A 57671-nucleotide genomic window follows, 5' to 3' on the forward strand; every position below is an offset into this window, starting at 1 on the left:
AGGCCCGGGGGTCCGCTGGGAAGCACGGGGACGCGCAAGGGGGACAGGAGTGACCAGAACGATGCCGAGCCCGTGTGGGGAGACTACCAACCAGTAAGCGTGCCGGCCACCTCGGACGGCCGGTTGTCTGGGGGTGAGCCAACTCTAGCGAAGACCGCGCGGTCGCGCGGGGCGAGCGGCTCCTCGCCACGTTCCACCACGATGTCGGCGAAGAAGCGGTTCAGCGCCTGCGTTTCCTGGGCGTGTGGGTCGGTGGCGGCCGTGCCGGAAAAGATGCCGCGCAGCATCCAGCGCGGGCCGTCCACGCCGACAATGCGGGTGGTCACCGCCTTGCCACCCTTGACGGAGACAGGCAGGCTGATTTCCGTGCCGAACACGCCGTCGGCGGCTTTGGCCTTGGTGTTGGATTCCAGGAAGTCCTCGCGCAGATCCCCCCACAGCCCAAGCGTTTTGGGTGCCGCATATGCTTCGACCTCAAGGCTGGAGTTCTTATAAGTGATGGTGGCGCCAAGCACGGCCCCCGTGGAACGGTTCGCTTTGATTCTCAGCTCGATCTGCTTCATGAACGGCAGATAGTAGGCACCAAGATCGAGATATTCGTCGTAATCGGGCACGTCCTCGTCGTCCACGTCCCAAGGGCCTCGGGTTTCGCCGCGCCCTTCGTAGCTGCTGGAGGCTTGTGGCAGCGCCTCGGCTGCGGTTTGCTCGGCGATTTCGCTGTCTTCCTTGGCGGCGGCGTTCGCGGCTTCGGCGGCTTTCACATCCTCATCCTGCACCTGTGCGTCGCGTTGCTTCTTCTTACCGAATCCGAATAGTCCCATTGGTTCCTCATTTGTCGATTTGTCGTACGTGCATAACCGTGACCAGCCTAGCACCTAGATATGCGAACGCCGGGCGCGACTGTCTGCAAATTCTCTTAAAATCAGCCCGCTTATATGTCGTAGGTGATGCTCACAGGGGCATGATCCGACCACCGGGTGTCATAGGACGAAGCTTTGTCGATGCTGAAACCCTGCGCCGTTGCGGCCAAGCCGGGCGTGGCGAACTGGTAGTCGAGACGCCAGCCGACGTTGTTGTCAAAAGCACGCCCGCGCTGGCTCCACCAGGTGTACGGCCCCTGCACCTCGCCTGCGAGTTGGCGCATCACATCCACGAAGCGATATTCCCCCAGCCACTTGTCGATATAGACACGCTCTTCAGGCAGGAATCCGGCGTGCGTTTCGTTCGCCTTGGCGTTCTTGATGTCGAGCGGCGTGTGGGCGATATTGAAATCACCGCACAGCACGGCTTGCCTGCCGCCGTCTGCCGCTTCGTCGCGCAATTGCCCCAATCGCACGAGCATGGTGTCGAGAAAGCGGTATTTTTGCCCCATTTTCACCGGGTCGTCGGCGTTGCCGGCATGCACGTACACGCACGCCACTGTCAGCTCAGCGCCGGACGGGGTGGTAATGTCCGTCTCGATCCATCGACCAGAATCCACGTCCTCATCGAGGCCGGGCAAACCGTAACGCTTGCCCGTCACCTTGAGGTTGGTGAGCAATCCCACGCCGGCGCGCCCCTTGACGCGGCACACCTCGTTGACGCGGGTGAGTTCGCCTTGGTCGGCAATGGCACCGGCGGTGGCATATTCGAAGGCGAACTCGTCAAAGATCGGGTCGATCTCCTCTTGTGGGGCGCGCACCTCCTGCATGCACCAGACGTTCGGCGTATGCTCCCCCGCCCATGTCTCGATGCCCTTACGTTTGGCCGCGCGAATGCCGTTGACATTCGATGTGGTGATGGTGATGGTCATGTGGTTTATCCTACACAACCTCGCCCGTCAGTCGAGGCCGAGCTGGAGCTTGCCTCCGGGAATGGCGTCGAGCAAATCGCGGGTATATTGCATCTTCGGATGGTCGAACACCTCATCGGTGGTGGCGTGCTCCACAAGCTTGCCGTGCTGCATCACCACGACTTCATCCGCGATTTGGCGCACCACGGCCAGATCGTGCGTGATGAACAGATAGCTCAGGTTCTTCTCGGCTTGCAAATCGTTGAGCAGGCGCAACACCTGATCCTGCACCAGCACATCCAGCGCGGACACCGCCTCGTCGCATACGATCACGTCCGGATCCAACGCCATAGCGCGCGCAATGGCGATGCGCTGACGCTGTCCACCGGACAGCTCGTTCGGATAGCGCTGCATGACGGATTTGGGCAGTTCCACCATATCGAGCAGTTCGCTCACACGGGCGACGCGGCTCTTTTTGTCGCCGATACCGTGGATGCGCAACGGCTCCTCGATGGAACGGAAAATCGAATACATTGGGTCGAGCGAACCGTAGGGGTTCTGGAACACCGGCTGCACGTGACGGCGGAAGTCCAGCAACCGCTTGCCCTTGAACTCGCTGATGTTCTGCCCCTCGTAGGTGACGGTACCATCGGTGGGATCGAGCAGTTTCAACACCATGTTCGCCACGGTGGACTTGCCGGAGCCGGACTCGCCCACGATGGCCAATGTGGAGCCGCGTTTGACGCTGAACGAGACGTCGTCAACGGCTTTGAACATTTCCTTCTTGCGCGGCAGTTTGAATTCGCGGGTCAGGTGGCTCACTTCGATAATCGCATCACTGTGTTCGAGCTTGTCCTCACCCACGACACGGTGTTCGAGCAACGCGTTCGCGTCCTGACCGCGTTCTTTGGCGGAGATGATGCGATGCGAGGCAAGCGAGGGAGCCGCAGCCACCAACCGCTTGGTGTAGGGGTGCTGCGGGTGCTGGAGCACTTCGAGAGACGGGCCGGATTCGACGACCTGCCCCTTGTACATCACCACGATATGCTGGGCGCGCTCGGCGGCAAGTCCCAGATCGTGGGTGATGAAGAGCACGGCGGTGCCCAGCGAATCGGTGAGCATGTGCAGATGGTCGAGAATCTTCTTCTGCACGGTGACGTCCAGCGCGGAGGTCGGCTCGTCGGCGATCAGCAGATCGGGACGGCAGGCCAGACCGATGGCGATCAGCGCGCGCTGGCGCATGCCGCCGGAGAATTCGTGCGGGAACTGGCGTGCGCGGGTGGCCGCGTCTGGCAAGCCGGCTTCGGACAGCAATCCGGCAATGCGATCGTCCATGGTGGAGCCGGTGACGTGGCTCTTGGCGATGGCCCATGCCTTGTCGGCGTTCACTCCGGCCTTGATCAGGTCGTCGGCCACACGCCAACGGGTTTCGGAACCGGGCACCCATTCCTCGGTGAAATAAGCCATTGAGCGCTCGGCTGTCTCGCCGGTGAGCCCGGCCTCGGCAATGGCGGCTTTGGCGGCTTCAAGCAGTGCCGGCAGTTCCGTCGAACCGATGAACGTCTCGTCGTCGCTATCGTTGAGCTTCACCTCATCGCCGGCAAGCGCCGTGGCCAAGGCGGAGCGCTTCTCGTGCGCCACGTCCATGTTGTTGGCCTTGAGCGCCTCTTTGACCTGGGTGCCGATGCGCCACACGGGGTTGAGGTTGCTCATCGGGTCTTGCGGCACCAAGCCCATGGCAGAGCCGCGCAGCTTGTCGAAATCCTTCTGCTTCAAGCCCACCAGTTCCTGGCCGTTGAGCTTGATGGAGCCGCCCACCACATGGCCGGTGCCAGGCAGCAAGCCCAGCACGCTCATGGCCGAGGTGGACTTGCCAGAACCGGATTCGCCCACGATGGCGACCCACTGGCCGGGATAGACCGAGAAGGAGGCGTCTCGCACCGCGTGCACGGCACGCTTGTCGTCGGTGGTGAAATCGATGGCGAGATTCTTGACTTCAAGCAGCGGGCCACGTTCTTTCTGCATGGCGACGAGCTTGGATTCGTTGTTTTCCATAATGTTCGATTCCTCTCCGGCTCAGGCAGTGCGGCTCTTCGGGTCGAGCGCGTCCTTCATGGCGTCGCCCATCATGATGAACGACAGCACGGTGATGGCCAGCGCCGCGGACGGATAGAACAGCACCATCGGGTTGGTCATCAGGTTGGTCTGCGCCTCGGAAATGTCTCCGCCCCAGCTGACGGTGGTGGTTGGCAAACCGACGCCGAGGAAGCTCAAGGTGGCTTCGAGCACGATATAGGTGGCCAGCGAAGTGGTGCCAATCACGATGATGGGTGCCAGGGAGTTCGGCAGGATATGGCGGAACAGGTTGCGGCTCGGTGACGAACCGAGCGCCGTGGAGGCGGTGTTGAACTCAAGGTTCTTCGTCTCCAACACGGCACCGCGTGCGATGCGGGCCGTGCTGGTCCAACCGAACAGGGCCATGACGAGCACGATCTTCCAGATCGAGCCGTTGGTCTTGAACATCTGCAGCACCACAATGGCACCGAGCAGAATCGGCAAAGCCAGGAAGATATCCGTCACACGGCTGAGCAGCGAGTCAAGCCAGCCACCGAAGAAGCCGGCGAGGGCACCGATGAGGGTGCCAATCAACACCACGAGTATCGTGGCGGCAAGGCCGACGCTCAGTGAGGTGCGGGTGCCGTACACCACGCGGGTATACACGTCGCACCCTTGGAAGTCGAAGCCGAAGGGGTGCCCCGGCGACGGCTTGCCCAACGAGTTTTCCAACACGCAGTAGTTCGGGTCCTGCTTGGTGAACAGGGTCGGGAACAGCGCCACGATCACGATGAACATGATAAGCAGGCCGGACACGATGAACAGCGGGTTGCGGCGCAACGTGCGCCACGCATCCGTCCACAGGCTGCTGGCGGGAGCGGATTCGTCGACGTTGTCGACATCCTGCAACGGAGTCTCGTCAAGCGGGGCGACGTAACGCTCCTGACCGGGAAGGGTGGTCATATCAGTCATTTCGTTCTCCTTTCCCAATCAGGCGTAACGGATACGCGGATCAAGAGCCGCGTACAACAAATCGACGATAAGATTGCACACCACGAAAATCAGCATCAACAGCGTCACGATGGATACCACCAGATTGCCTTCGCCTTTCAGAATGCTCTGGTAGGTCAGCCAGCCGACACCGTGGATGTTGAAGATGGTTTCCGAAATCATCGCGCCGCCCATCAGCGCGGCGATGTCCTGGCCAAGATAAGTCACCACGGGAATCAGGGAGTTGCGCAGCACGTGGCGCAGCATGACCTGACCGTTGCTCATGCCTTTGGCGCGTGCCGTGCGCACGTAATCCTCGGCGATGTTCGAGGAGATTTCGGCGCGGGTCAGGCGGATGATGTAGGCCATCGACACCGAGCCGAGCACCATCGCAGGCATCAGCAAGTCGATGAAGCCCGGATTGCTGCCGGCCGTCACCGGCAAGATGCTCCACTTGATGCCGAACAGGTATTGGCAAAGGAAGCCGGTGACGAACGTGGGCACGGAAATCAGCAGCAACGAAACCAGCAGAATCACGGTGTCGTACCACTTGCCCTTCTTCAGGCCGGAAATCACGCCGAAAATCACGCCGAAAATCGCCTCGAACACGAACGCCATCAACGCCAGCCTGATGGTGACGGGGAATGCGCGGGCGATTTCGTCGATGACGGGCTGGCCGGCGAAGGTCTGCCCGAAATCAAGAGTCAGTGCGTTCTTGAGAAAAATGAAATACTGAACGATGAATGGTTTGTCCAGATGATATTCCGCGCGAATCTGAGCCGCAACCGCCTGATTGACCGGCTTGTCGCCGAACATCGCCTTGACCGGGTCTCCGGGCAATGCGAAGACGAGGGCATACACCAGCAGCGTCGTACCAAGAACCACGGGGATCACCTGCAGCACGCGGCGCAGAAGATACTTGCCCATAGACTTCTCCTTGTCCCATGACCACTGCCGCATAACGGGGGAATAAAGACACCCGTAGGCATGGTCAACAAATACGCCTGACAGTTTACCGCAAGACTTGACCAACAAATGTTACGTACCGCATATCGAATTACGCACCGCATATCAAGCAGCGGGGCCGTGCGATAACAAAAGGGCGAAAGCCGAAGCCTTCGCCCTTATGCGACCTAGTGCGCAGATCAACTCACTGCTTGCTCATCTCTGCATAGGTCGGCAGGTTCTGCCAGTTCATTGCAAAACCGCTCTTGATGTTCTTGGAGGCGACGCCGTGAGTGTTCGCGTAATAGAGCGGGATTGCCGGCAGCTGCTCAAGCAGGATTTCCTCAGCCTGCTGGTAGAGCTTGTTGGCGGCATCGGTGTCGGTGGTGGCATACGCTTCGTCGAGCAACTTGTCGAAGTCGGCGTTCTTGTAGTCACCATCGTTCGAGCCATTGCCGTCGGCGGCCTTGGAATCGAAGATCTGGAACAGGTAGTTCTCGGCGGACGGATAGTCGGGCTGCCAGCCGGTGCGGAAGGCGCCGCTGATCTTGCGATCGGTGACGGCCTCACGGTACTCGTTGAAGGTCGGCATCGGATTGGTGGCGGCCACTTCGGTGCCCAGAACGTTGTTGATGGAGTTCACCACGGCCTTGTAGATCGACTCGTGGCCACCGTCGGCATTGTAGGAGAAGGTGAGCTGACCATCGAACTTGGAGATGGCGTCGGCCTTCTGCCACAGTTCCTTCGCCTTGGAGGCGTCGTACTTGAGGTTGTCAACGCCCTTGAGATCCGTGGAGTAGCCCGGGGTCAGCGGGGAGGTGAAGTCGGTGGGGGCAGTGCCGACACCGGAAAGCACCTTGTCGATGATGGAGGAGCGGTCGATGGCCATGGAGATGGCCTGACGACGCAGCTGGCCTTCCTCGGTGTTGGTCTGGAAGTGCTCAAGGCTGGAGGGAATGGTGAAGGTCTGAATCACGGAACCGGCCTCGTTGTAGGCCTGCACCTTGCTGTCGGACTGGAACGTCTTGGTGTTGGCGGCCGGGACGGTCTCCATCACGTCGAGGTTGCCGGCCTGCACATCGGCATAGGCGGCAGTGTCGGAGGTGTAGATCTTGAAGGTCACACCGTCGTTCTTGGCCGAACGGTTGCCCTTGTAATCGCTGTTCTTGACCAGGGCGATTTCCGAGTTGTGGGTCCAGTGGTCGAACACATACGCGCCGCTGCAGCCGTCCTTCGGGTTCTCACCGAAGGCCGTGGGATCCTTGAAGAAGGAGTCGGGCAGCGGGGCGAAAGCGGTGTAGCCCACCTTGACGGGGAACACGGAATCAGGCTGGCTCAGGGTGACGGTGAAAGTCTGGTCGTCCACGACCTTCAGGCCGGACAACTGCTCGTCGCCGCTCAGGCCGTCCTTCTGCAGGTCTTCATAGCCGGCAATGGTGTTGAAGAAGGAGGAGCACAGCATGGCGTTCTTGGAGTTGGCCACGTAGCTCCAAGCCTTGGTGAAGTTTTCGGCCTTGACGGTGTCACCGTTGGCGAACTTCCAGTCCTTGAGCTTGATGGTGTATTCGGTGGAATCGGCGTTCGGAGTGATGGACTCCGCGATTTCATTGGAGGGGTTGCCCTTGGCGTCGAAGGACACCAGACGCGCGAACATCAGGTCTGCGGGCTTGCCGCCACCGGTCTCGTTGATGTTGCCCGGAATGAAGGTCTTTTGGGGCTCGGAAGCGTAGGCGGTGATGATATTGCTGGAAGCGCTGCTGGAGGAGCTGCTGGACGAGCCACAACCAGACAGCATCATTGCAGCGGCGCACACTGCGGCGGCCGCGGCGAATGCTTTCTTCTTCATGAATGATTCTCCTAATTTCCTATACGGACGCGGGTTCGCGCCCAATCAGGCAAAAGAAACCGACCAGGCGCATGCAATACACCCGTTAGCCTCTCCGCTGATTCGCCCCCCCATTGTGCCGCACGTCGCAGACAGGGCGTCATTCCCCCGTAACAATCCGTTAAGATTGCGCACATCGTGCCGTTACGCGCCATGCAAGTCATATCTAGGCCTCGCCTTCTGAGCGGGAAAGCGATTCCTTTTATATGTTGTCTGTCAGCCGGCAAGGGGCGGAGGGCACATCCCGCTCACGCGCGGGGGAAAGCCTGGCCGTAACGCGACTTGAGCTGCTCGATGGAGACGTGGGTGTATCGTTGCGTGGTTTTCAGCGACGAATGCCCCAGCATCTCCTGCACCTCGCGCAAGTCCGCTCCACCGTCGAGCAGATGCGTGGCGGCGGAATGGCGCAGCGCGTGCGGGCTGATGTCGGGCACGCCGGCTTCGCGCGCCGCGCGGTGCACTACCTCGCGTGCCACACGCTGGTCGAGACGGCTTCCATGGACGCCAAGGAACAAAGCGGCGCCCGCCGGTGCCGGGCGCGGCTGAGGGTGGTTGGCGAGGGACGAGCCTTGTGAGCGGGCGGCCAACAGCTGTGGTCTGCCCCGCTCGACCCACACTTCGAGCGCGTGCATGGCCGGCACGCCGAACGGCACCACGCGCTGTTTGTCGCCTTTGCCGGTGACCTTGACGGTGCGCCCCGCGAAATCGACGTCGCCCACATCCAGACCCACCAGTTCAGCCACGCGAATGCCGGTGGCATACAGCAGTTCGAGAATGGCCGCGTCGCGCAAATGAACAGGATCGGATTGCGCAGCGGCAGCCTCGCCTTCGGCGTTCATCAGCTGACTGGCCTGTGCCTCGGTCAATACGGCGGGCAATGTGTTCGGACTCTTCGGCGTCATCAATGTGGCGGCCGGGTTCGCGCCCATCACGCCATGCTCATGCGCCCAAGCGAAGAAGCCGCGCACGGCCACCGTTTTGCGTGCCATGCTGCTGCGCGCATGCGTACGCGATTCGATGCCCATCCATCCGCGCAAATCATCGAGCGTCACCTCGTCGAGACTCCGTATTCCCTGTTCCCACAGGCACTCCAAGCAGGCACTCACATCACTGCGATACGCCTTCAGCGTATGTTCGCTCAAGCCACGGTTCGCCTTGAGATAATCAAGGAATGCATCAAGCTGCGCAGCGAACGCGATATCGGCCATATTCCCAAAGCCTACTCGACCTGACCCCCTGATAGACCAGACAAATTATTTTAGGCGAATCGCCGATAACGCATCGAGAGAATTCTGATAAACTAGCTATTTTAAGTAAATCGCCGATAATGCATCGAGGGAATATGGCACGACACAGCGCACGTAACCTGCGGCGGAACACCACGCATGACGAAGCCGTGGTGGCTCGCGCAATCGATCTGACGAAGACCTACGGCGAGCGCGACGCGCAGGTGATGGCGCTCAACCATGTCAGCGTCGAGTTCGTGCGCGGCGAGATGACGGCCATCATGGGGCCTTCCGGCTCGGGCAAGTCCACGCTGATGCATTGCATGGCCGGGCTGGACTCCCCCACATCCGGGCGCGTGATCGTCGAGGATCTTGAGGTGTCGTCGATGAACCAGCGCCAGCTCACGCGCCTGCGCCGCGAACAAATCGGCTTCATCTTCCAGTCGTTCAATCTGGTGCCTACGCTGTCGGCGGAAGAGAACATCCTGCTGCCGTTGCAGATCGCCAAGAAGCCGATTGACCGCGCATGGTTCGACAAGATCGTGGATGTGGTGGGTTTGCGCGAGCGTTTGAACCACCGTCCCAGCCAGCTGTCGGGCGGTCAGCAGCAGCGCGTCGCCTGTGCACGTGCGCTGATGGCCCGGCCCAGCGTGATTTTCGCCGACGAGCCGACAGGCAATCTCGATTCACGTTCCAGCCGCGAGGTGCTGGGCTTTCTGAAGAGTTCCGTGCGCGATTACGATCAGACCATCGTGATGGTGACGCACGACCCGCGTGCGGCCTCCTACGCCGACCGCGTGCTGGTGCTGGCGGATGGCAGGATTACGCAGGATTTACATCATCCCAGCTATGAGCAGATCCTTGAGGTGTTTGCCGGTGATGAAGATCAGGTCGACGGGGAAGAAACAGCAAAAACAGCGGGAACGGCAAAAATAGAAGAGACAGCAGAAGCACTCGCCCGCACCCAAGATGATGCGGCGGCACCGCACCCCGCTCAGGAAGGCAGGGAAGTCGAGGAAGCCAGGGAAACCCGCGAATCCCAAGACGCTGGCTTGAAAGTGCCCGACCTGCCGGACATTCCCGGCATGGTGTTCAACACGGAGCATGACGCATGATTCGCGTCGGACTGCGCGACGCGCGCGCCCATTTTTCGCGCTTCATCATGTCGATTATCGCCATCGCGCTCGGCGTGAGCTTCGTGGTCGGTTCGTTCTGTTTCCGCGAGATGCTCAACAATCAGGTCGATCAGATGATGGGATCGAACGCCGACCACGACGTGTATGTGCGTGGCTCCCAAGAGCAGAAGAGCGACGACGACTCGGATTCATCCTCCATCAGCCTGTCGACGACCACGAATACATACAACGACATCGACACCTCGTTGGTTGACACCATCAAAGGCGTCGACGGCGTGGAGTCCGCCGCGATTACGACCTCCACTTCGGGCGTGCTCACACTGGTCGCCAAGGACGGCAACGCCGTGGCCACGATGGGCAGCCCCACGATATCGGTGGGCTTGTCCGAGGGCACGTGGCGTTCGGCGCAGCTGACGGACGGGCGCTATCCGGAAAACCGCAACGAGATCGCCTTGCATTCCTTCGCCGCCGAACAGTCCGATTTGAAGGTGGGAGACACCACGACGCTCGTCTATCCTTCCGGCCCCGAGACAGTCGAGGTGGTGGGCGTCTTCACTACCGATAGTTCGCAGGCGGGAGCGATCATCATCGGGTTGGCACCGAAAGTCGAAGAGGAACTCTATCAGCAGAATTCCGGCACCAACGGTCAAGTGAAATACATCGGCGTATATGGTTCGGCCAACCACGGAGAGCCGCTGAGCGAAGAACAGCAGCAGGAGCTGGCGGATCGCATCAACAAGGTGTTGCCCGCCGACGCGAAGGCCACAGCCATCACCGGCGACGAATTGCGCGACGAAAACTCGAAATCGACCAAGGAAATGCTCGGCTTCATCCAGCCGCTGATTCTCATCTTCGCCGTCATCGCGCTGTTTGTGGGCTCGTTCATCATCGCCAACACCTTCTCGATGATTGTGCGCGAATCGATGCGCGGCTACGCTCTGTTGCGTTCGGTGGGCGCCTCCAGCGCACAGGTGTTCTCCACGGTAATCATCCAGGCGCTGTTGCTCGGCGCTGTCGGTTCCGGTGCGGGCATCGGATTGGGTTGGGGCATGGTCAAGCTCATTTCGTGGGGCATGGCCGAAATGGGTGTGCCGCTGAGCGGTTCGGTGAGCCCCCGCGTGACCGACATGATTGTGGGGCTTATTGTCGGCGTGGTGGTCACGCTGATCGGCGCAACCCTGCCCGCACGCCGCGCGGCGCTGGCTCCGCCGATTCAGGCGATGAACGAGACGGTGAACCCCGAGCCTTCCGTGGTGCCGCGAGCCATCATCGGCGTGGTGCTGATGGCAATCGGCTCGCTTTCGTGGCTGCTCTGCTGGCGTATCGCCGTTGCGGACGGCGACCCGACCCCTTGGGAGGCGGTGAACTCGCTGGGCGAGAGGCTCGGTACCGGCTGGACGCTGGCCCTTGGCGCCGCGTTTGTGGTCATCGGCATGATTGTGACGGCACCGGCCTTGGTCAAACCGACAAGCGCGGTGCTTGGATGGCTCCCCTCGCTGGTTTTCCCGGTGTCCGGGCGGCTGGCCGCGCGCAATCTCGTGCGACAGAAGCGACGCACGGCGAACACCGCGGCGGCGCTGTTCGTCGGCGTGGCGATTGTCAGCTGCCTTGGTGTGGTGGCCTCTTCGGTGAAAGCCTCGGTGTCCGGCATTGTGGACAACGGGTTGAAATCCGATCTCATTGTCATGTCGAACAGCGGGCAGATTCCCGACAATGCCATCGATAAAATCGAGCAGGTCGAAGGCGTCAAGTCGGTGTCGTGCAATCGTATGCTGCTGGGCATCACCTTCGATGGCGAAAGCGTGCTCTCGACCTTCGCCGAACAGCCCTCGCTGTTCTCGGACGTGTTCGAACCCGTCACCGAAGCCGGCGACCCGGATAATGCGTTGAGAAGCGGACAACTGGTGGTGGGCGAAGCCATCGCCGAGGAGCACGGCTGGAAGGTCGGCGACGAGATAACGGTCGCGGGCAAGAAAATCAGCATCGACGAAGAGGCCACCGCCAAAGCGCAAGCCGACTATCAGGCTCAAATACAGGCACAGATCCAAGCTTTGCAAACCGAAGCACAGCAACTGACGCTCAAAGGCGATACGGCCGGCGCCCAGAAGAAGGCCAGCGAAGCGCAACAGGTGGCCGACGACGCGCAGCATGTCGACCCATCCACACTGGTCAAGATGGAAGAAACAGAGACCCACGAGACGATGACTGTCGGGGCGATCATCTCCAATTCGTTCTACCGCAACGTCGTCTTTATGAACGACGAGCAGGCCGGCAAACTCGCCAACAAGCAGACCATGTACACTGTCACGGCGTATGTCACCGCGAAGCCAAACGCGGACACGACGGCCATGCGCAAGAACATGATCGAGGAAGTTAAGTCGTTCTATGTGCTGTCGGTGATGGATCGCGAGGAATACAAGTCAACGATAGGCTCGATAGTCGATCAGGTGCTGATGATCCTGTATGCCTTGCTCGCCCTGTCCATCGTGATTGCGGTTTTCGGCATCGTCAACACCCTGGCGCTGAGCGTGTCCGAACGCACACGCGAAATCGGGTTGTTGCGCGCCATCGGCACGTCAAAGGCGAAGATTCGAGGCATGTTGGCCATCGAAGCGTCTTTGATTTCGATATTGGGAACCTTGCTGGGCCTGGCGGTCGGCGTGGCCGCGGGTGCCGTCATCCAGAAGGCGTTTCAAGCGGATGGTTTGGAAAACCTAGCGATTCCTTGGAGCCAGTTGGGCTTGTTCCTGTTGGTCTCGATTCTGGTCGGAGTGGTTGCCTCCCTACCGCCAGCGCATCGCGCGCTCAAGGCGCCGGTATTGGATGCCATCACGACGGAATGAGCCGGTTATGCCATTGCCGAATCGGATACCTGCGGGCGCACGCATCGTGGTGCGCGTGAGCGAAGGGGTCGACCCCGCTGACGGGCGAACCAAATTCCGCGATTATGTGGGTCATGTGCGTTCCTGGGACGGCCATACGCTGGAACTGACGCGCGACGCCGCCGCCAACGGTTCGCGCCCCGCCCAGCACGTCACCATCGACGCCTCCACCATCGTGCGCCTCAAGCCCGTACCGGAGCGACGCACAGCGCGGTAGGCTGCGACTGAGGGTGGCACCACCGAACACGTGTTCGGTGGTGCCACCCTCAGTCACGCATCCGCGCGGACAGCTCACGGCCGACGGACGCCCAAGGCGTCGGCCAGCGCGTTCGCGGTGTCCTTGGTCATAACCGCGGTGCCACCGGTCACGTAAGCCTTGGATACCTTGCCCTTGAAACCTTTCGAGTAGGACACCGCAGGACTCGAGGCATCGGACACCAACAGCACCGGCGCCTTGTTACGACCGGCCAAGGGGCTGGACACCAAGGCATCCGGGTAGTTTCCGCCATACGCGTACACCACGCCATCCATGCTCAAGCCGTTCTTCTGCGTCCACTTGGCGATATTCACACTCGTCTCATACCGCGTCTGCCCAGCCAGGCGAATCATGCCGGGCAAACCGGACACATACTTGGCGGGCACAGCCTGCACACCGCCCACCACAACCACACGCTTGAACTTAGACAGCGCCGCGCGCTGCTTGGCAGTCAGGCCGGTAGCGGGATCGCACAGGAACACCGGCGCCTTGCCAGCGTATGCATACGAGCTCACACTCAACGCATCCGCATAACCCGCGCCCGACGACACAATCGCAGTCGAACCCCACGACTTACCACCCTGCTCATAAAGCAAATACGACGTATCGTAGCGCGTCTGGCCACCCAAACGGGTCACACTCGACGCATACGACTTCAACTGCGACGCCACATCATCGGACACCGCACTCACACCACCCACAATGATGATCCTCGAAGGATTCAAACGCTTAAGCTGCGCGGCAGTCTGCGAGGGCAAGCCGTTCGATTCGGTCAACACAATCGGAGCGTCCAACACGCCGGACAGACCCGAGGCGGACAAAGCATCCGGGTAGTTCGCGCCACTGGCCACAATCACCGTCTTCGCGGTACCCGAATACGCCTGGGAAACGACCCTGCCCATCGTGTCATACCGGGTATCGCCGGACAAGCGGATCATCTGGCCCTGCGACTGCGACTGTGTCCACTGCGCATACAAGGTCACCGTGCCATTGGCCGTCGCGGTCAGGTTCTTCACCGACTGCTTGTCCTTATACGCCGTACCCCTGCCATCAGCCTTCGTATTCCAACCAGCAAACGAATAACCCGTACGCTTGAACGCATTCGCCCTCAGATTCTGAGCCACGTTGTACGTGAACCGCTGATCCGCCATCGAACCAGAACCACCGTTCGCATTGAACTTCACCGTATACGAATTCGCCGTCCACTGCGCATACAAGGTCACCGTGCCGTTGGCCGTGGCCGTCAGGTTCTTCACCGACTGCTTATCCTTATACGCCGTACCCCTGCCATCAGCCTTCGTATTCCAACCCGTGAACGTGTAACCCGAGCGGGTGAACGCATTCGCCCTCAGATTCTGAGCCACGTTGTACGTGAACCGCTGATCCGCCATCGAACCGGTGCCACCATTCGCATTGAACTTCACCGTATACTTCACGTTCGTGTCCGCATTCGCCTTCCACTGCGCAAACAAGGTCACCGTGCCATTGGCCTCCGCGGTCAGGTTCTTCACCGACTCCTTGTCCTTATACGCAGTGCCCTTACCATCAGCCTTCGTATTCCAACCAGCAAACGTATAACCCGCGCGGGTGAACGCGTTTGCAGTCAGATTCTGAGCCGCATCATACGTGAACGACTGATCACCCATCGTGCCAGAGCCACCATTCGACTTGAACGACACCTTGTACGTAATCGGCGCATAATCCGCAACATACGTGGCCGCCGTACTCGCGGGAACCTCGGACGGAGCATACGCCACACCCGTGGATATGTCTTTCCACTTCGCCGTGTAACCGGTCTTCGCCGGCGCATACGGAGCCTCAAGACCGCAATCGGCACCAGACCGCTTGAAATTCGCACCCAACTTCAACTCCTGAAGCTTGGAAAGCCCTGCAAGCATGTCAGTGCTGTTCGTCTTCAGACCCGCATGGAACTTCGACACATCCAACGATGTCAACGACGAACAACCAGAGAACATGCTGGACATGTTCGTCACGTTCGACGTGTTGAACTTCGACACATCCAACGATGTCAACGACGAACAACCAGAGAACATGCCGGACATGCTCCCCACCTTCGACGTATCGAAACTCGACGACAACGACAATGATTTCAACGACGAACAACCAGAGAACATGCCGGGCATGCCCGTCACCTTCGACGTGTTGAACTTCGACACATCCAACGATGTCAACGACGAACAATCAGAGAACATGTAGCCCATGTTCGTCACGTTCGACGTATCGAAACTCGACGGCAACGACAACGATTCCAACGACGAACAACCAGAGAACATGCTGAGCATGTTCGTCACGTTCGACGTGTTGAACTTCGACACATCCAACGATGTCAACGACGAACAACCAGAGAACATGCCGGGCATGCCCGTCACCCTCGACGTATCGAAACTCGACGGCAACGACAACGATTCCAACGACGAACAGTTATAGAACATCATGGACATGCTCGTCACGTTCGACGTATCGAAACTCGACGGCAACGACAACGACGACAACTTGGAACAGTTATAGAACATGAAAACCATGCTCTTCACGTTCGACGTATCGAAACTCGACGGCAACGACAACGATTCCAACGACGAACAGTATTGGAACATGCCGTACATATCCGTCACCTTCGACGTATCGAAACTCGACGGCAACGTCAACGACGACAACTTGGAACAGTTATAGAACATGCAGAGCATGCTCGTCACCTTCGACGTAACGAAACTCGACGGCAACGACAACGATTTCAACGACGAACAACCAGAGAACATCATGGACATGTCCGTCACGTTGGACGTGTCAATCTGATCGAGGCCGACGAAACCGGTAAACCCGCTGAAATCCATGAACAGACCGGACGAATTGCCCGGGAACTTGGGATATACGCCGTCCGCGCCGTACACCACATCCCACATGCCATCGGCGGCCTTGGTCGCGCAAGCATACACGGAATCATCCGCCGTGGCGGAGTCGCCGGTGCCGGTGCTGTCGCTGTTGCCTGCGCCAGCGTCCCAACAAGTCTTTTCCCTGGAGGCAGTGGGCTTGATTTTTTCAAACGTGATGGTGCGAATCTGAGCCTTGTCGAGACTGCCATCAAGGATAACGCCAGCGGCATTGCCCCCACTGACATTGAGCAACATGCCCGACCCCGTCCCGGTTTGAACCGACTCAGCCGCCTCAACTTGAGCCGGCTCGGCAATCTTAGCTGTCTCGGTCGTCTCTTCGGCCTGGGCGGGGATGGCCCCCGTGGGGCACAGTACGGCCATCAAGGCAACCGCCAACAGACACGCCAGCAACCTCACGAACATACCACGGCGCACGACCGACACCTTGACTGATGCACGTCTCATCATCATTCAACTCCTTCAAGTCGACTTCTCCTACCAACGACATCGAGGAAACGACCGCACCGTTTCCTCCAACCGTCGGGAAACCGGGAACAGGCCCCGCGGCGGCCGCCATTGGCCGACCTTGGGCGCACGAAAACCCAATCAGCATCAAAATCTCCCCCCCCAGAGACGGGGAGACCCGCGGAAATAAGCCGAAAAGCGTGCCATTCCGGGGAACACCGATGGAAGGTCTGGCGTGTTGAAAATGACGTTTTAGAGAATTGGGAACAGTGATATGCACACTCGCAATTACATTGCCTTGGGAGTGCTGATGCGGGCTGTCCGGTCATCGAGGAAACCGGTGAGGGCTTCGCCGCGGCGGGCGGATTGCAGTAGAGCTTGCTGCCAGCCTTGCGGTGGGATGGGCAGGTTGCGCGTCTCGACCCCGTTGCCGTTCGCCTTGTAGTCGCGGAACGGCTGGCCTTCGGCGAAGAACGACTTGATGGCGTCTGCGTCGCCGTCGCGCAGATTGTCCGCCACGACGGTCAGGCGCGAGGCCATGTGGCGCAAGAGATGCTCGACGTTGGCGGCGTCCTCGTCGACCATCGCCCGCGTGCGGTTGGGGTCGGTCAGCGCCACGCGTGTCATGTCGCGCCATGAACCGGCGGCGAGCGCGGCGGCGATATTGCGGTTCTCGTCACCGACCAGCTCGTTGATCAACGCAGTCGCCACCACATGAGGCATGTGACTGATCATGGCGGCACAGCTGTCATGGGTGTCATCGTCCAGCACAATCAGACGGTTGCCCACATTGTCGGCAACCAATCGCGCCACGGCAAGAAAACGCCGATATTCGGTGCGTTCGTCCACGGTGAGCGCCCACAGGGCATTGTCATACAGCGCCGGGTTGGCGGCTTGCCAGCCGGACAGTTCGTTGCCCGCCATCGGGTGTGCACCGACATAGCACTCCCCCAGCCCGGCCTCAGCCACCTGCGCACGCACTTCGGCCTTGACGCTGCCCACGTCGGTGAGGGTGATATCGGGGTGTGCGTTGAGCAGCGGTTTAAGGGAATGCAACATATCCGGCATGGCCTTCAACGGATTGCACAGCACCAGTACGTCCGGTTCGGCATCCACCAGCCCATCCAATGCGGGCACGCAATGAATGCCCTCGGCTTCGGCCTGAGCATACGGGTGCGGGCGATGGTTCCACGCCGTCACCTCGACTCCGCGGGCAGCCAGTCGCCGCGCCAGCGAGCCGCCAATCAAGCCAAGCCCGGCAATCGCAACCTTTTCTACCACAACAGTTCCCTCCCCACGCGTTGGCCGGCTTGCCAGCCCTCTTCCAGATGCGTGGCGTCGAGCCGCACGCCGCCCGAGGGAAGCATCCACGAATCCACCGGAGGGTTCGGGTGTTCCCTGCGCGGATAGACCGCGACGGTTTTCACCCAGTCGCCATGCTCGGCCACCTGCGTGATCATGTCACGGAAACGCGGCTCCCAAGCGGCCGCATCCACGGTGGCGATGAAACTGTAAGTGCCGTCATGCCCTTTGATGGGACGTGAGATGAGGCTGGTCATATTGAGCCCCGCGTCGCGCACCACGTCCAGCAGATCAGCCACCACTCCGGGGCCGGTGGCCAGCGGGATGAACACGACAATGGTTTCAAACTCGGCTTGCTTGGCTTGCTTGGATTGCTTGGATTGCGCGGAGAGGGCCCTCACTTCGTCACGCGGCGCGACGACGAGGAACTCCGTGCGCGCGCCGGTAAAATCCTGCACTTGCCTGGCCACTGTTTCAAGCCCATAGAGCTCGCCGCAGATGCTCGGGCCCAACGCCACCTGCCCGTCGTTCAGGTCACGGCACGCCGCCGCGTTCGAAGAGGCGGGAACGGCTCGCAAATGATGTTGTTCGATAAAGCGCTTGCACTGCGCCAAACCGTGCGGGTGTGCGCAAACTTCGCACCCATCGATGTCTTGTTGCACCCCCGACTTGACGAATGCATCGAACGCAACATCGATGCCGACGCGGGCGAAACCGGCGGCATCATCGGCGTCGATCAGCGCATCGAGATTCGGCATCACATAGCCTTCAACGTTGTTTTCCCACGCAATGACGCCCCACGAGTCGCCCGATTCGACCACATGCATGATGGAGGGCACATCGGGTGCGGCTTCAAGTCGCGGCTGCGCCACGCCATATTCGCGCACCAGCTGGTCGGCTGCTTGCAGCGCGGCCTGATGGGTGAACGTGCCTTGGGGACCCAGATAGGTGAGCTTCGGTTGACTCATAGGCAACACTGTAGCGCTCGACCGCTACCGCAGCGGCGGCTCAGTCGTCGGCCGGCGTATCTGGCGATTCGTCGATTCGCGGCGGAATGACGAACCATGCACGAGGCAACACAAGCAGAACCACCTGCACCGCGATTAAGCCATACAGCCAGATGTACCCCGCGTGCCGGCTGAAAAAGGGCATGGCCGAAGTGAAACCAACCGGAACGAGCACATCGCCGGCGGCACCACCGATAGCCAGCCCCCACGCGACAATCGACGAGGCGATCAAGTGCAGCGCCAAGCCGGAAACTCCCAGCCGGGCGCGAGCGCACCACGCCGACAGCCCCAGAATCACGAACGCCAGCACCAGCCCATAGGGAATATTCGCCGAGGCACCCATGCGATGCGCCAGCGTGCCGACGAACCCGCTGCCGGCACCCGCCAGCACCGTCACGCTCACCTGCACGAACACATTCTGCCGATGCGACCACGGCATCAACTTGCGATCCCTTTCATCAGAACTCATACCCCAAACTCTACCCCGTCATCTGCGAAAAGCACCTTGGCCCCCGCAGGCGGGGGCTGTCGCGCGCAGGCGCGACTGGGGGTGGTCGCACACAGTAACATCGTTCATGTAGTGCCTTCATTACACCACGAACAAAGGAGTTCACTTTGCCGATTCCCTACAACGCGTCAAACGTTTCTCTGGCACGTAATTTACGCAAGAAAATGACACTTTGGGAGCGTAAACTCTGGTTCGGGTTCTTAAAAAATCACCCATTACGATGGCAACGCCAAAAACCTATTCTGAACTATATAGTGGATTTTTATTGTGCCGAGGCAAAACTGGCACTTGAGTTGGATGGCAGCGAACACCACTACCCGTCAAAGCAACTGGACGACGATGAGCGTACAAGAGCCATCGAATCCATTGGCATAACAGTATGTAGATTCGCAAACAACGAAATCGACAAACACTTCGTGTCGGTATGCGATGAAATTAACCGTTTGGTGGGTGAGTGTGCGGCTAACAAAGCAACCAACCACCCTCAGTCAGCCTTTGGCTGACAGCTCCCGCCAGCGGGAGCCCCCGCTGGGGTTTCACCCAGCGGGGCAACATCACGGCGATTTAGTTGTTTTGGGCGTTTTGGCGGCGCTGCTTGGCGCGCCACTTGTACCAGTCGTCGCGCTTGAGGATAATCTTGCGCACGCGGATGGCTTCGGGGGTCACTTCGACGCACTCGTCCTCATTGGCGAAATCCAACGACTCCTCAAGACTCATCCTGATTGGCGGCGTCAAGGTTTCCAGCACATCGGCGGTGGCGGAGCGCATGTTGGTCATGTGCTTGGCCAGCGTGATGTTCACATCCAGCTCGTCGGGCTTGTTGTTCACGCCCACGACCTGACCTTCGTACACGGGCGACTGCGGCTCGACGAAGAAGTTGCCGCGCGCCTGCAAGCGCTGCATGGCATAAGGGGTGGCCACGCCTTGGCGGTCGCACACCATCGAGCCATTCTGGCGGATGGTGATTGCGCCGGCCCACGGGGCGTATCCAGCCGAAAGGGACGAGGAGATGCCGGTGCCGCGCGTGGCGGACAGCAGCGCCGTTCTGAAGCCGATCAGACCGCGCGACGGCACGGTGAACTGCAAGCGCACCCAGCCGGAGCCGTGGTTGGTCATATTGTCCATGCGGCCCTTGCGATCGGCCATGAGCTGGGTGACGGTGCCCATGTATTCCTCGGGCACGTCGATGGTGGTGTTTTCCATCGGCTCGTTGATCACGCCGTCGACTTTCTTGGTGACCACTTGCGGGCGGCCCACGGTCAGCTCGTAGCCCTCGCGGCGCATCTGCTCGGCGAGCACGGCCAGCGCGAGTTCACCGCGACCCTGCACTTCCCAAGCGTCCGGACGTTCGGTGGGCAGCACCTTGATGGACACGTTGCCGATGAGCTCGCGGTCGAGACGATCCTTGATCATGCGAGCGGTGAGCTTGTGATCCTTGCCTTCGGTGCCGGCCAGCGGCGAATCGTTGATGCCGAAAGTCATGGAAATGGCCGGGTCGTCCACGTGGATGAGCGGCAGAGGCTTGGGGTCGGACGGGTCGACGATGGTCTCGCCGATCATGATGTCGCCCACGCCGGCGACGGCCACAATGTCTCCGGGGCCAGCGGACTCGACCGGAATGCGCTCCAAGCCTTGGGTGCGCAGCAGCTCGGAGACGCGGAAGTTCTCGATGGAACCATCCACGCGGCTCAGACCGTAGGTCTTGCCCTTCTGCAGATTGCCGTTGTAGATGCGCACGAGACCCAAGCGCCCGAGGAAGTCGGAGGAGTCGATGTTGGCGACGTGCGCCTGCAGCGGCGCGCCTTCCTCGTATTCGGGGGCGGGAATGTTGGCGATGATCGCCTCGAACAGGGGCTCCAGATCCTTGTTATTCGGCAAGCCGCCGTCTTCGGGCTGGTCGGTGGAGGCATATCCGGCCTTGGCGGCGCAGTAGATCACCGGCATTTCAAGCAGCTGGTCGAGATCGAGGTCGATGCCTTCATGCTGCACGTCGTCGGCCAGGCCGAGCAGCAAATCGGAGGTTTCGCCGACGACTTCCTCGATGCGCGCGTCAGGGCGATCCACCTTGTTCACGCACAGAATGACGGGCAGCTTGGCTTCCAAGGCCTTGCGCAGCACGAATCGCGTCTGCGGCAACGGGCCTTCGGAGGCGTCCACCAACAGCACCACGCCGTCGACCATCGAGATGCCGCGCTCGACCTCGCCGCCGAAATCGGCGTGGCCGGGGGTGTCGATGATGTTCAGGGTGATGCCTTCAGGGCAACCGTATTTCTCGGCCAGCGGGCCGGTGTATTGCACGGCGGTGTTCTTGGCGAGAATGGTGATGCCCTTCTCGCGCTCCAAGTCGTTGGAGTCCATCACGCGATCGGGCACTTCCTCACGCTCGTTGAACACATGGGACTGCTGAAGCATGGCATTGACCAGCGTGGTCTTGCCATGATCGACGTGAGCCACAATCGCCACATTACGGATGTCACCGCGAACCGCCATCGAAAACCTCTCTTAAGTGTCTTGCCATTGGAGCTTTGCAAACGCCGCAATCGGCGCATAAGCCGCAAACCGCACCAAGTCTAGCGACCTTGCCCGACACTAGTCGGTAAGTTCAAGGCCTTTGCGTTCAGGCAGACACAAGGCGGCGACGCAAGCCAGAACAAAAGCGAGGGCGAAGATGACGAAAGCGACGGACTTGTTACCGCCGGCAAGGGTGAGAAACCAGGGCACCAACAGCGGCGCGACGATGGCGGCCACGCGCCCGCACGCGGCGGCGGCACCGGCGGCAGCGGCGCGCAGACGGGTCGGATAAATCTCCGGCGTGACGGCATACAATACGCCCCACGCGCCGAGATTCGAGGCCGACAGCACCATGCCGAACACCAACACCAACGTCACGGAGGAGGCCTGCGAGAACGCGAAAGCGGCCGCGGCCGAGACGGCAAGGAATACGCTCAGTGTCTTGCGCCGTCCCCAGATTTCGACCAGCCATGCGGCGAGGAAATAGCCGGGAAGTTGCGCCAGAGAGATCACCAGCGTATATCCGAAAGATTTGGTCAGGCTGCCGAACTGGTCGGCCAGCAAACTTGGCATCCATGTGAATGCGCCGTAATAGGAGAAATTGACGAAGAACCATGTGCCCCAGATGGCGGCGGTGCGGGCGAGATATTCCCTACCAAACAGCTCTCTGGTGTTGATTTTCTCCAAAGGCCGGCCTTTCGGGGAGGCGACTGGAGCCACGCCGGAAGCAGCCTCGAAATAGCGCACGGCCTGCTCGGCCTCCTCTTCGCGCCCTTTGGCCTCAAGGAACCGCACGGATTCGGGGATGTGTACGCGCGTGACGATGGCATACAGCAGTGGCAACGCGCCGATGAGCAGCGCGTAACGCCAACCCCAATCGCCGGTGTTCGGAATTACGAAATAGCCGATGCAGGCGGCCACGATCCAACCGATGGCCCAGAAGGATTCCAACAGCACCGTCATGCGACCGCGTTGCTTGGTGGGCGAAAACTCAGAGACGAGCGTGGAGGCGACGGGCAGTTCCGCGCCAAGCCCCAAGCCAATCACCAGTCGTGCCGCCAGCAGCGCCGTCAGCGACCAACTGAACGCCATGCCGGCGTTGGCCAGGCCGAAGATGACCAACGTGGCCGAGAACACCGTCTTGCGCCCCACGCGGTCGGCCGCGTAGCCGCCCAGCGCGGCACCCACGGCCATGCCGATGAACCCGATGGAGAGCACCCAGCTTTTTTCGCTGGCGGTGAGATTGAAATGCGGGTCGGCGGCAATGGCAGCGACGACGAACGACACCAGGCCGACATCCATGGCGTCGAACGCCCAGCCGATGCCGGAGGCCACGAGCAGCTTCCTATGGGCCTTGTTGAACGGCAAGCGGTCAAGACGCTCGTTGCGCGTCAGTTGTCCATCGACGCCTGTGGTGGTTTCGGACATGATATTCCTCTCTCAATCATTGGCTATTGCAAGCCACGAAGAACCTTACAGCGCGGCTTCGTCGTTCTGCGATTGGCGGACGATGTCGCCCATGTCGGGCATGAACGGGGCGAGACTGGGCAACTGCTCAATGCTGTCAAGCCCCATGTTCTCCAGAAACAGCGGCGAGGTGACAAGCAAGGCGGCGCGCGACTCGGGGTCCACCCCGTCCTCGCGCACCAAACCACGCACCAAAAGCGAGCGCACCACGCCATCCGAGTTGACGCCGCGGATCGCGGCGATCTGCGCGCGGGTGACCGGCTGACGATACGCCACCACAGCCAAAGCCTCCAGCGCGGCCTGGCTCAGACGCGCCGTCTGCCCATCGGTGACGAATGTGGCCACCACCGGCTCGAACTCGGCGCGGTTCGCATATTGCCAGCCGCGAGCCGTGCAACGCAGCTCAAAGCCGCGCGACTGCCGCTCATAGCTTTCGCGCAACGCCGTCAATGCCTGCTCGACGGCGTCTTTGCCCACGGCGAGCACGCGAGCCAGATCGTCCACTTGCTGCGGTTGGTCGGCCACCATCAGAATCGCCTCAAGGCACGCGGCCAGCCCGCCGGGGAAATCCTCGACGGTGAAATCCACATATTCGGGGCGCACCTCGCCGCCCTGCCCAACGCCGCCATTCATGGGTTCGGCCATGTCGCCGCCTTTCACGCTCATGCGAAGTCGCCTTCCGTAATGGCCACGTCGCTCATCTCGTCGTCCACGCCGCTCACCCACCGCACATGCAACGGCTCATAGGGGCCGGACTGCTTGAACTGCACGACCCCCTGTTTGAAAAACGCCAGAATTGCAAGGAATCTGGCCACGATCTCGATGTTCTGTTTGGTATCGGCGGTCAACTCGGCGAAGGTGATCGACTTGCCCTCACCTAGCCCGCGCAACCGGGCGCGCACCAGCTTCGACTGCGCCTGCAAATCGACCAGCGGCACATGCAACTGGTGCACACTCACCTCGTCGGCGGGCGCATTGACGAACACCTGAGCCGCGAGAGCCGCCAACTCTTGCGGCCCGAGCGTCCAGACCAGTTCAGGCAGCATGGCCGACACCGATTCGTCCACCACACCGGGGTGAGGAAACCTGCCGGAATTGGCGGCAAGACGCGCGCGGAAATCGGCGGCGGCCTCCTTATATGCGCGGTATTGCACCAGTCTGGCGAACAGCAGGTCGCGCTCGCGCAACGCCTCCATGCTCTGCTCGTCGCGCTCGCCTGAAGCGTTGGAAGGCAGCAATGCCGCGCTTTTCGCCTCCACCAGAATCGAAGCGACATCGAGGAAGGCGCTGGCCTCGTCCATGTTCTCGTTGAAATCAAGCCCGCGCACATACACAAGAAACTCTTCGGTGATCGCGGACAGGGAAACCTCGGTCAGTTCCAGCTTCTTGTTGGCGATCATCGACAGCAACGCATCAAACGGCCCCGAATACACCTCCAGATCCACTGAAAAACGCGACGCGGAAATGCCTTCCTCCACCATGTCTGGACGCAATGGCGATCCGCCCGCCCGAACGGCTTCGGCTTCAGCTGTTTCCCCCGCTTCAACTGCCCCGGCCGCTTGCGGCGGCAATAACGTTTCAGGCATCCGCACCCACCGCTTACGCGACGACCCCATTGGCGATCAGCTCGCGCGCCACCTCGCGGTATTCCTTGCTGGTCTTGTGCCCCGGCGAATAGATGGTGATGGGAGCGGCGGCCACGGTGGAATCGGGCAGTTTGATCGAACGGGAGATCACCGTGTGGAACACCTTGTCCTGAAACGCCTCGTAGATGCGCTGCATGACTTCCTCGCAGTGCAGCGTCTTGGTGAACATGGTGACCAGCACGCCATAGACCTCAAGGCTTGGGTTGATGCGGCTCTGCACCTTCTCGATGGATTGCATGAGCAGAGCCACCCCGCGCAGGGCGAAGAACTCGGCGGCCACGGGGATGATCACGCCGTCCGCCGCCGTCAGCGCGTTCACCGTCAGCAGACCCAGCGAGGGCTGGCAGTCGATGATGATGATGTCGTATTCGGCTTTCAGCGGGCGCAGCACGTCCGCCAGCACCTGCTCGCGCCCCACCTCGGTGACGAGCTGGACTTCGGCGGCGGACAGGTCGATGTTGGCGGGGATGACGTCAAGATTCTCAAACTCGGTGTGCTGCACGATCTCGTGCACATCCGCGCGGGAATCGAACAAAGCCGTGTAGATCGTGTTCTCCACGGTGTTGGCGTTGATGCCCAAACCCACCGTGGCGGCGCCCTGCGGGTCGAAATCCACAATCAGGCAACGGCGGCCATATTGGCTCAATGCCCCCGCGATATTGATGGAGCTAGTGGTTTTGCCGACGCCGCCCTTTTGGTTGCACATGGCAATGACCCGCGCCGGACCGTGTTGCTTCAGTGGTTCGGGGGCGGGAAAAGTGGCATAATCGCGTCCAAGCAAATCCGTAGACATATCCCCCACCTTATCAACAGGCCTCGCCCCTTGAGGCAGATCAAAAGTCCCTTGCGAAAACGACGATTTACTCACGGTTCCAAGCCTACCTCACATCCGTCCGACACCCAATCCGCACCCAGAATCCGCACCCAGAGCTCATCAACGCGCACGGGGGTGAGCCGTCAGATAGGTTTCGATGAGATTCTCCGGGCTGACGTGCGTGTAGATCTGCGTAGTGGTGACGCTGGCGTGGCCGAGCAGCTCCTGCACGGTGCGCACGTCCGCGCCGCCCTGAATCAGATGCGTGGCAAAGGAATGGCGCAACGTGTGCGGGTGCAGGGGTTTGTCGATATGGGCGCGCTGGCCGGCCTGCTTGACGATCTCCCATACGGATTGGCGCGACAGGCGATGCCCACGCTTGTTGAGGAATATCGCCCGGCGCTCGGGCGTTTTGGTTTTGGCGAGGGATTCGAGTTGCGCTCGCGCTTGGGCGAGGTAGCGCCGCATCGCGCTGCAGGCGTATGAGCCGACCGGCACCAGCCGTTGTTTGGAACCTTTGCCGAGCAGCCGCGCGATTTTCTCATCCAAATCGATGTCGTCAAGATTGGCGCCCACGGCTTCGGAAACGCGGCAGCCGGTGGCATACATGAACTCAAGCAGGGCTTGGTCGCGCAATGCGACCGGGTCTGCGGCTTGGGCCTTTTCGGGAACCGCCACGGCCTCGAGCAGACGGGTGACCTCATCGACGGACAGCACGTCGGGCAGTCTGCTGGCGCCTTTGGGGGCTTTGACGGATGCGGAAACGTCATCGCGCACCAAGTGCTGGCCCAAGGCGAAACGGTGGAACTCATGCACGGAGGCGAGCCGCCGGGCTTTGGAACGCGCGCTTTCGCCCGCCGCATCGAGAAAGGCGACGTAATCCTCGATGTCTTGTTTGGCGATATCGTCGGGCTGCGTGATGCCGCGTTCGGCAAGCCAAGTGACATAGCGGTTCAGATCGGATTCATACGCTCTGACTGTGGCCTTGGCGAGCCCGCGCTCCACATCGATGTGCGCGAGGAACTGGCTCATTGGCCGCGCGAATCCGTCACTCATAGTGCCTCATTGTATTGCGTGGCGTTGCACTGTACCGAACAAAACGGCGAAACCCCGCCAATCGACGGGGTTTCACGTGATTCAAGCCGATATAAGCTCGGCTCAGGCCTCGACGGGCGCGTTGACGTCCTTCGGCAGAGCCTTCTTGGCGGCGTCCACGATGGCCTTGAAGGTGTCGGGGTCGGACACGGCCAGCTCGGCCAGGGCGCGGCGATCCAGCTCAATGCCGGCGGCCTTCAGACCCTGGATGAAGCGGTTGTAAGTGATGCCCTCGGCGCGGACGGCGGCGTTGATGCGCTGAATCCACAGCTTGCGGAAATCACCCTTGCGAGCCTTGCGGTCGCGGAAGTTGTAGTTAAAGGAGTGGAGCAGCTGCTCCTTGGCCTTGCGGTACAGGCGGGAACGCTGACCGCGATAGCCGGACGCCCTTTCGAGGACGACGCGACGCTTCTTGTGAGCATTAACTGCGCGCTTGACACGTGCCATAATCTATTCCTTCGCTTTCTTTGACGAATGTCTTAAACGGTTCTCTCACTTGCCCAGCATGCGGTTGAGCTTCTTGGCCTGCGCGGTGGGGATCACCTGATCGGCCTTCAGTGCGCGGCGCTTGCGGGCGGACTTGTGTTCGAGATTGTGGCGCATGGCGCTACCGACCTGCATCAGCTTGCCCGTGCCGGTGCGACGGACGCGCTTGGAAGCGGCGGAATTACTTTTCATCTTCGGCATTGCTGCCCTCCTTATTGGTGTGCTTCTTGCTGGAAGTCTTGGTGGTGGCTTTGCTCGTGGCACTGGCGGCCGTGCTCGCCGTCTTGTCGGAAGCGCTGGCGGCCTTGCTGTCAGTCTTGCTGGCGGAAGCCTTATCGCCGGTTTTGCTGTCGACTGTCTTGTCGACCTTGTCGGCGGCCTTGGGTGCAACCGCGGACTTCGCTTCGGCTGCGGCCTGGGCCTGCGCCTCCTGCTTGGCCGCAAGACGCGCAGCCTGACGCGCCTGGCGTTCGGCGCGGGACGTGGCGCCGCGACGACGCTGTTCGGACTGGGTGTGCACCTTCTTGCCCTTGGGCGCAAGCGTCATGATGATGTTGCGACCCTCCTGCTTGGGCTGATATTCGACGGTGCCGTATTCCTCCACATCCGCCGCAAGACGCTGCAGCAGCTCCACGCCTCCGATGGGGCGGGACTGCTCGCGGCCGCGCAGCATGATGGTGACCTTGACCTTGTCTCCGCCATTGAGGAAGCGGACCACATGCCCCTTCTTCACTTCGAAGTCATGATCGTCGATCTTCAAACGGAAACGGATTTCCTTGATCTCAGCCGTGTTCTGATTGCGGCGAGCCTCACGAGCCTTGATTTTCTCGTTGTACTTGTATTTGCCGTAATCGATGAGCTTGGCCACAGGGGGCTTGGCGTTGGGCGCCACCTCGACGAGATCGAGGTTCGCCTCTTTCGCCAGGTTCAGTGCAACCGAGGTCGCGATGACGCCCACCTGCTCGCCCTTCGGGCCGATCAGGCGCACCTGCGAGACGCGAATCTCGTCATTAATGCGTGGTTCGTCGCTGATGATGACTCCATTCCTCTGTATTGCGTAACGGGGCGGCGAGGATGCACATTGCAGCGTTTCGGTTTCACAGCAAAGCACACGCGAATCGAATACGCGCATGCGTCAACGCATTTCCCAAGAATTAATTGGGAAATATGCCATGAACCCGAAGCCCTGAAAGGCTTCCAGGTGGGGTTGCCCCGCTTTCTTGATTTCTCAAGCCTTGAAGATAATACCACGCCCCCCGACAAAGCCCGGGGTTCGGCGGGCGCATTACACTTGGGTGACCATGAGCGAGATATGCGTGGTATTCGGTGCCGGGGAGTATTACGACGAGCGGCCAGCGGTGCCGCAAGGCGCGTTCGTGGTGGCGGCCGACGGCGGGCTGGATCATGCGCGGGCGCTTGGTGTTTCGGTCGACGTGACGGTGGGCGATTTCGATTCGCTTGCCGGTTCGATGCCCGAATGCGACGAACGCACCGTCAAGCTGCCGGCCGAGAAGGACGATCCCGACATGCTGTCCGCGCTGAAAATCGGATGGGCGCAGGGCGGCCGCGTGTTCCATATTTACGGCGGCCTCGGCGCGCGCGTCGACCACACCATCGCCAACATTGAGCTCATGGCGCTGTTGGCCGAACACGGCGGCCTCGGTTTGTTGCATGGCGACGGCCAGATCGTCACCGCCGTATGCGACGGCGCGTTGCGATTCGCCCAGAGCGACGTGCCGCCCGGACGTATGGTGTCGGTGTTCGCGCACAGCGACGTCGCATGCGCAGTCAGCGAATCCGGGCTGAAATACGAAGTGACGAATGCGACGATGACGCGAACCCAGGTGGTGGGATTGAGCAACGAGTTTCGAGACGGCCTGCCCGCCACCATCGATGTGCGGCACGGCACGCTTATCGTCACGTTTCCCGCAGAAGCGCCGTTGCCGCAGTTGGTGTCGCATCGCACCTTTCAGGGGGATTTGGGCGAACTCGACACCGAAGTATCGGCGTTCCTGCATCAATAGGAGAGCAGGCGAGCGGACGGCGCACCACCGGCGTTCGCACGTGTCTGAAGTACAGGAGGGGCATTACAGTAGGAGGCGTTGGTTAAACCACGGTTCGGGGCACCTGAACGCATACCGAACCTTCCCCAAGGGAGAATTACATGACAGTTAAGATTGGTATCAACGGCTTCGGTCGCATCGGTCGTCTCGCTTTCCGTCGCATTTTCGAGCTGCAGGCTCGCGGCGGCCAGGCCGGCGACATCGAAGTTGCCGCCATCAACGACCTGACTTCCCCGGCTGCCCTGGCTTATCTGCTGAAGTACGACAGCACGCACGGCACCTTCCGTCACGACGACGGCACCCCGGTGGAGGTGAAGGCCACCGATAACTCCATCGTGGTGGACGGCAAGGAATACAAGGTTTACGCCGAGAAGGACGCCAACGACATCCCGTGGGTCAAGAACGACGGCGTCGAGTATGTGCTCGAGTGCACCGGCTTCTATACCTCCGCCGAGAAGTCCCAGGCTCACATCAACGCCGGCGCCAAGAAGGTGCTGATTTCCGCTCCGGCCAAGGACGACACCACCCCGACCGTCGTGTTCGGCGTGAACCACGACATCCTCAAGCCGACCGACGTGATCGTGTCCGCCGGTTCCTGCACCACCAACTCCATGGCCGCCATGGTCAAGCTGCTGAACGACAAGTGGGGCATCCAGGCTGGCTTCATGACCACCATCCACGCCTACACCGGCACCCAGATGATTCTGGACGGCCCGCGTGGCACCAAGTCCGGCCGCGATCTGCGCGCCGCCGCCAACAACACCATCGCCCACTCCACCGGTGCCGCCAAGGCCATCGGCAAGGTTGTGCCCGAGGTCAACGGCAAGCTGCAGGGCCATGCGCAGCGTGTGCAGGTGCCGGACGGCTCCGTCACCGAGCTGACCACCGTGCTGGGCAAGGAGACCACCGCCGACGAGATCAACGCCGCGTTCAAGGCCGCCTTCTCCGACACCGATTACTACGGCTACAACGACGAGGGCATCGTCTCCGGTGACATCATCGGCGACACCCACGGCGGCGTGTTCGACCCGACCCAGACCGATGTCAACACCGTTGACGGCGTGACCCTGGCTCGCACCGTCTCCTTCTACGACAACGAGTACGGCTTCACCTCCAACATGATCCGTACCCTGCTGTACTTCGCTGAGATCTCCGAGTGAGCCGACGCGGAAGTCTTCCGCTCGGTTCATAACGAACTCGACCAAAGGGCTTGTCGCTTGTACGCGGCAAGCCCCTTTTCATACGCCTAACGCTGCCGGCGCAGTTCGGACGGCAATACGAAGTGCATGTTTTCCTTGGTGGTATTCACCGACTGCATATCGATGTATCCCATGCCCTGCAAGGCGCGAACGACGCCTTCGACATAGACTTCCGGCACGGAGGCACCGGAGGACACGCCCACGGCGTCCACATCCTCGAACCACGAGGCATCGAGTTCGCCGGCGTCGTCCACGCGATGCGCCAAGCCGCGCCCTCCCGTTTTCGCCGGAGCGTCAGGCGAGCCGAATCGCGCATCCAGCCCCTCCTGACCCACTTCCACCAGTCGCACGGAGTTCGACGAATTGGCCGAACCGACAATCACCACGCAGTCGGAGAGCATCGCCACCTTTTTGATGGCCTCCTGACGGTTCGAGGTGGCATAGCAGATATCGGAGCTGGGCGGCGTCTCAATCCACGGGAACCGGCGTTGCAAGGCGGCAATCGTGCCGGCGGTCTCGTCCACGCTCAACGTGGTCTGGGTGAGCATCACCAGCTTGGTGTCGGGCGCGAAATCAAGCTTGCATACGTCGTCCTCATGTTCGATCAGATGCACGTGCTCGGGGCTCTCCCCCACCACGCCGACCGCTTCCTCGTGCCCCTGATGGCCGATATAGACGATTTCATATCCCTCGCGCACGAAGCGCAACACCTCGCGATGCACCTTGCTCACCAGCGGGCATGTGGCGTCGATGACGTTCAGCCCGCGTGCCTCGGCCTCGGCTTTCACCGCGGGCGAAACGCCGTGGGCGGAAAACACCACCGGCACGCCGGCCTCGGCCGCCTGAGGGGGGATCTCGCTGAGCTCCTCGATGAACACGGCCCCCTGGAACCTAAGTTCCTCGACGACGTGGCGGTTGTGCACGATTTGGCGGCGCACATACACCGGGGGCAACCCGGCTGGCCGCGTGCCGTTCGAGGCGGTTTTGAGAATGGTCTGCACCGTCAGAATCGCCCGATCCACCCCGGCGCAGAAACCGCGCGGATCAGCCAGCACAATACGTTTGCCCATAGTCACCTTCCGTGGAACTTTTTCGAAACACCAGCATAACCAATGCCATGTCGAGCGCCGTCGCGCCCGTAGGGACCAAGAGGTGCGGCGGCGCGCTAGACTGGGGTGTTGGCGACAATAACCGTTCAAACAACCATGTATGAAAGAGACACTATGGCAACGAACCGCCCCCCGCGCACCGGTCAACAATATTCCCTCACCCACGGCGACTGGCAGGCCGTCGTCACCGAACTCGGCGCCACGTTGCGCACGCTCACCTATCAGGGGCGCAACGTCGTCGTGCCGCTCGGGCAGGACGACCCCGTCACCTGCTGCCACGGACAACTGCTCGTGCCGTTCCCCAACCGCATTGAGGCCGGCACCTACACCTTCCAAGGCGAGACCTACGAACTGCCGATCGACGAGCACGAACGCAACAACGCCATTCACGGCTACGGTTATCGCTCGTTCTGGAAGTTGGAGAGCTCAAGCGAGAGCAGCGTCACCCTGTCGTGGCGCGTGCCGTTCCTGCTGGGTTATCCGTTCGACGTCACCGTCACGACCACTTATGAACTGACCGACGAGGGGCTGAACATCATCGTCAGTGCCACCAACAACGGCGATACCGACGCGCCGTGGGCGCTGGCCATCCACCCGTGGCTCGACAACGGTTTCAACGGCTATGGCGACGAAATCGACGGCCAGAACGCGCAGTGTACCCTCACTGTGCCGGGCAACACGCATGTGACGGTCAACGAGAACCTCATCCCCACCGGCACCGAACCGGTGGATGGCACTAAATACGATTTGCGCCAGCCGCGCCTGCTCACCGAACAGCCGTATGACGATGCGTGGACCGACCTTGAGCACGATGCCGACGGCACAGTCACCGCCACGTTCACGCGCCCCGACGGCCTGAGCGTGCGCATCGGCGGCGACGAGACGATCACCTCCTATCAGGTGTGCACCGGCACGAAGTTCCCGGCCTTCAAGCACCCGGCCGGCACCGCCGTCGAGCCGCAGACCGCGTATGCCAACGCGTTCAACACCGGCAATCAGCTCATCGTCATCAAGCCGGGCAAGACGAGCACCACCAAGCTGTTCATCAATGCGTCCCTTGAGTAGGAGTAGGCCGATGAGTGGTTCAATGCCTCCGTCTGGAGGTTATGGCACAATACACGAGGCTTATTCTTTAATGCAAAGGAGTTCATCATGGGTATGCGCGGACGTAAGCGCAAGGATCGTCGCAAGAAGGCCGCCAATCACGGCAAGCGCCCGAACGCCTGATTATTCGTAACGAATAGTGCAAAACCCGCTGAATCGTTTCGGTTCGGCGGGTTTTCCATTGCGGCGCTTAGTCTTGGCCTGACTTGGTTTGGCTCGGCTTAGCTTGGTCTGGTCTGGCTCGCTGCTTCCTTATTCCTGACAGCAGCAGCAACGGTCAAGGGTTTCCTTGAGACGCGCCATCAAGCACTCGGGGGCACTTTCGGGGCGCAGATATGCCCTGAGCGCGGCTATCATCGCCTGTTCGTGCGCATCGCAGCAGACGGCGGGATCGAAGCAATCGGCCACGGCTTGCGATTCACCCAAAATGACCCTTTGCGTGATCGATGTGGCGCTGAACGTCGTCTCGCCACACGCTCCGGAGACAACATGCACCTGACGCACCACGACATCGGCATCGGCATCAACGCGGGTGACGGCGATATGCCGCCGTTCGAGCGGCGAGCAATCACCGCAACAAGCATCGTCATGTTCCATATTGCTCATAAGTCACTCCTGTTGTGCATTATCGCCCCGAGCCACGGCCTCAGCACCCGTTGTCTCGCCACGCGAGCCGCCTGGCAGCTGCCGGCCATAACCACGCTCACGCGCGTAGGCCGCAAGTTCGTGTTTGAGCTGTGTGCGGGCGCGATTGAGCCGGCTCATCACCGTGCCGATTTTCACGCCCTGCTCTTCAGCCACTTGGGTGTAGGACTTGCCGTCAATCGCCGCGTCAATGAACACCTGACGCCGTTCGTCGGGCAGTTTGGCGAGCGCGTTCATGATCTCCTCGGGGGCGAATGCGTCCAAATACTCGTCCTCGGCGGATTTCAACCCGTCCGACGAATGTTCCGAAGCGGCGTAGATATCCCAATCGTCATATTCGCCGGAGGAATCGTTGGCGCGCTGCGGGCGGCGCTTGGATTTGGCATATTGGTTGAAAAAGGCGTTGCGCTCAATGGTGGTCATCCACGCGGCGAAGTTCGTCCCCGGCGTGAACGAATCGAAGGCCTTGAACCCGCGTTCGAAGGTGTCTTGCACCAAGTCCTGCGCGTCGTCCGGGTTGTTCGTCAGCCTCATCGCCTGACGATACAGCGCGTCGACCACGGGCATGGCAAGTCCCTCGAAGCGGGCACGCCGCTGCGCCATGGTCTCCCCGTCGTTGTTTGTCACATGTGTCATTGTAATCGCGCCGAGCGTGATGTCTGGCGCAACGCGCACAGTGGTATGAGAACGCCCGATGAAAGGATGCGCATGAGCCTGACGCTGAACCGCGCCGTAGCACTGTTGAAGCAGCATGATCTGTTGCGCGAAATCGTCACCCCCGGCCGCTGGACGCTTGATGCCGCGAGCTGCGCGGATGCGGATCAGACATTCGCCGCCATCACCTACGACACGCGTCAGATCGAACCGGGCACCCTGCTGGTGTGCAAGGGGCGCTTCAGCCCCAAGTTCCTCGACAGTTGCGACGAGCGCGGGCTTGCGGCCTATGTGTCCGAAACCGAGTTCAGCGAACATACGCGCACACCCGGGCTGATCGTCAGCGACGCGCGCAAGGCGCTGAGCCTGCTTGCCGCTGAAGTTTACGGCCACCCGGAGCGCCAACTCACGCTCATCGGCATCACCGGCACGAAAGGCAAAACCACCACGGCCTATTTCACCCAAGCCGTGCTCAACGCCCATAGCGGCGGCCATTGCGCCCTGTTCTCCTCGGTGGACAACTGCCTCGACGGGCGCACCTATGTCGAATCCGACCTGACCACCCCCGAATCGCTCGATGCGCTGCGCATGATGCGCCAGGCTGTCGATAACGGCATGGAATACCTCGTCATGGAAGTCAGTTCGCAAGCCTACAAGGTTCAGCGCCTGTATGGGATTACGTTCGACGTGGGCGCGTTTTTGAATATCTCGCCTGACCACATCAGCCCCATCGAGCACCCCACATTCGAGGATTATCTGTATTGCAAGCGCCAGCTCATCGCCCATGCGCGCACGCTGGTGTTGAACGCCCACGCCGCGCATGTGGATTTGCTGCGCGAGGATGCGGCTGGGGCCGATGTACCCGTCCATGAGTTCGCTTTGCTGGGCGAGCAGCCGAGCTCGCACTCCCCCGCCACCTGCGGCTGGCCGTGCGGCGGCAAAAATGCTATGGCATATCAATTCCGACTCGACGGCGAGGAACTGGGCGACTATGCGCTCGACTTGGCGGGCGATTTCAATGTCGAGAACGCGCTTGCCGCCGTCACCATCGCCCACGCCGCGGGCGTGCCGGCAAACGCGACCGACGCCCTGCATGCCATGCAGCACACGCGCGTGCCGGGACGTATGGAGCAGTTCGACGACGAGGAAAGCGACACGCACGCCATCGTCGACTACGCGCACAATTTCGCCTCCGTCAAGCGGCTGATCGACTATGTGGACGCTCGTTATGGCGAATGCAAGCCAGCGATCACGCTGGTCACCGGCTCGGCCGGCAACAAGGCGCTCGACCGCCGGCGTGAAATCGTCGAGGCGGCGCAGAATCGCATCGCAAGGTTCATCTTCACCACCGAAGACACCGACACCGAGCCGCATGAAGACATCTGCAAGAGCATGCTGGCGAACGTCACCAACCCGGAAGTCAAGACGTCAATCGTTATCAACCGCGCCGACGCCATCGCCGACGCCATCGCCGACGCCCAAGCGCACGCCGGGCGCACCGATGTGATTCTCATCATCGGCAAGGGCAACGAGCGCTGGATCAAGGATTTCAACAAGCACACGCCCTATGAAGGCGACGACCATGTGGTCGAGCGGCTGCTCGCCGCCTAACGGCCCATATACACCCCGATACACCCCGCTTATCCCAGAACTTCAGTCAACCAACCAAAGGATTATTATGATCACGCTTGAGAAAGTCGATTCCGCCACACTCCAACGCGAGGCCGCCGCAGTCGGCATTGAACTGCCTATCGAGCAAACGGGCGTGTGGTCCGCTTTCCAAGCGGACATCGAGGGCCGCACCCCGTGGGGCGACTATCTGATTCGCCGCGAAGGTACCACCATCGCCGTAATCTCGCTGATCGACTTCGAAACGCACGGCTACCATTACCTGCGTTCGATGCACGGACCAGCATGGGCCGCGAAACCTTCCGAAGCCGAGGAGCGCGAGGTGATTGATGCGCTGGTTGCGATGGTGCGCACGGCGGACAAGAAGGTGGCGTTCCTGCGCGTGGATACGTGGAGCGACGCCGGCACGAAGCCGGTGCTGTCCACTGTGCCCTACGATCTGACCGTCGTCATCGACGTGACCGGCGGCGACGAGGCGATTCTAGGGCGCATGAAGCGCCGCGGCCGCCGCGACGTGCGCAAGGCCCTGCGCGAATGCCCGGCCGAAGTCGCCGATGAGACCTCGGCGGCACTGTCCGATTTTTCCGAATACTACGATGTGATGGTGGAAACCGGCAAACGCGACGGCTTCACCCCCGCGCCCATGTCCGATTATGCCGACATGATTCGCGCACTCGGTGCCGAGCATTGCCGCGTGTTCGCCGCGCGCATCGAGGATCGCGTGGTCGCCTGGTCGATCGTCACCGTGAACGGCACGCACGCCGTGCGCTACTATGCCGGCATGCGCAACGAGGTGATGCGCATGCATGTCACCGACAAGCTGCTGTATTGCGAATGCTGCATCTTGGGCTCGCAGGGCATCACCGCGTATGACCTGATGGGCATCGGCTCCGATTTCGCGCCTTCGTTGAAAGGTCTCAATGAGTTTAAGACCAAGTTCACCGAGGAAGTCACGCCGGTTGCGCCGGCGCGCGATGTGCCTGTCAAGAAGGCCTTCTACAGTCTGCTCTGCTTCCTGAAGTCCCTGCGCAACAAGCTGCGTGGATGACAGCGCGGTGTGCTGGACGAGCGGCCCAAGGACTGTTCGTTAGCGCACCGCGCTGTTCACCGTCGTTAATGCTCAAGTTTTTGGCTCACTACGGCGGTGACGCCATCGGCGCGCATGGTGACGCCATAGAGCGCGTCGGCAATGCTCATCGTGCGCTGCTGGTGCGTGATGATGATGAGCTGGGCGCGCTCGCGCAACTGGTTGAAGGCGTTGATCAGGCGCGTCAGGTTCACATCGTCCAACGCGGCTTCCACCTCGTCCATCACATAGAACGGGCTGGGGCGCGCGGTGAAGATGGCGAACAGCAGGGCCAGCGCGGTCAACGAGCGTTCGCCGCCCGACAATAGGCTCAACTGCTTGACGCGCTTGCCGGCGGGACTCGCCTCGACCAGCACGCCCGATGTGAGCAGATTGTCCGGGCTTTCCAGGCGCAAACGCCCTTTGCCACCCGGGAACAGCGTCGCAAACATCTTCTCGAACGCCTCGGCGGTGTCGTCGAAGGCGGATTTGAACACCTCGACCATTGTGGAATCCAAGTCCTTGATGAGCTGCATCAAGTCGTCGCGCGACTTGGCCACATCGGCGCGCTGGTCGTTCAGATATTTGTTGCGCTCCTCAAGCGCATCGTATTCCTCCATGGCCAGCGGATTGACCTTGCCCAACGCGGCCAAATCGCGGCGCGCCTTGTCCAAGCGCTTCTGCTGTTCGGAGCGGTTGTAGGCGACGGTTTGGTATTGACCATCCGACTTGTCGTTACCTGACTTGTCGCCCTCCGACTCACCACCGTCCACCGGCACCGGATTGCCGCTGTCGTCGAGCACGGGCACGGGCTGATCCGGCCCATATTGCTCGACCAGCTCCTCAAGCGTTAGCCCCAGTTCGTCGCTGACTTTCTGCGTGAGTTGACCGTATTCGGTGGCCAGACGCTCACGGTTGACATCCAAGGCATGTTCACGTCCCGTCAGATCGGTGACCTTCGGCTCGATCCCGTTGCGCTGGGTGCGCAGAGCCTTCAACTCCTCGTCGTGGCTGGAAGCGGCTTCCTGCAATTCCTCGCGTTTGGAAATCACTTCGCCGATGGCGCGTTCCACCAATGAGGCGACTTCGCGGGCATCGGCGGCCACGCCCTGCATATGTTCGGCTTGGGCGCTGCGCTTTTCGTTCAACGCTTCGATGCGGGCGCGGCGCTCGGTGGCTTCCTTGGCGTTGGCGCGCAACAGCGAAGCCTGGCGGGTGAGCGATTCCGTTTTGCGGCTGGCCTCGGTCCAGGCGATTTTCGTGGCCGTTTCCTGATCGCGGGCCATGCCCAATGCGGCTTCCAAGGCTTGTTCGCGCTTGACGAGTTCCTCGGCATCGACCTGCCCGTTTTCCGCGTTCTGCGCGGCGCTCAGCGAGGCTTGCAAATCGTCGAGTTTCGTGCGGTGCGACTGCGCCTCTTCGCCGGCCTTCGCGATTTTCTCTTCCAACTGGGTGATCTGCCGTTGAAAGTTCGCCACGCGATCTTTGGCGGATCGCAATGATTTGGCGGCCTGTTCGGCCTTGAGCTTCACCTCGGTGCGTTTCGTCGTCTCGGCATCGAGCGTGCGCGAGGCCTCGTCGCGCGCCGCCGTCGCCTGTTCGACCTTGGCGGCCAAATCGTCGGCTTGCACAGACAGCTCCTTGACCTGCTTCAATGCCTTGTCACGCCGCGCGGCCAGCGACAGGTCGCTTTGCGACAGCGACGAACCGCCGACTGCGGCCACACCGGCGACGAACACCTCGCCGTCGCGGGTGACGGCGCGCTGCGCGCTCGACCCGCGCTCGACCAGCTTCTGCGCCTCCTCGGGCGTGTCAACGGCGGCCACGTCGGCAAGCAATGCGCGCACGGCGTTGACGATGGCTTCGGCTTGTGCGGCGTCGGCGGCGTCCGGGTTGGCGGTGACGAGATCCGACGCCGGCGACCACCCCCGGTCAGTCTCACGACTGACAGCCCCCGCTTGTGCGGTAATCACCACGGCCTTGCCCAGCTTGTCGTTTTTGGCGCGCTCCAACGCATGAAGCATATTGCCGGCTTCGGGCACGATAATGGCGCTGGCGAACTGGTCGAGCGCGTGCGCCACGGCCTCCTCCCAGCCTTCGGCCACATGAATGAAGTCGGTGAGCCGCCCCAGCGCCCCCACGGCTTCGTCGACTTCCAGCGAACCGGAGGCGTTGCGGCTTTCCAGAGTGTCACTCAACGCATCCGCCTTGGCCTGCAAGGAGATGATTTTCGATTGCGCTTCGCGTTGCCTGTCCAACGCCTCGTTCAACGCCTCGCGGCACTCCGCCAGTTCGGCTTGGGCCTGTTCAAGAGCCGAATCGTCCTGATTGCCCGCCTCCTCGGTTTCGGCTTCCAACTGCTCGCACTGCGATTCGGCTTCAACGCATTGCTTGCGCAATCCCTCACGTTGCGAGGTGAAATCCTTGGCTCGGGTCTCGGCCAACTGCACAGCCGATTCCTCTCGCGCAATCAGTTCGCGCAACTTGGCGATCCGCGCGTCGCGCTCCTGCGCGGTTTTCCGCAACTCAGTCAGGGTCTGACGCACCGAAGCGAGCTGTTTCTCATTGTCGGCGCGCTCCTCGGTGGCCTTGTCGAGAGCCAAACGCGCATCATTGACCGCGCCGGCCTGGACCTTAGCCTGTTCTTCCAGTTCGTCGGCACGCTTGTGCAATATCCCTGCGTCCTCGCCCATATTGGTCACGATCTGACCCGACAGCGAACGCGCGCGTTCCTCGGCAATGGAACCCAAAGAACTGAGCCGTTCCTGAATCTGCGAGAGCGAATGCCAAGTCTGATTGACCTGTTCGATGGCGGGGCTGGATTGGTGGCTCAGCGCCTCCACCTGCTCGATGCGCACCTTGACCTGCGCCAGCTCACGTTGTGCCTCATTGAGCGCGCCGCGCACCTCGGTCAGTTCGCCGCGCACCAAGGAACGGCGCTCCATCGCCTTGAGAGCATCTTCGGCATACAAGCGCGATTGGGCGTCACGCAGCGACACCTGAATCGACTGCGCACGCCGCGAAATACGCGCCTGACGCCCCAACGGCCCCAACTGGCGGTGAATCTCCCCCAGCAAATCATCCAAGCGGCTTAAGTTCGCCTCAGTGTTGGCGAGCTTGCGCAACGCGCGCTCCTTGCGCTTACGGTGCTTCAGGATGCCCGCCGCCTCTTCGATGAACGCGCGATGCCCAGACGGGTCGGCGCGCAATATGGCATCCAGCCGCCCCTGCCCGACGATCACGTGCATCTGCTGGCCCAAGCCGGTGTCGCTCAACAGCTCCTGGATGTCGAGCAGACGACATGCCGAGCCGTTGATGGCATATTCGGAGCCGCCGTTGCGGAAGATGGTGCGCGAAATAGTGACTTCCGTGTAGTCGATGTTGAGTGTGTGGTCGGAATTGTCGATGGTCAGGCTCACTTGGGCGCGACCCAGCGGCGGGCGCGACGAGGTACCCGCGAAGATGACGTCCTCCATCGAGGTACCGCGCAGGTTCTTCGCCCCCTGCTCGCCCATCACCCAAGTCAGGGCGTCCACAATGTTGGACTTACCCGAGCCGTTCGGCCCCACCACCGCGGTGATGCCCGGCTCGAAGCGCAGCGTCGTCGCCGAAGCGAACGACTTGAAGCCGCGCAAGGTGAGTTCCTTCAGATACATCGACGTTCCTTTAGCCCTATTTAGCCCTATTTAGCCCTATTGTCTAGTCCTGTGCTGTCTGTTCGGCAGATTGTTCGGCGAATTGTTCCGCGGATTCGTCGCCATCGTCCGGCTCCACGACTGCCTGATGGATGCTCATAGCCTTCTTCATCACCGGGCTGGCGTGTTCCTTGAGCATGGTGCGCGCGTCCCCGGCGGTGACGAAACTGCCACAGATCAGCACGCCATGGCCATATCCCACGCCCAGCTCGTCGTGAGCGTCCACCAAGTTGACGGCTTGCTGGATGGCGTCGGGAAGATTCGGCTCCTTGATGACACGATCGCGCCCGAACACACTTACGGCGATCTGTTCAAGCCGATCGGCCGGCATCACGCGCTCTCGCCATGAGTTCTCGGTCACCACCACCTGGCTCAATATCGGCTCGAGCACGCCCAGATATTCTTCGACCTGCTTGTCCTCCATCATGGCCACCACGCCGACGAGCTGCTCGAAATGGTAGTTTTCCTCCAGCGCGGCACGCAACGATTCGGCGGCACCCACGTTGTGCCCGCCATCGATGATGATGGTGGGCGAAGTGCGAATCTGCTCGATGCGCCCGGCAATCTTCACGCCCGACAGCGCCTCGGCCACAAGATCGCCATCAAGCGAGCCGGAAACGGGAATCACCGCTTCGCAGGCGGCGAGCGCGGCAAGCGCGTTGTGCGCCTGATGCTCGCCGAATTGGGCGACGGGCACATCGGCGTAAGTGCCGAGCGGCGTGGCGAGGGTGACGACCTGTCCGCCGACCGCCGGCATGCGGCTCATCACTTGCATTTCGCGGCCGTCGCGCACCAGCGTGGCGTGGCTGCGTTCCCCGGTCGCCTCGATAATCGGCATCACGGCTTCGGCGTGCGGCTGGGGGCCAATGATGGCGGTGCAGCCGGGCTTGATGATGCCCGCTTTCTCCTCGGCGATTTGCTCGACGGCCTCGCCCAGCCATTTCATATGGTCCATATCGACCGGCCCGATAACGGCGGCATCGGCGTTGAGCACATTAGTGGCATCCCACGCCCCGCCCATGCCGACCTCGACCACGGCCACATCCACCGGCGCGTCGGCGAACTTCCAAATCGCCATCGAGGTGAGTACCTCGAAGAAACTCATGCGAGGCTTGCCCAATTCCCCCATCTTGGCATCCACCAAGGCAACGAGGTCCTTAATCTGATCCCATGCGTCGATGAAATCGTCGTCGGAAAGCTCCTGCCCATCGATGGCGATGCGCTCGTTGACCTTTTCCAGATGCGGCGAAGTGTACAGCCCTGTGCGCAATCCGTAGGCGCGGCAGATCGCCTCGGCCATGCGCGCGGTGGAACCCTTGCCGTTGGTGCCAGTCACATGAATGACGCGAAACGATTCCTCGGGGTGGCCCAGCAGGTCGAGCATGAGGCTCATCCTGTCAAGATCGAGGTTGGTGGTGTTATGCTCCGGCGGGCGGCTCATGATGTCCAGTTCCACGTCGCGGATGGTTTCACCGTTCCTGTTCGGATGCTCGAATGACATGCTTGCCTCTCTGATTGCTTAAACCTCCCTTATTCTAGCGAGCCGCCGCGATTGAGAGGCGCAGGGCAGGTTGTGACTAGGATGTGGGGAGGCACAACTTGAAATAACTGAGATAACGATGTGCGAAGGAGTTATGAGATGAGCGAAGTGGTTACCGACAGGGACAAGGAGTACGAGGTCCGCGAGCAGGAGAGCGCGCCTGATGCGGATCAGGCGATGGACGAGCGTGTGAACAACCGTTCGTTGCGCCCGCGTTCGGAGGCGTTCAAGGAGTTCATGCGCTCCGGTTGGGCCGACGACGACCCCGATATCGCACCGCTTGAGGCCTCGAAGTTCACCCCCGCCCGCCTTGAGGCGCTGGGCAGGGCATTCGTGGGCGAACGTCTGGTCATCCCCGCCGGCCAGCCCAAGGTGCGCAGCAACGATTGCGACTACATGTTCCGCCCCGACACCACGTTCGCCTACTACACCGGCCTCGGCACGGACTATGAGGCGGGCGCCGTGCTGGTGTTGAACCCGCTCGACCCAAACGGCCCCGAAGCGAAGGCCGGCAAAACGCACATGCCGGAACTGTTCGTGGCCCCTCGCGCCGATAACTCCACCACCGATTTCTTCACGAATCCCCATTACGGCGAGTATTGGGTGGGGCCGCGCGCCGGCCTGAGGGAGATGCAGGCAATGACCGGCATCGAAACCCACGACATCGCCCAACTCGCCGACGCGCTGTCCAAGGACGTGGGCACGCAGGCCGGCGCGGTGCGTGTGCGCGTTGTGCGCGAAACCGACCCGGAAATCACCGCGCTGGTGGAAAACGTGCGCAAGGCCAACGGTTTGGGCGACCCCGACGGCAACGCCGCCGACGACGACAAACTACACGAGTTCGCCGCGGAAGCCCGTTTGACCAAAGACGCTTATGAAATCGGTGAGATGCGCAAGACCATCACCGCCACCAAGGCCGGGTTCGATCGTTTGCTCTCCGCGTTGCCCGACGCGTTGGACAAGCCGCGCAGCGAGCGCATTCTGGAAGGCGCGTTCAATTCGGTTTCGCGCGAACTGGGCAACGCCGTGGGCTACGACTCCATCATCGCCTCCGGCCCGCACGCCCCGATTCTGCATTGGATGCGCAACACCGGCTGTGTCAAGTCGGGCGACCTGCTGCTGGTGGATGCCGGCGTAGAAGTCGATTCGCTCTATACGGCGGATATCACCCGCACCTTCCCGACGAACGGCAAGTTCACCGACTTGCAGAAGCGTCTCTATCAGGCTGTGCTCGACTCCCAGCAGGCCGGTTTTGAGGCCGCGAAGGTGGGTGCCACCTATTGCGATATCCATCACGCCTGCATGCGCGTAATCGCCGAGCGCTTGCACGACTGGGGATTGCTGCCGGTGAGCGTCGAGGAAGCTCTTTCCCCCGAAGGTCAGCAGCACCGCCGTTGGCTCGCCTGTGGCGTGGCGCATCATTTGGGGCTTGATGTGCACGACTGCGCGCAGGCTCGCTTCGAGGCGTATCAGGGCGCGCCAATTCGCCCTGGCATGATCTTCACCATCGAACCCGGCTTGTATTTCCGCGAGGACGACATGCTCATTCCGCCCGAGTTCCGCGGCATCGGCATTCGCATCGAGGACGACGTGCTGATGGGCGAGAACGGCCCGGAATGGCTAAGCGCTAGTATCCCGAAGGAAATCGACGCCGTCGAGGCCTGGATGGCTGAACACGCCCAAGCCTAACTCGGAACAAACCTGAGTCAAAGAACGAATACGAGCGAAGGGTGTCGGGGTTGTTATCGTTGACGTAAAGACTTGGCCCAAGCGGCCCGGAGCGGTGTCAATGATAACAACCCCGACACTCTTCGCGGACAGTCCAAGTACTCGATGTAAACACATCAATGGAGGAACCATGCCAACGCCTGAATTTGTGTTGAAACTGCGTGAAAAGATCGGTCACGATCTGCTGTGGCTGCATGGCGTGACCGCCTTGGTGAGGAACGAGCGCGGCCAGATTCTGCTGGGCCGCCGCTCCGACAACGGCAAATGGGCACTGATCTGCGGCATCAACGAGCCGGGCGAGCAACCGGCCGACACGGTGATGCGCGAGGTCAAGGAGGAGACCGGCGTCGATGTCGTCGTCACCGACTTGGTGTCCGTCACCTCCGACGCGCGCGTCATCACCTATGCCAACGGCGACAACACGCAGTATATGGATCACTCGTTCCTGTGCGAGCTGAAGCCCGGTGGCAACACCGAACCGTTCGTCGGCGACGAGGAGAGCCTTGAGGTCGGCTGGTTCGACTGGGATGACCTGCCCGAGCCGCTGGCGGCAAGCACCGTCGAGCGGCTCGCACTGTTCCGGCGATATCTGGACAACAAGGCCAACGGTGACGCGCACGCCCTGTTCCGCTTCGACGGCGAACAGCGCTGATTCACCCGCCATTTCAGACAAACCCGTCCCGTTTATTGTCATTTCGAGCGAAGCGAACGCAAGTGAGCGAAGTCGAGAAATCTTAATGGAAACGCTCTTACCTTAATAACAAAAAGATTTCTCCACTCGCTCCGCTCGGTCGAAATGACAAGGGACGGGCCTCGGTCGAAATGACAGGGAACGGAACACCTCAGTCGAAATAGTAGGGTGATATTCGGCTTTCGAGTTATTTCAACGCGCGCCCGGCGCACCAGACATGTTCCACCGTCCAATCCGCCGGGTCGATCAGGTTGAAATCCGCGGCGAAGCCCTTGGCAATCAAGCCTATCGGCGCACCCGTCACCGCGTTGGGCTTGTCAAACCCGAACGCGCGGGCGGCAGTGAGCGTGGCCGCTTCGACGGCGGCGACGGGGCTGATGCCCAGCTCGTTGACCGCGCGGGCAACCGCAACCTCCAGCAGCAACGTGGAACCGGCAATCGCCCCGTTGGAGACGAGCCGGGCATGCCCGTCCACCACGTTGACGTCCAAAGCACCAAGCTTGTACGCCCCGTCCGGGCAGCCGGTGGCGGCCATCGCGTCGGTGACGAACGCCGTGCGGTGCGGCGCGAAGCCGAAACCGAGCCTGACCATCGGGTCTTGCACATGGAAGCCATCGTTGATCAGTTCGATGGTGACGTGCGGGTTCTCCACGGCGGCGGGAATCGGGCCGGGTTCGCGGTGGTGCAGGCCGTTCATCGCATTGAACATGTGTGTGAGAATGCCCGCTCCGGCGTCAAACCCGGCCTTGGCCATGCCATAATCGGCATCGCAGTGCCCTACGGCTGGCACCACACCCGCCGCCGCGAGGGTGCGAATCGCCTCGATGCCATGCGGCAGTTCAGGCGCGATGGTCACTTGGCGGATGCAACCGTCGGCCGCTTCGAGCATGGCCTCGACAATATGCGGCTCGGGATTGGTCAGGCACTCGGGGTCGTGCGCCCCTTTGCGGCCCACGGCGAGGAACGGCCCCTCCAGATGACAGCCAAGAATGTCAGGGCGCTCGTCCATCTTCGCACGCACGGTGCGAATGTTGGCGCACATCACGTCGAGAGGGTTGGTGATCAGTGACAGCACCTGGCGCGTGGTGCCATGCACGGCATGACCGGCACGCGCAACATCGATGCCATCGGCACCGTCATCGAAGCTCGCCCCCCACGCGCCGTGCGCATGGATGTCCACATATCCGGGAGTCAGGATACGCCCCCGCGCATCGATGGCCTCCCGCGCGTCGAGCCCGACCTGATCACAGGCCTGTGCGAACTCGCGTTGCCCCGTTCCCGTGGCGACGATCACGCCTTGGCCGCTGCTGACGACCCAGGAATCATCTCGCATTCCATCTGCGTCGATGACGCGCGCGTTCCCGATGGCAACCGGCCGCGCGGCACCTTCGAGGGCCGCCGTGACACGGGCCACGTCCTGTTCATGAACGTTCATGTACACATGCTCCTTGAATCAAGCGGCCCAATGTGACGACGGCCCTGCGAATCGAATGCATGGCTTAAGCCGCATCGATGCCGGGCCGGTCGTCACGTTCCGTTCGTCTCGTCAGATATGCTGCCACGCGGGCTTGTGGGCGTAGGCGTAACGGTAGTAATCCTTGTGGCGCAGGCGCGAAGCGGCCTCTTCGTCTATGATGATCGTGGCGTGGGGATGCAATTGCAGCGCCGAGGCCGGGCAGAACGCGCTGATGCCGCCCTCGACGGTTTCCGCGATGGCCTCGGCCTTGCCTGCGCCGAACGCCAACAGCACCAGATGACGCGCCTTCATGATGGTGCCGATGCCCTGCGTGATGCAATGCGTCGGCACTTGATTGACGTCGTTGTCGAAGAAACGGGCGTTGTCGGCGCGGGTCTGTTCGGCCAGAGTTTTGACACGAGTGCCGGACGCCAGCGAGGAACCCGGCTCGTTGAAGCCGACGTGCCCATCGGTGCCGATGCCAAGAATCTGGACGTCGATGCCGCCCGCCGCTTCTATCGCCGCGTCATAGGCAGCCCCCGCACCGGCGACCTTCGCGCCGTCTTCCAAGGACGCGCCGTCAAGCGCGTCGCCCGGCACGTGCACCTTCGCCGGGTCAAGACCCAACGGCTCGACCACCGTGCGGAAGATGGTGCTGTGGTAGGACTCGGGGTGGCTCAGCGGCAAGCCAATGTACTCGTCCAGCGCAAACCCCTGCACTTGGCTCATGTCAATGCCCTCATCGTGCACGATGCCCGCGAGCGCCTGATAGGCGGCCAGCGGACTCGACCCAGTGGCCAAGCCCAGCACCGCATTCGGCTTGGTCTTAATCAGATTGGCGACCGAATGGCCGTAAATCGCGCCCGCTTCCTGCTCATCCTTGACGATGATGATCTCTGACATAATTATGTTTCCTTTCTGATTACACAACGCTGTGTGTAAGTGTTATTCATCAAGCGCCAGCGCGGCACCGATGGCCCCGAGGGGCTGATCCGTCGAAGCCAAACGTAATCTCGAGGGGATGTCAATAGTGGACAGGAAATGACAACCCTCTTGCCTTCGTTGCAACTCCCGCGTGACGAGTTCCAAGAACGGCCGGCCTGTTTTACACATGCCACCGCCGAGAATCAGCACGCGCGGGTCATACGCTTGGGTCACCAACTGCACGGCGTCGCCGATACCGTAAGTGACCATATTGAGTATACGCGTCGCCGCTACGTCACCTTGGGAAGCTTTCGCCAAAAGATTCGGCATGGACGGCCCGTCACAAGGCCACAAGCGCGCCACGGCGCCCCCGGAGGCAATGGTTTCCAGGCAGCCGCGCTGTCCGCAGGGGCACAGAAAGCGGTTGGGATCGACGGGCACATGGCCGATTTCCCCCAACGCGCCACGGTAGCCTCTCTCCAGCTTTCCCGCGCACACAACCCCCGCTGCCAGGCCTGTACCGAAATTGAGAAACACCACGGTGTCGTGAGCACCGACATCACCGGCGTCCACCGTCTTCGCGCCGAGCGCGGCCGCGTTCACGTCGTTCTCCACATGGGTGGGCACGCCAAGGCGTGCCGTCACTTCAGGTCCCAATGCCAGCTCGGTGATGTTCAGATTGGCGATGGCTCTCACCACACCGTTGACGTTGTCGACTTGCCCGGGCGTGCCGATGCCGACCGGCACCGGCGTGGCGCAGAGCGTTTTCGCCATGCGAACGACGTCATTAATGAGATTATCCGAGCCAGCTCTGGCCGGAACCATGCTAGTGTCCAGCACCGTGCCGGCGGCGTCAATCAATACGCCGGCGATTTTCGTGCCCCCCACATCGATGCCGATGCGGTATGGGCGATTCGTGGTTGTCATGGCCTCTCCTTGCCCAATCCGAGCCCCTGCAAAAAGACTCGGTATCTTCCTTTGCGCGCAACACCGCAACGTTTCCAAGCATACACGTCCGGCGACACGCCGGGTGCCCCACCTATTGATTAACTGAGTTAATATCTTAATCAGGTTCATATTCAATGGCGAATGGCAAGGAGGTGTCGATATGACCACTGCAACCGACACCGCAGCGACGCAGGCCAGTGTCGCGGAAGCCAACCGCTCACGCATTCTGCGCCACCTCTACCACCACGGCATCAGCTCGCGCGCGCAGATCGCCAAGGCGGTTGGGCTGACCCCGGCAGCCATCACCAAAATCACCGCTCAGCTCATCGAAATCGGCCTGATCGACGAAACCGGCGATATCGAAGGTGCCAAGAACCGCCGTTCCATCGGGCTGAAGCTCGACGCATCACGCTTCCATATCATCGGCGTCAAGTTCGCGCGTTCGCTGGTGCAGATCGGCATATTCGATCTCGCCGGCCAAACGATCAAGCTGGACACCCTGCCCAACGTCTACGAACACACCATCGACGAAACCATAGCCTCCATCCACAAGCGCATCAAGACGATGCTTAGCAAAGACGGCTCCATCGTCGCCATCGGCATGGCCGTCCCCGGCCCGTATCTGCGCAACGCGGGGCACACCGCCGTCGTCTCCTCCATGCAGGGCTGGCGCAGAATCAACTTCATCGAGGAGTTCACCCACGCCTTCCGCGTGCCCGTGTTCATCGAACAGGACGCCCGCGCCGGCGCGCTCGCCAACTATCTACTCTTCCCCGGCAACCGGACCGACAACCTCGCCTATTACCTCATCGGCGAAGGCGTGGGGTTGGGTGTCATCGACAATGGACGCATCATCAACGGCGCACTCGGCGTCGCCAGTGAAATCGGGCATGTCTCCATCGACGTGAACGGCCGGGCTTGCGACTGCGGCAACGTGGGATGCCTCGAACGCTATTGTTCCGCCCCGGCCATCCATGCCATGCTCGTTGAAGAAGGCACGCTTGTCCCCGACGCGGCCGGCATGGAGCACGCCGAAGCCTGCCGCCGCCTGTTCCTGCTGGCCCAGGAAGGCAACGCGCAAGCCCGCGCCATGGTGCGCACCATCGGGCGGTACGTCGGCTACGGCTGCCTCATCATCTTCAACACCTTCAACCCCGAACGCATCGTCATCGGAGACATCGTCTCCGAAGCGGGCCAGGCCCTGCTCGACGAAATCGAACGTGTGGTCGAGCAGCGTGCCATCGGCGCAATCGCCGAAACCACCACCATCACGCTGTCCACCATGCCCACCGACGCCACCGTGCTCGGCGCGGCGGCGGTGGCGACAACCCAATTCCTCGACCACCCCTCGCAATTCTTTCCTCTGAAATAACCATACGGATACAACATCCCCCACTGAAAGGAACACATAAAATGAGCAAGCCAATCGTTCTTTCACTCGGCGAACTGCTCTGGGACATGCTGCCAAGCGGCAAACGCGCGGGCGGTGCCCCGGTGAACTTCGCCTATCACGCCATGAAGAACGGCGCCGAAGGCTATTCCATCAGCGCGGTCGGCGAGGACGAACTCGGCGACGAGCTGCTGGCGGAAACCGCCAAGGCCGGCATTCATGCCGTCATTCAGCGCAACGCCTGGCCCACCTCCACCGTCGAGGTCGAGCTGCGCGGGGGCATTCCCGAATACACCATCATCAAGGGCGTGGCGTGGGATCACATTCTCTACACCCGCGAACTCATCAACATCGTCGAGCAGGCGGACGCGATCTGCTACGGCACCCTGGCCCTGCGCTCGCCCGAATCGCACGCCACCATCACCGAGCTGCTCAAGCACGCCAAGCCGGGCGCGATGAAGTTCTTCGACATCAACCTGCGCGGCGACCACTATTCCAAGGAACTCATCCAGGAACTGCTCGAACATGCCACCGTGTTCAAGATCAACGACGAAGAGTTGCTGTTGCTACGCGACATGTTCGGCATCCGCGGCACCTCCGGCGAGGACGCCTGCCGCTGGTTCCTCGATCAATACAACCTGGATTACATCATCCTGACCGCCGGCGCCGCCTATTCGACCATCATCTCCAAGAAGGGCGAGACCTCGACCGTGGACACCGCGCGCGTCGAAGTGGTGGACACCGTGGGAGCCGGCGACTCCTTCTCCGGCACGTTCACCGCGCACATCCTGCTCGGCGATTCGCTGGTCGAAGCGCACCGCAAGGCCGTGAACACCTCCGCCTATGTGTGCACGCAGAACGGCGCGTGGCCCGAATACCCGGACGAGATCCCCGACTACCTCGCCGCCGCCGGCAGGTAGCCAAAACGCCGAGTTATATTCCGAGGGCGGCGGTGTCGAAAGTGAGAGTGACGGGGCCATCGTTGACGAGGCCGACGCGCATGTGAGCGCCGAAACGCCCCTCACGCACGACAACGCCGCCCGAACGCAACGCCTCGTTAAACTTGATCCAGACGAGATTCGCATGTTCGGGCTTGCCGGCGTTGACAAAGCTGGGGCGATTGCCTTTCTTGACGTCGGCAAACAGCGTGAACTGCGAAATCGAGAGAATCTCGCCGCCGATGTCCTGAATCGAACGGTTCATCTTGCTTTGTTCATCCTCGAACACCCTCAGGTTCAGAATCTTGTGCGCCAGCCAAGCGATCTGTTCATCGCCGTCCTCGTCCCCGACACCAACCAGCAGCATGAAGCCCGGGCCTACTTGCTGCGGCTCAAATGTGGGGTCGAGCGTACCCAGTTCGTTGATGACATCGACGCTGGCTTGGCTGACACGCTGCAATACGATTTTCATGGCTCCACTGTACCGCACCCCGCAAGCGCTTCCAGCGAGTATTCAGCATCCATTCGGGCAACATTGCAAAGTTCACCGCGAGCGTCCCAGAAAGCAACAAGAGCGCATACAGGCACGAGACGCATGATGGGTTCTGGCGCGGCAAGGCACCCGGCCAGCCGCTTAATATAATTCAAGGAAACTCCCCCATGTTCGTGTTGAAGAACGCTTGGCGGTCTGTCGTGCGCAACCTTGGCCGCAACATTCTTATCGCCATCATCGTCGCCGTTATCGCGGCGGCCGCCACCATCGGACTGGCCATCCGTAACTCGGCCGAAACCGCACGCCGCGACGGCCTGAACTCCACCACCGTCACCGCCACCATCGGCCTGGACCGAGACAAGGTGATGCAGCAGGCGCAACAAGGCACCTCGTCCGGTAGCAACGACAAGCCAGATGTCGATTCCATGCGTGAGGCGCTCAACCAAGACGCATTGACGGTCAGCGAATATGACAAGTACGCCAAAGCCTCCAGCGTGCCGGTGACGACGTATTACACCGAAACCACGTCGGTGAACGCCACCGACAACTTCCAGCCGGTCGAATCCTCCAGCTCGGCCAGCACCGATTCCTCCACCCAGTCGGGCAATTCCGATTCCTCCGGCTCGACCGGCAACGCTCCGGGCGGGCAACCTGGCGGTGAAGGCGGCGAAAACGGCTCCGGCGGCGGCCCCGGCGGCATGGATTCCGGCGATTTCTCGCTCGTCGGCTTCTCCTCCGACACGGCGGTGGCCAACGCCGCCAACGGCACGTTCACCATGTCCTCAGGCGAGGTGTTCGATTACGAATCGGACGGCAAGGCGATTATTTCCCAGGCGCTGGCGCAATTCAACGGACTGAACGTCGGCGACACGATCGAAGTGGCGGATCTGTCGGGAAGCGACACCACATACCAACTCACCATCGTCGGCATCTACAAGAACACTTCGTCGTCCGACGCGAACGCGCGCGGCCCGAAGTCAGGCACCTCCTCCGATGCGGACAATGCGATCTACACCTCGGTCAACACGTTGAAGAAGCTGGGGCTGGCAGTTGACGAAAGCTCATCAAGCGATAGCTCCAGCTCCTCCAGCTCCTCCGCCACCTCCGCTTCGCGCACGCAACTGAGCTACTCCTATGTGCTTGCCAGCAAGTCCGATTACGACACGTTCACGACGGACCTGAAGAAAGCCGGCCTGGACGATAACTACACCGTCTCATCCGCCGATGTGGAGAATTACGAAACCAGCCTCATTCCCTTGGACAATCTGGCCAAATTCGCGTTGACGCTGCTCATCATCGTGCTGGCGGTGGGCGCGGCGGTGCTCATCGTCATCAACCTGTTCAACGTGCGTGAACGCAAATACGAGATCGGCGTGCTCACGGCCATTGGCATCACCAAGGTCAAGGTGGTGGCGCAGTTCGTCACCGAGCTGCTCATCGTCACCATGATCGGCATTGCGCTGGGCGTGGCGGGCGGTGCCGTGGCATCGGTGCCAGTGTCCAATCAGCTGCTCGCCCAGCAGGTCGCCAGCCAGCAGTCGCAGCAGTCGGACCGTCAGGCGCAGTTCGGGCGCAACGCGGACATGCCCGACGCCCCGGGGGCTTCCGGCTCGAACGAAAACAGCTCTTCCGCTTCCTCCTCCGACAAGCCCTCCACCGATGGCAAGCCGGGCAACGACGACCAGCGTGGCTTTGGCAAGGCCGCGAATTATGTCAGCGAGATCAACGCCACGGTGAGCTTCAAGGTGATCGGGGAACTCATAGCAATCGGATTAGCGCTTACGCTGATCTCCGCACTGGTCGGCGTGATTGCCATCGTGCGCTACGAACCGTTGCAGATTCTGGCCGACCGCTCCTGAAAGGACATGACATGACTACCGACCAAACAAACGAAACCACCCCCATCCTCGCGCTCGATCATGTCACCTACTCCTACACGAAAGGCGGCAAGAAGGTCGTCAACGACCTGAGCCGCGACTTCCGGCCGGGCAGCCTCACCGCCATCACCGGGCCTTCCGGGGCGGGCAAGACCACTGTGCTTTCGCTGCTGTCGGGCCTGACCTGCCCGAGTGAAGGCCGGGTGCTCTATGACGGCAAGGATCTGGCGACGTTGAACCGATACCGTTTCCGCAGCCATGACATCGGCGTGATCTTCCAGAGTTTCAATCTGCTGCCCTCGCTGACGGTGGCGGAGAACATCATCCTGTCGATGGAAGCTTCGGGGCGCAAGTTCGACCGCCCTAAACGCGAGGTGGTCGCCGATCTGCTGCGCAAGGTGAGGCTGCCGATCGAATACGCGAACGAGCGCATATTGCACCTGTCGGGCGGCGAACAGCAACGCGTGGCCATAGCCCGGGCGCTGAGCTATGAGCCGCGGATCGTGCTGGCGGACGAACCGACCGGCAATCTCGACATGGCCACCCAAGACGACATCATGGCGATTTTCCGTTCGTTGGCGCACGAAGAAGGCAAATGCGTGATCATCGTCACGCACAGCCCGGCCGTCGCCCAGCAGTCAGACGATCTCTTCGAGCTCAAGCCCCTGCGCCGGAGCTGACGCAACCCAGCCGGATAGAGAATAGTGACTTGGGGGTTAGCCGATGCGAAGAGCGTAAGGCCGACGCTCTTCGCACGTCAGGCGGCAGGCAAGCAGTTGGCGCCAAACAGAATCTTGATTTCGGCGAACAGGCTGGTGTCCCGCTTGACGCGGAAGCGATCGCCGAAAGTCATCACCTGGGCGTTGCCCTTGTCGTCCATAAGGGCGAGCTTGACCTCGCAATAGCCCGGATGGTTGGTGAGCACCTGACCGAGCTGCATCATGTTGCGCCGATCGAGCGCGCCTTGCGGCAACGTGATGATCACCGGCCGTTCGTCCACCGATTCCAGCGTCGGCACTTGCATTTCGGTGGCTCTCAGGCTCACGGTTTCGTCGCGCAGGTCGACCTGCCCACGAATCTGCACCACCTGATCGACGGCAAGTTCGGCGGCCGCGGCCTCATACACCTTGCCGAAGAACATGCACTGGATGGAGCTTTCCAAATCCTCGACGGTGACGATGGCCCAGGCGTTGCCCCGCTTCGACACGCGCCTGTCCACGCCGGTGACCAGCCCGGCGATGGTGACCTGCTGGCCCTCGCCCATCGTCTTCGCACGGTCGATCAGGTGCGCGATGGACATCTCGCGCAATCCGGCCAGCACAGCCGTCATGCCGGACAGCGGATGGTCGGAGACATACAGGCCAAGCATTTCACGCTCGAAATTGAGCTTGGTTTTCTTGTCCCATTCCTCCATGTCGGGCACGCTGACCTGGGCGTCGCCCATGTCCCCGCCGTCATCCGCGTCGGCGAACAGGTCGAATTGGCCTTCCGCCTCCTTGCGCTTCAAACCCACCACCGAGTCGATGGCCGTTTCGTGAATCTGGTACAGGGCGCGGCGGTTCGGGTCGATGGAGTCGAACGCGCCGGCCTTGATCAGCGATTCCACCAAGCGCTTGTTCAACGCGGTCAGCGGCACGCGACGTATGAAATCCATGAAGTTGACGAATTTGCCATGCTCGCCCTCGCGCTCGGCGATGATATCGGCCACGGCCTTGTCGCCCACGTTGCGGATGGCGCCGAGGCCGAAGCGCACGACGTCGCCGACGGCCGAATAGGCGTAGACGGACTCGTTGACGTCCGGGGAAAGCACCTGGATGCCCATGCGGCGCGCCTCGCCCAAATACAGGGCCGTCTTGTCCTTGTTGTCTTTGGTGCCCTGCAACAGGGCGGCCATGAACTCGACTGGGTAGTGGGTCTTGAGATACGCCGTCCAATAGGAGATCAGGCCGTAGGCGGCGGAATGCGCCTTGTTGAAGGCGTAACCGGAGAACGGCACCAGCACGTCCCACACGGCTTGGGCGGCCTCTTCGGAATAACCGTGCTCCTTCATGCCCTCGAAGAACGGAATCTTCTCCTTGGCCAGCACCTCGGGCTTCTTCTTGCCCATGGCTCGGCGCAGCACGTCGGCCTTGCCCAGCGAATAGCCGGCGAGAATACGCGCGGCCGACTGCACCTGCTCCTGATAGACGATCAGGCCGTAGGTCTCGTCGAGCACCTGCTTCAACGGCTCGGCGAGCTCGGGGTGGATCGGCTCGATTTTCTGCAAGCCGTTCTTGCGCTTGGCGTAGTTGTTGTGCGAGTCCATATCCATCGGGCCCGGACGATACAGCGCGATCAGAGCGGAAATATCGTTGAAGTTATCGGGTTTGAGCGACTTGAGCAGCGAGCGCATGCCGTCGGAATCGAGCTGGAAGACGCCCAGCGTGTCGCCGCGCGCCAGCAGCTGGTAGGTTTCCTTGTCGTCCAGCGGGATCTTGGTGTAATCCACCGCTTCCTTGCCGTTGGCCACGATGTTCTTCAACGTGTCCTGGATGACCGTCAAGTTGGACAGGCCAAGGAAATCCATCTTGACCAAGCCGAGCGTTTCGCAGGTGTGGTATTCAAAGGTGGTGGTGACGGTGCCGTCCACGCGCTCCAGCAGCGGCGAAGTGTCGGTGATGGGCTCGCTACCCATGATGGTGGCGCAGGCGTGCACACCGGTCTGGCGAATCAGGCCCTCGATGGTTTTCGCCTTATCGATGATCTGGTGCGCGTCACGGTCGGCGTCATACAGTTCGCGGAATTCGCGCGCTTCGGCGAAGCGGCCGGACGTGGGGTCGAAGATCTCCTTGAGGCTGGCATCCTTGCCGTTCTTGCTGGGAGGAAGCGCCTTGGTGACCCGCTCGCCCATCGAGAACTCATATCCCATGATGCGGGCGGAATCCTTCAGGGCCTGCTTGGTTTTGATGACACCGTAGATCACACATTGGGCGACCTTGTCGCGGCCATATTTTTCGCCGCAATAGTCGATGACGTTGAGGCGGCCGTCCGGATCGAAGTCGACGTCGATATCGGGCAGGGAGACACGCTCGGGGTTCAGGAACCTCTCGAAAATCAGGCCGTGCTTCAGGGGGTCGAGTTCGGTGATGCCCATCGCATAGGCGACCATCGAGCCTGCCGCCGAACCTCGGCCCGGGCCCACCATGATGTCGTGATCCTTGGCCCATTGGATGTAGTCGGCCACCACGAGGAAGTATCCGCAGAACTGCATCTGGCAGATCACGCCGCATTCATAGTCGGCCTGTTTGGACACCTCTTCGGGCACATTGCCGTCGTAGCGGCGCTCCAGGCCCTCCTCGACCTTCTTCAGGAACAGGGAGGCCTCGTCCCAGCCCTCAGGGCAGGGGAACTGCGGCATGAACGCGCCGTCCTCGTGGTCGTCGAACATGATGTTGCACCGTTCGGCGATTTCAATCGTGTTGTCGCACGCGCCGGGGAATTCCTTGAACAGTTCGCGCATTTCGGCGGCGGGCTTCAGGTAATAGCCGGTGCCGTCGAACTTGAAACGGTCGGGGTCGTCCAAGTGCGAACCGGAGTTGATGCACAACATGGCGTCCTGCGCTTCGGCGTCCTCGGCGCGCACATAATGGGAGTCGTTCGTGGCCAGGAGGGGCGCATTCAGCTTCTTGGCGATTTCCAGCAAGCCGGGCACGTTGCGGTTTTCGATGTTCAGGCCGTGATCCATGATTTCGATGAAGAAATTGCTTTTGCCGTAGATGTCCTGCAATTCGCCGGCGGCACGCAACGCCTCGTCGAATTGCCCCAGGGCAAGTCTGGTCTGAATAATGCCGGAGGGGCAACCGGAACCGCAAATCACGCCTTTGGAATAGGTGGACAGCACCTCTTTGTCCATACGCGGATAGCGTTGCACGCGGCCTTCCAAGTTGGCCACCGAGCTGGCTTTCAGCAGGTTCATCAGGCCTTCGTCGTTTTCGGCCCACAAGGTTAGGTGGGTGATCAGGCCGCCGCCCGACACGTCGTCGCGGCGCTGCGCCTCGGTGCCCCAATGCACGCGGGATTTGTCTTGGCGGGCGGTTTCGGGCGTCACATACGCCTCGATGCCGATGATCGGCTTGACGCCGGCCTTCACGCAACTGGTGTACATCTCATAAGCGCCGTGCATGTTGCCATGGTCGGTGATGCCAACGGCCGGCATGCCCAGTTCGACGGCGTGCTTCGCAAGATCAGGAATCTTCGAGGCACCGTCCAGCAAGGAGTAGTGCGTGTGGTTGTGCAGATGGACGAAGTTTCCCGAGTCAGCCATACGTTCCAATGTACCCCATCCCGTGTTCCAAGCGCACTCCCCCACCACCGGCGCAATAACGGCATGCCCTGCCCCAACAATCGCATGTATTCAAACAAAACCGGCGAATCATGCTTTGAGAGCGAAACGCCAAAACGACGGCGCGAAAACTTCGGCTACCGAGCGGTGTGGCGGGAACGCATCGTTTCCAGCGCATGAGTCAAATCGGACGGATAGGAGCTGGTCACCGTGGTCCACACATGTGTGCGCGGGTGGCGGAACTCAAGCCGCATGGCATGCAGCCATTGGCGTTCCAACCCCAGTTCGGCGGCAAGCACCGGGTTCGCGCCGTACATGTGATCGCCCGCCAAAGGGTGCCCTATCGACGAGAAATGCACGCGAATCTGGTGGGTGCGCCCGGTTTCCAAGTTCACCTTGACCAGTGTGGCCTCACTGCCGAACCGTTCCATTACATCCCAATGGGTGATGGCCGGCTTGCCGGACGGCGTGACGCAGAATCGGAAATCGGCGACCTTGGCTCGGCCGATCGGCGCATCGATGGTGGCTTTGTCTTCACGCAAACCGCCCTGCACCAGGGCATGATAGGTTTTCACCACCTCGTGCTCGGCGAACTGGCGGCGCATCTGCACGTAGCCGAGCTCGGACTTGCATACGAGCATCAGGCCGGAAGTGCCCACGTCCAAGCGGGAGACGACGCCCTGGCGGCCGGGAGCGCCATACGAGGTGATATGCACTCCGCGTTGCTTGAGCGAGCCCACCACCGTGGGGCCGGTCCAACCGACGGAAGGGTGGGCGGCGACGCCGATCGGCTTGTCGACCACCACCACGTCGTCGTCCTCATAGACAACGGCCATGTCGTTGGCCGGAGGTTCGGGAATTTG

General features: G+C 61.2%; 44 protein-coding genes and 3 pseudogenes (1 of these 47 running past the window's edge). 16 read left to right on the forward strand and 31 right to left on the reverse strand.

Annotated features, from left to right (window positions below):
* Positions 1 to 104: 104 nt before the first annotated feature.
* The 7 genes and pseudogenes from G1C94_RS00125 to G1C94_RS00155 form a co-directional block, all read right to left on the reverse strand.
* Positions 105 to 821: pseudogene (locus G1C94_RS00125) on the reverse strand (DUF3710 domain-containing protein); the annotation flags it as partial.
* Positions 822 to 931: 110 nt separating this feature from the next.
* A complete protein-coding gene (locus G1C94_RS00130) occupies positions 932 to 1792 on the reverse strand; it encodes an exodeoxyribonuclease III (protein WP_172143579.1) in 861 nt (286 codons plus the stop codon).
* Between the two features lie 27 nt (positions 1793 to 1819).
* Positions 1820 to 3826 carry a dipeptide ABC transporter ATP-binding protein gene (locus tag G1C94_RS00135; RefSeq protein WP_216656729.1) on the reverse strand — a complete coding sequence of 669 codons (2007 nt, stop codon included), beginning with the start codon at positions 3824 to 3826 and terminating at the stop codon, positions 1820 to 1822.
* A gap of 21 nt (positions 3827 to 3847) precedes the next feature.
* Positions 3848 to 4798, reverse strand: a complete 951-nt coding sequence (locus G1C94_RS00140; RefSeq protein ID WP_172143581.1) for an ABC transporter permease — start codon at positions 4796 to 4798, stop codon at positions 3848 to 3850.
* Positions 4799 to 4816: 18 nt separating this feature from the next.
* Positions 4817 to 5743: an ABC transporter permease gene (locus G1C94_RS00145; protein ID WP_172143583.1), complete on the reverse strand. Its 927-nt coding sequence runs from the start codon at positions 5741 to 5743 to the stop codon at positions 4817 to 4819.
* 223 nt (positions 5744 to 5966) lie between these two features.
* Positions 5967 to 7607, reverse strand: a complete 1641-nt coding sequence (locus G1C94_RS00150) for a peptide ABC transporter substrate-binding protein (protein WP_172143585.1) — start codon at positions 7605 to 7607, stop codon at positions 5967 to 5969.
* Positions 7608 to 7894: 287 nt separating this feature from the next.
* Positions 7895 to 8854 carry a tyrosine recombinase XerC gene (locus tag G1C94_RS00155; RefSeq protein WP_172143587.1) on the reverse strand — a complete coding sequence of 320 codons (960 nt, stop codon included), beginning with the start codon at positions 8852 to 8854 and terminating at the stop codon, positions 7895 to 7897.
* Between the two features lie 134 nt (positions 8855 to 8988).
* Between G1C94_RS00155 and G1C94_RS00160 the strand changes: the two are divergent.
* From G1C94_RS00160 to G1C94_RS00170, 3 genes and pseudogenes are all read left to right on the forward strand, one after another.
* Positions 8989 to 9792: pseudogene (locus G1C94_RS00160) on the forward strand (ABC transporter ATP-binding protein); the annotation flags it as partial.
* A gap of 191 nt (positions 9793 to 9983) precedes the next feature.
* Positions 9984 to 12851: an ABC transporter permease gene (locus G1C94_RS00165; RefSeq protein WP_172143589.1), complete on the forward strand. Its 2868-nt coding sequence runs from the start codon at positions 9984 to 9986 to the stop codon at positions 12849 to 12851.
* Positions 12852 to 12858: 7 nt separating this feature from the next.
* Positions 12859 to 13107 (forward strand): DUF6725 family protein, encoded by a 249-nt coding sequence (locus G1C94_RS00170; protein ID WP_172143591.1) that lies wholly within the window; start codon positions 12859 to 12861, stop codon positions 13105 to 13107.
* A gap of 74 nt (positions 13108 to 13181) precedes the next feature.
* Here G1C94_RS00170 and G1C94_RS00175 read toward each other — a convergent pair whose 3' ends face one another.
* The 4 genes from G1C94_RS00175 to G1C94_RS00190 all read right to left on the reverse strand — a co-directional run bounded on the left by G1C94_RS00175 (position 13182) and on the right by G1C94_RS00190 (position 19280).
* Positions 13182 to 16508, reverse strand: a complete 3327-nt coding sequence (locus tag G1C94_RS00175; protein ID WP_172143593.1) for a BspA family leucine-rich repeat surface protein — start codon at positions 16506 to 16508, stop codon at positions 13182 to 13184.
* A gap of 282 nt (positions 16509 to 16790) precedes the next feature.
* On the reverse strand, positions 16791 to 17783 hold the full coding sequence (locus G1C94_RS00180) for a prephenate dehydrogenase (protein WP_172143595.1): 993 nt from the start codon (positions 17781 to 17783) through the stop codon (positions 16791 to 16793).
* Positions 17777 to 18772: a prephenate dehydratase gene (locus G1C94_RS00185; protein WP_172143597.1), complete on the reverse strand. Its 996-nt coding sequence runs from the start codon at positions 18770 to 18772 to the stop codon at positions 17777 to 17779. Before G1C94_RS00185 ends, G1C94_RS00180 begins: the two co-directional genes overlap by 7 nt.
* A 40-nt stretch (positions 18773 to 18812) precedes the next feature.
* A complete protein-coding gene (locus G1C94_RS00190) occupies positions 18813 to 19280 on the reverse strand; it encodes an alcohol dehydrogenase (protein ID WP_172143599.1) in 468 nt (155 codons plus the stop codon).
* Positions 19281 to 19426: 146 nt separating this feature from the next.
* Here G1C94_RS00190 and G1C94_RS00195 point away from each other — a divergent pair, with 146 nt between their 5' ends.
* Entirely contained in the window at positions 19427 to 19822 is a 396-nt protein-coding gene (locus G1C94_RS00195) for an endonuclease domain-containing protein (protein ID WP_216656731.1), read from the forward strand.
* Between the two features lie 61 nt (positions 19823 to 19883).
* Here the strand turns inward: G1C94_RS00195 and typA are convergent, their stop codons facing one another.
* The 9 genes and pseudogenes from typA to infC form a co-directional block, all read right to left on the reverse strand.
* Entirely contained in the window at positions 19884 to 21809 is a 1926-nt protein-coding gene (gene typA, locus G1C94_RS00200; protein ID WP_172143601.1) for a translational GTPase TypA, read from the reverse strand.
* A 99-nt stretch (positions 21810 to 21908) separates the two neighbouring features.
* Positions 21909 to 23258 (reverse strand): MFS transporter, encoded by a 1350-nt coding sequence (locus G1C94_RS00205; RefSeq protein WP_172143602.1) that lies wholly within the window; start codon positions 23256 to 23258, stop codon positions 21909 to 21911.
* Positions 23259 to 23303: 45 nt separating this feature from the next.
* Complete coding sequence (scpB, locus tag G1C94_RS00210) at positions 23304 to 23930, reverse strand: SMC-Scp complex subunit ScpB (RefSeq protein ID WP_253902250.1); 627 nt, start codon at positions 23928 to 23930, stop codon at positions 23304 to 23306.
* A 29-nt stretch (positions 23931 to 23959) separates the two neighbouring features.
* Complete coding sequence (locus G1C94_RS00215) at positions 23960 to 24778, reverse strand: segregation and condensation protein A (RefSeq protein WP_172143603.1); 819 nt, start codon at positions 24776 to 24778, stop codon at positions 23960 to 23962.
* 118 nt (positions 24779 to 24896) lie between these two features.
* The gene (locus G1C94_RS00220) at positions 24897 to 25736 is read right to left on the reverse strand and encodes a ParA family protein (protein ID WP_172143604.1); all 840 of its coding nucleotides are present in this window, start codon (positions 25734 to 25736) and stop codon (positions 24897 to 24899) included.
* 141 nt (positions 25737 to 25877) lie between these two features.
* Entirely contained in the window at positions 25878 to 26813 is a 936-nt protein-coding gene (gene xerD / locus G1C94_RS00225) for a site-specific tyrosine recombinase XerD (RefSeq protein ID WP_172143605.1), read from the reverse strand.
* A 102-nt stretch (positions 26814 to 26915) separates the two neighbouring features.
* Positions 26916 to 27299, reverse strand: coding sequence for a 50S ribosomal protein L20 (gene rplT / locus G1C94_RS00230; protein ID WP_172143606.1), 384 nt, complete (start codon positions 27297 to 27299; stop codon positions 26916 to 26918).
* Positions 27300 to 27344: 45 nt separating this feature from the next.
* Positions 27345 to 27539, reverse strand: coding sequence for a 50S ribosomal protein L35 (gene rpmI, locus G1C94_RS00235; protein WP_172143607.1), 195 nt, complete (start codon positions 27537 to 27539; stop codon positions 27345 to 27347).
* A gap of 187 nt (positions 27540 to 27726) precedes the next feature.
* Positions 27727 to 28392: pseudogene (infC, locus tag G1C94_RS00240) on the reverse strand (translation initiation factor IF-3); the annotation flags it as partial.
* A 247-nt stretch (positions 28393 to 28639) separates the two neighbouring features.
* Here infC and G1C94_RS00245 point away from each other — a divergent pair.
* A complete protein-coding gene (locus G1C94_RS00245; RefSeq protein ID WP_172143608.1) occupies positions 28640 to 29362 on the forward strand; it encodes a thiamine diphosphokinase in 723 nt (240 codons plus the stop codon).
* A gap of 140 nt (positions 29363 to 29502) precedes the next feature.
* Positions 29503 to 30561, forward strand: a complete 1059-nt coding sequence (gene gap / locus G1C94_RS00250) for a type I glyceraldehyde-3-phosphate dehydrogenase (RefSeq protein WP_172143609.1) — start codon at positions 29503 to 29505, stop codon at positions 30559 to 30561.
* 86 nt (positions 30562 to 30647) lie between these two features.
* On the opposite strand, the gene G1C94_RS00255 is transcribed toward gap, so the two are convergent.
* Positions 30648 to 31670, reverse strand: coding sequence for a 4-hydroxy-3-methylbut-2-enyl diphosphate reductase (locus tag G1C94_RS00255; protein ID WP_172143611.1), 1023 nt, complete (start codon positions 31668 to 31670; stop codon positions 30648 to 30650).
* A 153-nt stretch (positions 31671 to 31823) separates the two neighbouring features.
* On the opposite strand from G1C94_RS00255, the gene G1C94_RS00260 reads away from it, so the two are divergent.
* Both G1C94_RS00260 and G1C94_RS07930 read left to right on the forward strand, forming a co-directional pair.
* Complete coding sequence (locus tag G1C94_RS00260) at positions 31824 to 32774, forward strand: aldose 1-epimerase family protein (protein ID WP_172143613.1); 951 nt, start codon at positions 31824 to 31826, stop codon at positions 32772 to 32774.
* A gap of 87 nt (positions 32775 to 32861) precedes the next feature.
* A complete protein-coding gene (locus tag G1C94_RS07930) occupies positions 32862 to 32936 on the forward strand; it encodes a 50S ribosomal protein bL37 (RefSeq protein WP_003817083.1) in 75 nt (24 codons plus the stop codon).
* A 129-nt stretch (positions 32937 to 33065) separates the two neighbouring features.
* On the opposite strand, the gene G1C94_RS00265 is transcribed toward G1C94_RS07930, so the two are convergent.
* Both G1C94_RS00265 and G1C94_RS00270 read right to left on the reverse strand, forming a co-directional pair.
* Positions 33066 to 33410 carry a hypothetical protein gene (locus G1C94_RS00265; protein WP_172143901.1) on the reverse strand — a complete coding sequence of 115 codons (345 nt, stop codon included), beginning with the start codon at positions 33408 to 33410 and terminating at the stop codon, positions 33066 to 33068.
* A 12-nt stretch (positions 33411 to 33422) separates the two neighbouring features.
* The gene (locus tag G1C94_RS00270; RefSeq protein ID WP_172143903.1) at positions 33423 to 34061 is read right to left on the reverse strand and encodes a sigma-70 family RNA polymerase sigma factor; all 639 of its coding nucleotides are present in this window, start codon (positions 34059 to 34061) and stop codon (positions 33423 to 33425) included.
* 105 nt (positions 34062 to 34166) lie between these two features.
* Here G1C94_RS00270 and G1C94_RS00275 point away from each other — a divergent pair, with 105 nt between their 5' ends.
* Both G1C94_RS00275 and G1C94_RS00280 read left to right on the forward strand, forming a co-directional pair.
* A complete protein-coding gene (locus G1C94_RS00275) occupies positions 34167 to 35723 on the forward strand; it encodes a UDP-N-acetylmuramoyl-L-alanyl-D-glutamate--2,6-diaminopimelate ligase (RefSeq protein WP_172143615.1) in 1557 nt (518 codons plus the stop codon).
* Between the two features lie 67 nt (positions 35724 to 35790).
* Positions 35791 to 36789, forward strand: coding sequence for a lipid II:glycine glycyltransferase FemX (locus tag G1C94_RS00280; protein ID WP_172143617.1), 999 nt, complete (start codon positions 35791 to 35793; stop codon positions 36787 to 36789).
* A 65-nt stretch (positions 36790 to 36854) separates the two neighbouring features.
* Here the strand turns inward: G1C94_RS00280 and smc are convergent, their stop codons facing one another.
* Both smc and G1C94_RS00290 read right to left on the reverse strand, forming a co-directional pair.
* Positions 36855 to 40463, reverse strand: coding sequence for a chromosome segregation protein SMC (smc, locus tag G1C94_RS00285; protein ID WP_172143619.1), 3609 nt, complete (start codon positions 40461 to 40463; stop codon positions 36855 to 36857).
* 43 nt (positions 40464 to 40506) lie between these two features.
* Positions 40507 to 42003, reverse strand: coding sequence for a bifunctional folylpolyglutamate synthase/dihydrofolate synthase (locus G1C94_RS00290; protein WP_172143621.1), 1497 nt, complete (start codon positions 42001 to 42003; stop codon positions 40507 to 40509).
* 138 nt (positions 42004 to 42141) lie between these two features.
* Here G1C94_RS00290 and G1C94_RS00295 point away from each other — a divergent pair, with 138 nt between their 5' ends.
* Both G1C94_RS00295 and G1C94_RS00300 read left to right on the forward strand, forming a co-directional pair.
* Complete coding sequence (locus tag G1C94_RS00295; protein WP_172143623.1) at positions 42142 to 43731, forward strand: aminopeptidase P family protein; 1590 nt, start codon at positions 42142 to 42144, stop codon at positions 43729 to 43731.
* A gap of 169 nt (positions 43732 to 43900) precedes the next feature.
* Complete coding sequence (locus tag G1C94_RS00300; RefSeq protein ID WP_172143625.1) at positions 43901 to 44422, forward strand: NUDIX hydrolase; 522 nt, start codon at positions 43901 to 43903, stop codon at positions 44420 to 44422.
* 226 nt (positions 44423 to 44648) lie between these two features.
* On the opposite strand, the gene nagA is transcribed toward G1C94_RS00300, so the two are convergent.
* The 3 genes from nagA to G1C94_RS00315 all read right to left on the reverse strand — a co-directional run bounded on the left by nagA (position 44649) and on the right by G1C94_RS00315 (position 47768).
* Positions 44649 to 45896 carry an N-acetylglucosamine-6-phosphate deacetylase gene (gene nagA / locus G1C94_RS00305; protein WP_172143627.1) on the reverse strand — a complete coding sequence of 416 codons (1248 nt, stop codon included), beginning with the start codon at positions 45894 to 45896 and terminating at the stop codon, positions 44649 to 44651.
* 111 nt (positions 45897 to 46007) lie between these two features.
* On the reverse strand, positions 46008 to 46820 hold the full coding sequence (gene nagB, locus G1C94_RS00310) for a glucosamine-6-phosphate deaminase (RefSeq protein ID WP_172143629.1): 813 nt from the start codon (positions 46818 to 46820) through the stop codon (positions 46008 to 46010).
* 42 nt (positions 46821 to 46862) lie between these two features.
* On the reverse strand, positions 46863 to 47768 hold the full coding sequence (locus tag G1C94_RS00315; RefSeq protein ID WP_172143631.1) for an ROK family protein: 906 nt from the start codon (positions 47766 to 47768) through the stop codon (positions 46863 to 46865).
* Between the two features lie 181 nt (positions 47769 to 47949).
* Here G1C94_RS00315 and G1C94_RS00320 point away from each other — a divergent pair, with 181 nt between their 5' ends.
* A complete protein-coding gene (locus G1C94_RS00320) occupies positions 47950 to 49161 on the forward strand; it encodes an ROK family transcriptional regulator (RefSeq protein ID WP_172143633.1) in 1212 nt (403 codons plus the stop codon).
* A 41-nt stretch (positions 49162 to 49202) separates the two neighbouring features.
* A complete protein-coding gene (locus G1C94_RS00325) occupies positions 49203 to 50099 on the forward strand; it encodes a carbohydrate kinase family protein (protein ID WP_172143635.1) in 897 nt (298 codons plus the stop codon).
* Between the two features lie 13 nt (positions 50100 to 50112).
* Here the strand turns inward: G1C94_RS00325 and dtd are convergent, their stop codons facing one another.
* Complete coding sequence (gene dtd, locus G1C94_RS00330) at positions 50113 to 50589, reverse strand: D-aminoacyl-tRNA deacylase (RefSeq protein WP_172143637.1); 477 nt, start codon at positions 50587 to 50589, stop codon at positions 50113 to 50115.
* A 188-nt stretch (positions 50590 to 50777) separates the two neighbouring features.
* On the opposite strand from dtd, the gene G1C94_RS00335 reads away from it, so the two are divergent.
* Both G1C94_RS00335 and G1C94_RS00340 read left to right on the forward strand, forming a co-directional pair.
* On the forward strand, positions 50778 to 52469 hold the full coding sequence (locus tag G1C94_RS00335; RefSeq protein ID WP_172143639.1) for an ABC transporter permease: 1692 nt from the start codon (positions 50778 to 50780) through the stop codon (positions 52467 to 52469).
* A gap of 11 nt (positions 52470 to 52480) precedes the next feature.
* On the forward strand, positions 52481 to 53167 hold the full coding sequence (locus tag G1C94_RS00340; RefSeq protein WP_172143641.1) for an ABC transporter ATP-binding protein: 687 nt from the start codon (positions 52481 to 52483) through the stop codon (positions 53165 to 53167).
* 77 nt (positions 53168 to 53244) lie between these two features.
* Here G1C94_RS00340 and dnaE read toward each other — a convergent pair whose 3' ends face one another.
* Both dnaE and G1C94_RS00350 read right to left on the reverse strand, forming a co-directional pair.
* On the reverse strand, positions 53245 to 56790 hold the full coding sequence (dnaE, locus tag G1C94_RS00345; RefSeq protein WP_172143643.1) for a DNA polymerase III subunit alpha: 3546 nt from the start codon (positions 56788 to 56790) through the stop codon (positions 53245 to 53247).
* A gap of 155 nt (positions 56791 to 56945) precedes the next feature.
* A protein-coding gene (locus tag G1C94_RS00350; RefSeq protein WP_172143645.1) for an RluA family pseudouridine synthase crosses the window boundary here: on the reverse strand, positions 56946 to 57671 show its 3' portion. The gene runs 201 nt beyond the window's last position; only the last 726 of its 927 coding nucleotides appear in the window; its start codon lies off the right edge, out of view — the gene reads right to left on this strand; the stop codon is at positions 56946 to 56948.

Origin of the sequence: Bifidobacterium panos, from assembly GCF_012932445.1 — a bacterium.
GTDB classification, from domain to species: domain Bacteria; phylum Actinomycetota; class Actinomycetes; order Actinomycetales; family Bifidobacteriaceae; genus Bifidobacterium; species Bifidobacterium panos.

What these genes read in the sequence shown, in the direction of transcription:
- G1C94_RS00130 (WP_172143579.1), bottom strand. Translation starts at nt 1,792, where the DNA reads ATGACCATCACCATCACCACATCGAATGTCAACGGCATTCGCGCGGCC.
- G1C94_RS00135 (WP_216656729.1), bottom strand. Translation starts at nt 3,826, where the DNA reads ATGGAAAACAACGAATCCAAGCTCGTCGCCATGCAGAAAGAACGTGGC.
- G1C94_RS00140 (WP_172143581.1), bottom strand. Translation starts at nt 4,798, where the DNA reads ATGACTGATATGACCACCCTTCCCGGTCAGGAGCGTTACGTCGCCCCG.
- G1C94_RS00145 (WP_172143583.1), bottom strand. Translation starts at nt 5,743, where the DNA reads ATGGGCAAGTATCTTCTGCGCCGCGTGCTGCAGGTGATCCCCGTGGTT.
- G1C94_RS00150 (WP_172143585.1), bottom strand. Translation starts at nt 7,607, where the DNA reads ATGAAGAAGAAAGCATTCGCCGCGGCCGCCGCAGTGTGCGCCGCTGCA.
- G1C94_RS00155 (WP_172143587.1), bottom strand. Translation starts at nt 8,854, where the DNA reads ATGGCCGATATCGCGTTCGCTGCGCAGCTTGATGCATTCCTTGATTAT.
- G1C94_RS00165 (WP_172143589.1), top strand. Translation starts at nt 9,984, where the DNA reads ATGATTCGCGTCGGACTGCGCGACGCGCGCGCCCATTTTTCGCGCTTC.
- G1C94_RS00170 (WP_172143591.1), top strand. Translation starts at nt 12,859, where the DNA reads ATGCCATTGCCGAATCGGATACCTGCGGGCGCACGCATCGTGGTGCGC.
- G1C94_RS00175 (WP_172143593.1), bottom strand. Translation starts at nt 16,508, where the DNA reads ATGATGATGAGACGTGCATCAGTCAAGGTGTCGGTCGTGCGCCGTGGT.
- G1C94_RS00185 (WP_172143597.1), bottom strand. Translation starts at nt 18,772, where the DNA reads ATGAGTCAACCGAAGCTCACCTATCTGGGTCCCCAAGGCACGTTCACC.
- G1C94_RS00190 (WP_172143599.1), bottom strand. Translation starts at nt 19,280, where the DNA reads ATGAGTTCTGATGAAAGGGATCGCAAGTTGATGCCGTGGTCGCATCGG.
- typA (WP_172143601.1), bottom strand. Translation starts at nt 21,809, where the DNA reads ATGGCGGTTCGCGGTGACATCCGTAATGTGGCGATTGTGGCTCACGTC.
- G1C94_RS00205 (WP_172143602.1), bottom strand. Translation starts at nt 23,258, where the DNA reads ATGTCCGAAACCACCACAGGCGTCGATGGACAACTGACGCGCAACGAG.
- scpB (WP_253902250.1), bottom strand. Translation starts at nt 23,930, where the DNA reads ATGAATGGCGGCGTTGGGCAGGGCGGCGAGGTGCGCCCCGAATATGTG.
- G1C94_RS00215 (WP_172143603.1), bottom strand. Translation starts at nt 24,778, where the DNA reads ATGGTGGAGGAAGGCATTTCCGCGTCGCGTTTTTCAGTGGATCTGGAG.
- G1C94_RS00220 (WP_172143604.1), bottom strand. Translation starts at nt 25,736, where the DNA reads ATGTCTACGGATTTGCTTGGACGCGATTATGCCACTTTTCCCGCCCCC.
- xerD (WP_172143605.1), bottom strand. Translation starts at nt 26,813, where the DNA reads ATGAGTGACGGATTCGCGCGGCCAATGAGCCAGTTCCTCGCGCACATC.
- rplT (WP_172143606.1), bottom strand. Translation starts at nt 27,299, where the DNA reads ATGGCACGTGTCAAGCGCGCAGTTAATGCTCACAAGAAGCGTCGCGTC.
- rpmI (WP_172143607.1), bottom strand. Translation starts at nt 27,539, where the DNA reads ATGCCGAAGATGAAAAGTAATTCCGCCGCTTCCAAGCGCGTCCGTCGC.
- G1C94_RS00245 (WP_172143608.1), top strand. Translation starts at nt 28,640, where the DNA reads ATGAGCGAGATATGCGTGGTATTCGGTGCCGGGGAGTATTACGACGAG.
- gap (WP_172143609.1), top strand. Translation starts at nt 29,503, where the DNA reads ATGACAGTTAAGATTGGTATCAACGGCTTCGGTCGCATCGGTCGTCTC.
- G1C94_RS00255 (WP_172143611.1), bottom strand. Translation starts at nt 31,670, where the DNA reads ATGGGCAAACGTATTGTGCTGGCTGATCCGCGCGGTTTCTGCGCCGGG.
- G1C94_RS00260 (WP_172143613.1), top strand. Translation starts at nt 31,824, where the DNA reads ATGGCAACGAACCGCCCCCCGCGCACCGGTCAACAATATTCCCTCACC.
- G1C94_RS00265 (WP_172143901.1), bottom strand. Translation starts at nt 33,410, where the DNA reads ATGGAACATGACGATGCTTGTTGCGGTGATTGCTCGCCGCTCGAACGG.
- G1C94_RS00270 (WP_172143903.1), bottom strand. Translation starts at nt 34,061, where the DNA reads ATGGCGCAGCGGCGTGCCCGCTTCGAGGGACTTGCCATGCCCGTGGTC.
- G1C94_RS00275 (WP_172143615.1), top strand. Translation starts at nt 34,167, where the DNA reads ATGAGCCTGACGCTGAACCGCGCCGTAGCACTGTTGAAGCAGCATGAT.
- G1C94_RS00280 (WP_172143617.1), top strand. Translation starts at nt 35,791, where the DNA reads ATGATCACGCTTGAGAAAGTCGATTCCGCCACACTCCAACGCGAGGCC.
- smc (WP_172143619.1), bottom strand. Translation starts at nt 40,463, where the DNA reads ATGTATCTGAAGGAACTCACCTTGCGCGGCTTCAAGTCGTTCGCTTCG.
- G1C94_RS00290 (WP_172143621.1), bottom strand. Translation starts at nt 42,003, where the DNA reads ATGTCATTCGAGCATCCGAACAGGAACGGTGAAACCATCCGCGACGTG.
- G1C94_RS00295 (WP_172143623.1), top strand. Translation starts at nt 42,142, where the DNA reads ATGAGCGAAGTGGTTACCGACAGGGACAAGGAGTACGAGGTCCGCGAG.
- G1C94_RS00300 (WP_172143625.1), top strand. Translation starts at nt 43,901, where the DNA reads ATGCCAACGCCTGAATTTGTGTTGAAACTGCGTGAAAAGATCGGTCAC.
- nagA (WP_172143627.1), bottom strand. Translation starts at nt 45,896, where the DNA reads ATGAACGTTCATGAACAGGACGTGGCCCGTGTCACGGCGGCCCTCGAA.
- nagB (WP_172143629.1), bottom strand. Translation starts at nt 46,820, where the DNA reads ATGTCAGAGATCATCATCGTCAAGGATGAGCAGGAAGCGGGCGCGATT.
- G1C94_RS00315 (WP_172143631.1), bottom strand. Translation starts at nt 47,768, where the DNA reads ATGACAACCACGAATCGCCCATACCGCATCGGCATCGATGTGGGGGGC.
- G1C94_RS00320 (WP_172143633.1), top strand. Translation starts at nt 47,950, where the DNA reads ATGACCACTGCAACCGACACCGCAGCGACGCAGGCCAGTGTCGCGGAA.
- G1C94_RS00325 (WP_172143635.1), top strand. Translation starts at nt 49,203, where the DNA reads ATGAGCAAGCCAATCGTTCTTTCACTCGGCGAACTGCTCTGGGACATG.
- dtd (WP_172143637.1), bottom strand. Translation starts at nt 50,589, where the DNA reads ATGAAAATCGTATTGCAGCGTGTCAGCCAAGCCAGCGTCGATGTCATC.
- G1C94_RS00335 (WP_172143639.1), top strand. Translation starts at nt 50,778, where the DNA reads ATGTTCGTGTTGAAGAACGCTTGGCGGTCTGTCGTGCGCAACCTTGGC.
- G1C94_RS00340 (WP_172143641.1), top strand. Translation starts at nt 52,481, where the DNA reads ATGACTACCGACCAAACAAACGAAACCACCCCCATCCTCGCGCTCGAT.
- dnaE (WP_172143643.1), bottom strand. Translation starts at nt 56,790, where the DNA reads ATGGCTGACTCGGGAAACTTCGTCCATCTGCACAACCACACGCACTAC.